The sequence below is a fragment of the Campylobacter sp. CFSAN093241 genome, assembly GCF_012889595.1.
Taxonomy (GTDB): Bacteria; Campylobacterota; Campylobacteria; order Campylobacterales; family Campylobacteraceae; genus Campylobacter_D; species Campylobacter_D jejuni.
The window spans coordinates 575,963-633,633 of sequence record NZ_CP040612.1 but is presented as its reverse complement, the minus strand read 5'-3'; the positions used below and the strand labels follow the sequence as shown (position 1 = coordinate 633,633).

Sequence of the window (57,671 nt, the reverse complement as noted above, 5' to 3'; positions counted from 1 at the left end):
GAAAACTCAACAATGGCAAAGTTTTAGCAGGTTTTGCAGGATCAACAGCTGATGCTTTTAATCTTTTTGATATGTTTGAAAATCTCCTTCAAAGTTCTAAAGGCGATCTTTTAAAAGCAGCAATTGACTTTTCTAAAGAATGGAGAAAAGACAAATACCTAAGAAAACTTGAAGCCATGATGCTCGTACTTGATAGAAATCACATTTTTCTACTTTCTGGTACAGGCGATGTGGTCGAACCTGAAGATGGACAAATCGCAGCCATAGGAAGTGGTGGAAACTATGCGCTTTCAGCTGCTAGAGCCTTAGCAAAACATACCGATTTAGATGAAGAAGAACTTGTAAAATCAAGTCTTCAAATCGCAGGTGAAATTTGCATTTATACCAATACCAATATCAAAACTTATGTAATTGAGGATGAGAAATGAATCTAACTCCAAAAGAAATCGTTAAATTTTTAGATGATTATGTTATAGGACAAAAAAAAGCTAAAAAAATCATAGCTATAGCTTTAAGAAATCGCTACCGCAGAATGCAACTTAGCCCTGAGTTGCAAGATGATATAGTGCCAAAAAATATCTTGATGATAGGTTCTACAGGTGTAGGAAAAACAGAAATCGCTAGGCGTTTAGCTAAAATGATGGGCTTTCCTTTCATCAAAATCGAAGCAAGTAAATATACTGAAGTAGGTTTTGTAGGTCGTGATGTAGAAAGCATGGTAAGAGATCTTGCCAATGCGGCTTTAAATTTGGTAAAAAATGAGCAAAGAGAAAAAAACAAAGATAAAATCGATGAATTTATAGAAAATAAAATTTTAGAAAAACTTTTACCACCTTTACCAAAGGGTATCAGCGATGAAAAACAAGAAGAATATAAAAACAGTCTTGAAAAAATGAGAACTAAACTAAGAAATGGCGATCTTGATGAAAGCACCATAGAGATAGAAATTTCACAAAATATGTTTGATACCAATCCCAACCTACCTCCTGAAATGGGTGCAATGCAAGATATAGTTAAGGTTATAGGCGTTGGCAGTAAAAAAGTCAAAAAAGAAATGAAAATCAAAGACGCTAAAAATGCTTTAAAAAATGAAGCAGGAGAAAAAATCCTCGACCAAGAAAGCATCAAAAGCGAAGCCTTAAAAAGAGCGGAAAATGAAGGTATTATTTTTATTGATGAAATCGATAAAATCGCTGTTTCAAGCGGAAATTCAAACCGCCAAGATCCAAGTAAAGAAGGGGTGCAAAGAGACTTACTTCCTATAGTCGAGGGATCAAATGTACAAACAAAAATAGGTACTTTAAAAACCGATCATATTCTTTTTATCGCTGCAGGGGCTTTTCATCTTAGCAAACCAAGTGATCTTATCCCTGAACTGCAAGGACGCTTTCCTTTAAGAGTGGAATTAGATAGTCTTGATGATAAAGCTCTTTATGAAATTTTAACACGTCCTAAAAATTCACTTTTAAAACAATACTCTCAGCTTTTAAAAACTGAAAATTTAGAACTTGAATTTGATGATGAAGCCATTAAAGAAATAGCAAAAATAGCTTCAAGAGCCAATGAAGAAATGCAAGATATAGGTGCTAGACGCTTACATACTGTGATAGAAAAATTACTTGAAGATCTAAGTTTTGAAGCTGATGAGTATGCGGGTAAAAAATTCGTAGTGGATAAAAAAATGGTAGAAGAAAAACTCGGAGATATCATAGAAAATAAAGATCTTGCAAGGTATATTTTGTGAAAAGTGGCTTTGTTAGTATCATAGGGCGTACTAATGCAGGAAAAAGTACTTTAATCAATTCCTTATTAGAAGAAAAAATCGCCCTAGTTTCTCACAAACAAAACGCCACAAGGCGTAAAATCAAAGCCATAGTGATGCATGAAAAAAATCAAATCATTTTCATCGATACCCCAGGACTTCACGAAAGCGGTGCTACGCTTAATCAACTGCTTGTCCAAAGTGCTATTAAATCCATGGGGGATTGTGATGTGATTTTATTTGTGGCGAGTGTTTTTGATAGTACAAAAGACTATGAAAATTTTCTTAGTCTAAACCCACAAGTACCACATATCATCACTTTAAATAAAGTAGATTTAACCGACAATGCTACACTTTTAAAAAAACTTAGCGAATATGCAAAATTTAGCCAACATTTTAAGGCTATCATTCCTTATTCTTCTAAGAAAAAAAGCTATAAAAAAGGCTTGTTAGATGAGATAGTAAAATATCTTGACGAACATGAATATTTTTATGATCCTGAATTTTTAAGTGCGAGTAGCGAAAAAGAAATTTATAGAGATTTCATACTTGAAAGTATTTATGAAAATTTAAGCGATGAGCTTCCTTATAGTAGCGAAGTGCTTATCCATCGCACCAAAGACACACCTAATCTTTTAATCCTAGAAGCCAATATCATCACAGATACAAACTCTCACAAGGGTATGCTTATAGGAAAAGAAGGGGCAACTTTAAAAAGAATAGGCAAAGATGCACGCTTTAAAATTTCAAAACTTGCCCAAAAAAAGGTACTTTTAAAGCTTTTTGTAACAGTGAAAAAAAACTGGCAAAAAGATGAAGAATTTTTAAAAAAACTTCTAAATGATGAAAATTAATTCATTAAATAAAATAAATTTTATAAAATCTACAGATTTACTTTATGCTCAAAGAACGGGAATATCCAAAGAAGACGAACTTTTTAACAATTTAACTGCAGATTTTAAGCTAAGCAAACCCTTTGACTATCAAATAGCTTTTTTTAAACATAATGAAATTTATCATTGTTTTTTAGCACCTGTTTACAAATTGAAAAAAAGTCGTTTTTGCTTTCCCGAGCCTTTAATTTTTCAAGCTTTATTTGATGAAAGATTTATTGAGGAAAGTGATTATTGTGTTTTAAATTTATATGATCAAACTTTATATTTATATTTTTACCAAGAGGGAAAATTTATCAATCTTAAAAAAATCGAAAATTTCAACCCAAGCAATATGGATTTATTTTTTAAACAAAATCGATTTATAGAACTTTTAAAACACTATGAAAGCAAATTGCTACTTTATCAGGATTTGGATACAATCAAACATTACTTCTCATCTCAAATAAAATGTTTAAATCTAAATGATATTCTTGATAAAAATAGTTTATTGAAATTAAGTTCATATAGTATAAAAAATCTAGATCAAAATTGTAATTTTATCAAGCATAATAAAATAAAAATATCTATTTCTTTTAAAATTATATTAATATTTATTTTTAGCTTTAGTCTTAGCATGATGATTTTATTATTTAAAGATTTTATAGAGTACAAACAAAATAAGGAAATTCAAAATAAAAATTTTATCATACAAGAAGAAATTTCTAAACTAAAACAAGATAAGCAAAAATTATTAACAAACATACAAGATTTAAACTTTACTCTTTCCAATAAAATATCATCTACACAACAACAATTTCATATTTTATCCACCATAACAAAAGAAATCAATTTAGATAAAAATAAGGCAATCATTCTAAATCAAATCATATCATGGCTTAATTCCAATGAACTTAAAATCACAAATCTTGAATTTGAACAAACAAAAATCATTCTTTCTTTTATCGATGAAAACCACTTTAAAAGAGCATTAGAAAATCTAAATTCTACTTTTAAATTCCTTGATAAAAATGAAGAAACATTGAATATCATATTAGAAGTCATACATGAATAAAATAGAAGTATTTTTGCAAAATTTAAATCCTAGGGAAAAATTTCTTTTTATTTCTTTTATCTGCCTTTGTGCTTTGTTTTTAGCTTTTAAAATTCATGATCGCTTTTTGGAAGATATTTTTCAAAAAACATTAGTAGAACATAATTACCTTGCATTAAATGAAGCAAAAATAGAAAATTCACATCTTAAAGAAATAGAGACAAAGCTAACAAAACAGATAAAAACAGAGGAAGAAAAATTAAAATACTATAAAGAAAAATTGCATTTATTTTTTTATGATAAAGATTTTTTCAATAAAAAAATCAATAATTTATCCAAAAATTTAACCATTAATGAAATAAAATTTTCCCAAGAAAACAAAAATTTTATCCACTATAATTATGTTTTTCTAAGTTTAAATGGCAACTTTAAAGACTTACTCAATTTTATACAAAATTTAGAAAATCTTCCTATAGCTTTAAAAATTGATAAAATAAAACTATACAATACACAGGGTTTAAAATTAAAGCTTGATTTAATGTTTAAATTTGTTAATTTATAATAATATTAAAATATTATATTTTTAAATATTATTATAAAAAAAATATTTAAAAATATTGTAATTTAATTATTTTTCTATTACTATTAGTTAAAATATTTTAAGCATAAAAAAAAGAAAGGTATTGGGAAGTGACTAAACAAGAAATACAAAAACTCGATACAAATTTCCTAGGTCATCGCAAGCCCTTATTCTCTTTATCAATGGTAGAACTTTGGGAAAGATTTGCTTTTTATGGCATACGATCTTTACTTGTGCTTTTCATGGCAACAACCATAAGCAAAGGTAGACTTGGAATAAGCACTGAATACGCCTCGGCAATTTATGGCATTTTTGCAGGATGCTTGTATTTAGCAGCACTTCCTGGAGGCTGGATTACTGATAATTATTTAGGGCAAAAAAAGGCTTTATTTTTAGGTTCTTTTATTATAGCTTTAGGACATATTAGCATAGCCTTATCTATTTTAAGCACACCTATGTTTTTCCTAGGGCTTACTTTTATCGTTATTGGTACTGGATTTTTTAAAACTAACGCTTCTGTAACAGTTGGAATGTTGTATAAACAAAATGATACAAGATGCGATACTGGCTATACGATTTTTTATATAGGAATTAACATTGGAGCATTCATTGCTCCTCTTATATGTGGTTTTGTTCAAGCAAAATGGAATTATCATTTAGGATTTGTCATAGGAGGTTTAGGTATGCTAATCTCTTTGCTTATTTTATATTTTAAAGCTGCCCTTGAGCTTGAAGAATTTCATAAAAATTGAACCTTAAAGCAAAACTGGGAATAACCATTTAAAAAAGTAAAAAATTTAACTCTTATACTAAGTATAAGCTTGTTAAGTATTATTGGATTTTTTCTAATGTTTATTAATCTTGTAAATATTAATCCCATATAATACTATCAAAAAAACTTCTAATTGTAATTTTACTATGTTTGGTAATTTATTTCATATATCTTTTTGTTTTTAAAGCTTTAAATAAAAGAGAAAAACAGCAATTAACAATTTTAATTGTTTTATTCTTTGCAGCCACTTTTTTTTGGAGTGCTTTTGAACAAAAACCTACTGCTTATAATCTTTTTGCGCAAGATTTTACAAATAGAAATATTTTTGATTGGAAAATTCTAACAAACTGGTTTCAATCTTTTAATCCAATTTTTATCATCATACTTGCTCCTATAGCAAGTTATATTTGGATATTTTTAGAGAAAAAAAATATATATTTTTCTTCCATTGGAAAATTTACTTTAGGAATATTATTTGCCGGTATTGGTTTTATGATGATGACCTTTGCTTCACAAAATCTAATAAACAACAATGGTTTGCCAATATCCATGGCTTGGATTATCATAAGTATATTCTTTTTAACACTTGGGGAATTATGCGTGTCTCCTATTGGACTCTCTATAATGGCTAAGGTTGCCCCTGATTTAATCAAAAATCAAATCATGGGACTTTGGTTTGTAGCAAGTGCGCTTGGAAATTTTGTTGCAGGACTTATAGGAGGAAATGTCAATATTAAAAACATCGATCAACTTCCTAATATTTTTGGACAATGCATGTGGATGCTTTTTGTTGTAGCACTTTTGCTTTTTATTGCTAAAAAACCATCTTAACAAAAAAAATAAGCAATTATCTAACTAAACTTAAAATACAAAATACACCAAAGTTGAAAATTGATCTTAATATTTCTTTTTTTTATATTTGCAAAAAAGTAACATTATGATATAAATCATTTAAAAATATTACAAAGTTATACATATTTTTTAATTTCTTGTCTATAATTTATAAATAAAAATACACAAAGGATATAAATTGAGTAAAAATGTAAAAAATTTAGATACTTCATTTTTTGGACATCCAAAACCACTTTTATCTCTTTCACTTACTGAGCTTTGGGAAAGATTTTCTTTTTACGGAATTCGTCCCTTGCTTTACCTTTTTATGATAGCAAGTTTTGAAAAAAGTGGAATGAACTTAAAACCTGAAGAAGCAAGTGCAATTATGGGAATTTTTGCAAGTTGTTTATATCTTGCTGCTTTGCCAGGTGGATGGCTTGCGGACAATTACTTAGGACAAAAAAGAGCAATTTTACTAGGTGCTTTAACTATAGCATTTGGACATTTGTGCATAGCCTTTTCTTATTTTAACAATAAAATGATTTTTGTTGGTATGGTTTTTTTGGTTATAGGTACAGGACTTTTTAAAACTTGTGCTTCTGTAATGGTTGGAATGCTTTATAAAAAAAATGATGCAAGGCGTGACTCTGGTTTTACTCTTTTTTATATGTGCTTTAATTTTGGTGCTTTTGTAGCTCCTTTAATTTGCGGCTTTTTACAAAAAGAATACGGATGGCATTTTGGTTTTGGTGCAGGTGGGATTGGTATGCTTTTAGCGGTAATTATTTTCTACCTAAAAACTATGCCTGATTTAAAAGAATTTGATGAAAAAGTTGGCATAGACTCTACTTGGGATAGACCAAGCAAAAAAAGCAAAAACGCATTTTACATCATCATTGTATCAGGTATTGTTTTGCTTGGAGCAATATTTTTAATCCTTGGTGGTTTTATAAAATTAGATGCACAAGTTATTAATAAAAATATTATTCTAACTATCTTAGCTTGTGCTGGAATTTATTTTTTATATCTTTTCGCTTTTACTTCTTTAAAAATAGAAGAAAAAAGAAATTTAATTATTTTTATTGTTTTATTTTTAGCGGCTGCGTTATTTTGGTCAGTATATGAGCAACAATACACTTCTTTTAATTTTTTTGCAGAAAAATTAACAGATAAAACCATATTAAATTATGAAATTCCTACAATATGGTTTCAATCTCTTGGAGGTTTATTTGTTATACTTTTTGCACCTTTTAGTGCTTTTATATGGACTATATGTGCCAAAAATAATAAAGAAATTTCATCTATTATTAAATTTGCATTAGGACTTTTGGGTGCAGCTTTGGCATTTTTAATAATGGCTTTAGCTTCAAATCATGCAATTAGTTTAAATGGCGATGCTGATACATTAAGAGAAAATTTAGAAAATTCATCACAAATTATTTTAGTTTCACCTTGGTGGCTTGTCAGTAGCTTTTTGCTTATGGTTTTAGGAGAGCTTTGCCTTTCCCCTGTGGGACTTTCTATAATGACAAAAATTGCACCTAATTTAATTAAATCTCAAGTCATGGGACTTTGGTTTGTAGCAAGTGCATTAGGCAATGCTTTAGCTGGATTCATAGGTGGTAAAGCAAGTGAAGAAAATATAGCTTATTTGCCAAATTTATTTTACCAATGTATGTGGATATTACTTGGTGCTGTTATAATTTTACTTATACTCAAAAAACCTATCAATAAAATACTAAAAAATTAATATTAAGGAGAAAATATGAGTATTTACAAACAAAGAGTATTAGAACTTAGAAGATTAATGAAAGAAAATAATATTGACGCCTATCTCATCTTAAGTGCAGATCCGCATTTGAGCGAATATTTACCAGAATATTACAAAAACAGAGTCTTTATCAGTGGCTTTAAGGGTTCTGTTGGAACAGTTCTTATCACACAAGAAGAGGGCTTTTTGTGGGTAGATGGAAGATATTGGCTTCAAGCACAAAAGGAATTAGAAGGTAGTGGCATACTTTTACAAAAGCAAGATGCTAAAAATACTTTTACCAAATGGTTGGAAAAAAATTTAAGCGAAGATCAAATTTTAGGCATCGATTTTGCACTTTTACCTTTATCTTTGCAAAAAGATTTAAAGATTAATTGCAAGGCAAATTTAAAACATATAGATTTGATAAGTCCACTTTGGAAAGATCGTCCCACTTTACCACAAGAAAAAATTTATGAACACGAACTAGAATACTGCTCTTACTCAAGAAAAGAAAAATTAGCATTAGTGCGTCAAAAAATGAAAAATTTAAATGTTACCTCTCATTTAATCTCCAGCCTTGATGATATAGCTTGGCTTACAAATTTAAGAGGGAATGATGTAAATTATAATCCTGTATTTTTAAGTCATTTGCTAATCTTGGAAGACAAAGCCTTGCTTTTTGTTGATCAGAAAAAAGTAAATTCAGAACTTGAAAAAAAATTAAATTTAGATGGGTTTTGGCTTAAAAATTATGATGAAATCATCATGGAGCTTGAAAAACTTGCAAATACAAATTTGCTTATTGAACCTTCAAAAATGACCGCTTTACTCATAAATTCTTTAGATAAAAGCGTAAAAATCATTCAAGAAATTAATCCAAGCACTCACTTAAAAGCAGCTAAAAATACAAAAGAAATAGCGCATATACAAGATGCTATGATAGAAGATGGAGTGGCTTTATGTAAATTTTTTGCCTGGCTTGAAGAAGCGATAGAAAATAAAGAACTAATAAGCGAATTAGACATAGATGTTAAAGCAAGCGAATTTAGAGCACAAAGCAAGTACTACATAAGTGATAGTTTTGCCACTATAGCAGGCTTTAACGAAAATGCAGCATATCCACATTATAAAGCCACAAAAGAGAGTTTTGCTTATCTTAAAAAAGATGGGCTTTTACTTATTGATTCTGGTGGACAATATAAAAACGGCACAACAGATATTACACGCGTTGTACCAATAGGAAAGGCTAATGCAGAACAAATTCATGACTATACCTTGGTTTTAAAAGCACATATTACCATTTCCAGTGCAATTTTTCCAAAAGATATAGCTATGCCCTTACTTGATGCAATCACACGCGCACCTTTATGGAAAGAACAAATTGACTATATACACGGCACAGGACATGGCGTGGGATATTTTTTAAATGTCCATGAAGGTCCACAAGTTTTATCTTATCTATCCCCTGTGCTTGAAAAAACAAAAGCCAAAGAAGGTATGCTAACCTCCATAGAACCAGGTATTTATAAAGTAGGTAAATGGGGTATAAGACTTGAAAATTTAGTTATTCATACCAAAGTAGAAAATCCTAAAAATAAAGATTTTGGAGAGTTTTTATACTTTAAACCTGTTACTCTTTGTCCTTTTGAAATATCTTGTATTGATACAAAAATGTTAGATGAAAAAGAAAAAGAGTGGTTAAACAATTACCACAAAGAAGTATTTGAAAAACTTTCTCCTAAGCTAGGTGATTATCCAAAAGCTCTAGTTTGGCTTGAAAAAAGAACAAAAGCCATCTTTTAAGATACTTTTGTTAATATAGATAAATTTTCCTTGTATTAAACTTATAATTTATTTAATACAAGGTTTTTAAACCAATTGCTAAAAAAATTTTTTTGAAAAACTCAATTTACAACTAAAAATTATTTAAAATATCCAAGATCAATCATTTTTTGATAAATTTTAGCTACAGTTGCCCCTGAAGTAATATTTCTCCCACCATGCTCCAAAAGAACGGTAACTACATATTTTGGCTTAGAATAAGGAGCATAAGAAGTAAGCCACGCATGAGATCTAGTATAATACTCAAATTGTTTTTCATCGACCCTATTTTTATCTGTTTGTGAAAATCCCACAACCTGAGCGGTTCCTGTTTTTGCTGCAACTTTCACATCAAGATTATGCAAATAACGATAAGAGGTTCCTCCTTGCTCATTAGCAACAGCATACATTGCATCTCTTATATAAGGCAATTGACTCTTTTCAAATAAAGTAAAAATTTCTTTTTTATTTTCATCCATTTGATTTTCTATAGTTGTATTATTATTTTCTATGCTTTTTAAAAAATGAGGTATAACCTCTCCACCTTTTGCGATTTGAGCCGTATATCTAGCAATTTGCATAGGTGTTGCAAGAAAATTACCTTGACCTATAGCTGTATTTAAAGTATCACCTTGAAACCAAGATTGTCTATATCTTTGCATCTTCCATTCTTTGCTTGGTAAAGTTCCTACAAATTCACTAGGTAAATCTACCCCTGTTTTCACTCCAAAGCCAATGCGAGATAAAGTTTCACTTATTTGATCGATTCCAACTTGCAAACTGCCATTATAAAAATAAACATCACAACTATATTTTATCGCATGTTTTAAATCCACAGGTCCATGGCCTGATCGATTCCAACATCTAAAAAACCTGCCTCCAAGCTCAATGCTTCCATTGCAAACATATTGAGTTGATGGACTAATATTTTTAGAATTTAAAAAAGAAAGCCCTACTCCCATTTTTACAACAGAACCTGGAGGATAATATCCATTTATAAGTTTATTTGTAAAAGGATGATCAAGACTATTTGAAAGCTCATCCCAATCCTTAAAAGAAATCCCTGTTACAAAAGGATTAAGATCATATTCAGGGAAACTCCCTGCAGCTAAAATAGATCCATCATTTACATTCATAATTATAGCAGCCCCAGCATTTCCTTCAAACAATGAAGTTAAATAAGACTGAAGCTCTATATCTATCGTAAGTTCTATATCATTAGACTTAGCAGGAATGTAAGAAAGCTGTTCTACTTCTTGATTTAAGGCATTAACCTTATAAACTCTAGTTCCTTTTTCTCCTTGTAAAATATCATTATAATAGCGTTCTATACCGCTTTTTCCCGTATAGTTAGAAAGTTTTGCTATTTCATTTTCTTGAACATCTTGCAAATTTGCCTTACCTACATACCCAATAATATGCGAAGCTAATTTTCCAAAAGGATATTTTCTTTTTACAACAGGATCTATTTTTATTGTTTTATTAAGATTTAACTCTGAATAATGCGGAATAATCTCATCGTAGGGTATAAAATCTACAACTTTAATAAAATCTTGATTATAGTAAGAATCATTTCTCTTATAAATTTCTGCTAATTTACTAGCATTTAAATCGGGAAATAAATTTGTAAGTTCAGATAATTCTTTATCCAAAATTCCTTTATTTGACTTTTTAATACTTAAATAAGGTTTAATAGAAATACTAAAACCCAAATCATTAATAGCCAATAAAGTTCCATTTCTATCTGTAATTTGACCCCTAACAGGTGCTAAAAATTCGGTTTTTATGGCATTTTGTTTAGCAAGCTCTTCATAATATACATTTGATTTTATACTCAAATAATACACACGACTTAATAAAAATATAAAAAACAATAGTATAAATCCAACAACTAAACGCATTCTCATTTAAATTTTACCTTTAAAAAACACATAAGCTAAACAACATTCTATAAAAACTGAAACAATATATGCCCATCCTAAAATTTTAATTTTTTCATCTCCAATATAAGACAATATCATATCCAAAAACAAAATAATGCCGTAAGCACAAAGTACAAAAACAACAGGGATAAATTTACCAATTTTTAAATTTGTCTTAATCCAATCTGCACAAAGATAATAAAAAATAAAAAATGCCAACCAAGATGAAAAAATAAAAAAATTATAAGTTATATCAGTAAAAAATAAAAAAAATAAAGAAAAATACCATCTAAAATCAAGCTTTGAAAAAGTTCTTTCTCTCTCTTCTAGTAAGCAAAACATATAACAGAAAAAAATCCCATAAAGTAACGGAGTATATATAAAAGTCGAACCAAGAATCTGATAGATTAGAAAAAAAAATCCTAAAAAGACATAAGCTCCATTAAATTTTGCTTTATAAGCACTTAAATTTCTTCTCATTTATCAAGACCTAAAGTTTGATTGATAATAATATCTTCTAAAGAATCAAGGCCAAATTTATTCAAATTTGAAACTAAAATAGAGTCTTTAAATTCATTTTTTAACTTAGCTTTTTCACTTTGATTTAATTTATCGCATTTGGTAAAAACTTTTAAAATTTTTTGATCAGGTCGTAAAAATCTTTTCAAATAGTCATTTAAATTTACATCGATCTCTAAATGAGTATGTCTTGAGTCGATTAAATGTATAAATAACTTTATCGAGGTTCTTAATTTTAAAAATTCATCTAAGTTTTGATTCCATATTTCTTTTAAATTTTTAGAAACCTTTGCATAACCAAACCCTGGCAAATCGATAAAATTGATATTAAATTTTTCTTCATTTCTTTTGCAAATTACTTCGAAAAAATTTATAAGCTGAGTTTTTCCAGGAGTTGCCGAACTTTTGGCTAAATTTTTTTGTTTACACAAAGAATTGATTAAAGAACTTTTTCCGACATTAGAACGCCCCAAAAATGCTACTTCACTAAAATTTGAGCTCAAATTCTCATCAAATTTCACTAAAGAAGTGATAAATTTAGCACTAATTATCATTTGTCTTTAAGATCAAACACAAAACGAGCAGGTTTTTGATCCTTGCTCTCTACTCGATAAATATTAGCTTTTCTATCGACTATTATTTTATCACCAAAAAGTTTTTGATTGCTTCCAAGCTCATTTATATAAGCATGACCATTAATCTCGTAAGTATCTTTAATAACATTATAAATAAATTTATCTCCACTACCTTTATAAGTTTTACCTTTTAAAACAATCTTAAACCTAGCATTTTGCATTGCTTCATAACGAATAGGTTTGCGATTTTTATCCGTATAAATAATCAATTTTTCAGAATTTAAAATATCATCACCTCTAATTACTTCTACATTTCCACTAAGAATACTTTCACCCTTATTTTCATCTGAGTAAAAATTTAAAGCTTTTACTTCAATTTGAGTTGCCCAAGTTACACTTACACAAGCTAACAATAAAATTATTTGTCTTGCAACCACGCATTTACTCCTTGGATATTTAAAATTTTGTTTTTTACATCATAGTTTAAAGTATTTCCGTTAATAATACTTCCATTGATCAGAGCTTTAAAATTAGTATTTGTGTGTAAAATTTTATCCTTAGGTTGGTATTCTACCTCTTGAGAAATAATTTTGACATTATTAGAACCTATATAAGTAACATTTCCTTCAAACAAAACCTTGCTCATATCTTTATTGAAAAACTCTAAACGATTCGCACTAAGATTAAAATCTAAATTTAAAGTAATAAAATCATTAAATTTATCTCTATCTGCATATCTCACCCAAGAATTTGCCTTATAATATGCCTTAATTGTACTAGCATTACTCTCATAAGCTTTCAAATTTTTAGCCTCAATATTTTTAAAATTTAAAGCATTAGTTTGCAAATTCAAAGAATACGGATCTTGCAAACTTAAAATCGTAAAAGTAATTGTAAAAAGAGCAATTAAAATTCCAAAAATTTTTATAGCCAAAGCTTATTCCATTCTTCTTTTAGATGATTTTTTTCTACTAAAATTTCTATCATCTGTGCTACAGCAGCCTTACCACCTTTTTTGCTAAGCACTATGTCTACATTTAAATCTTTATGACCATCTTTTGGCTTAAAACTAAGTCCTACACTTTCAAGTAAAGCCTTATCATTAAAATAATCCCCAATAGCCGCACACTGAGAAAAATCTAAATTAAGTTTTTGTAAAATTTCTTTTGCACAAGCTAACTTATCTTTGATACCTTGATATAAAATTTCTATTTTTAAATCTTTAGCTCTTTTTTCAACACAAGGACAATTTCTACCTGTAATAATAGCAATTTTTTTACCAAGCTTTAGCCAAGCCTCGATAGCCGCTCCATCTTTTACATCAAATTCTTTAATAAATTCTCCATTAGAAGTATAAATAATTTTTCCATCAGTTAAACAGCCATCTACATCCAAAAAAATCAATTCTGTCATAATTTCTACTCTCTTACAACAAATGCACCTGCAAATGCACCACTTGCAGCAAAATCCCTTGCTTCATCTTCACTTCTAAAGCCTGTTAAGAAAACGCGATTTAACCCATCCACTGAGCTTGTGCGTATAGTAGAGCTATAAGTTCTGTAAGTTTTATATCTTGCTGCTATCGTTTGTGCTCCGGCTGGATTTTTAAAGGCTCCAATTTGAACCATGAAATTTCCACCTTCATAAATTTGTCCATTATTTGCAATCTCTCCACTATTTCCATAGTTTACATTAGAATGCACAATATTATTACCCGAATTACTTGATCCAAACCCTATAACCTCAAGCCTTACTGGAGCTGTTCCTGAAGCAATCATATCAATTTGACTGGCAGCTCCTTTTGATAAATCTATAATACGATTATTTACAAAAGGACCCCTATCATTCACACGAACGGTAACTTGACGATTATTATTTAGATTGGTTACTTTTAAGATGGTATTCATAGGTAAAGTTTTATGAGCCGCGGTTAAAGCATTTTGATTATAGGTTTCGCCATTAGAAGTTTTTTTACCGTGAAAGCCTGGCCCATACCAACTCGCAATACCATCAGCAGTTTCGCCTACTGCTACAACAGTAGGATAATAAGTTTTACCGTTGATAGTATAAGGCTTCATCGTTCCTTTAGTCCCTGAAGAACTAGGACTGCTTTTAAAATCATTTGAAGGATAATACACTTGAGCATTATCCAAGCTAGAAAAAAAACTAGTGCCTAAACAACCACTAAAAAATAAAGCCCCTAGACTAACGGCTGACAACTTTAGTGTAATTGTTTTTATTTGCATTTTTATTCTCCTTGATTGGTATAATTAATTTTTGATTAATACTAAGATGATTTTTTGCTATTTTATTGAATTCTCGAATTTCATCAACACTTATATTATAATTTTTTGCTATTTTATATAAAGAGTCACCAGACTTAACGGTATAAGTTCTTGTCATAGGTATAGTTGTATCAACCTTCGCAAGTTTTTCTGCTTTAAAATTTTTATCAAAAAATGCTACTTTATTAAGTGGTATATACATATAATACCCTTTACCAGGAGGCGTAAAATTATGTTTAAATTGTGGATTATATTTCTTAAAAGTTGCAAGATCCATATTTAAATTTTTAGCTATTTCTTTTAAAGATGCAGAAGAAGGCACATCAACTTTTGCAAATTCATTGCTTAAAGCATAATTCATTAAAGACGCATCTTTATCTAGTAAAAAATCCCTATCATTAGCTAAAAAAGCAAGCGTTAAAATCTTTCTTATAAAATTTCTAGTTTCTAAAGAAAGATATTTCTTATCAGGGTTCAATAAAACACTTAAATCATCACTTCCTGCTTGCTTGATAGCTTGTCTTAGCTTGCCATTTCCGCAATTATAAGCTAAAAGTGCCAAATACCATTTGCCAAATTCTTCTTTTAACTCTTTTAAATAATTTGTAGCGGCATAAGTTGACTTGACTGGATCACGCCTTTCATCAACATAAGCATCGATTCTTAAACCCAAATTTCTAGCTGTTGGTTGCATAAATTGCCAAACCCCTACAGCCTTGGCATTAGAAACGCTATGAGTTTTCAAGCCTGATTCAACCATAGCTAGATACAAAATCTCATCAGGAACTTCCTGCTGGGCTAAAATTTTTCTTATCATAGGAGTAACTTTTGAAAAATTTTGCATGCTATCTATTAAAGTTTGAGCATGTTTTGATTTTATATCTTGTTGAGTTTGCACAAAAATCAAATCACTGATAAAACTTGGATTAATATCTAAATTTCTTAAAACATTCATTTGTCTTTCATAAAATTCAGGAGTATTAATTTGTGCAAAAAGAAAATTAAAACATATTAAAAAACACAATAAAATTTTTTTCATTAAAAACCTTTAAAAAATAATTTTTCAGAATTATTAAAACAAATTTCTAGAAGTTCTTTTCTTGATAAATTCAATACTTCACACATTTTGTTTGCTACAAATTGAGTTAACAAAGGTTCATTTCTTTTACCACGATAAGGCTCTGGAGTAAGATATGGAGCATCAGTTTCAAGCAACAATCTATCTTTTGGAATTTTAGGTAAAATTTCAACTAATTTCTTAGCATTTTTAAAAGTTAAAACTCCCCCAATACCAAAATAAAATCCATCTTCAAAAAGAGTTAGTAAATGTTCGCTTGCATTAAAGCAGTGTAAAACTCCTCCTACAAGATCCTTAGAATACCCATGTAAAATCTCATAAGTATCATGATTTGCTTCTCTTGAGTGAATGATAACAGGTTTTTTAAATTCAATAGCAAGTTCAAGCTGTGCGATAAAAATCTTTTTTTGATTTTCTTTTTCTTTTTGAATTTCTTCAGCAAGATCACTTTTAAAACGGAAATAATCAAGCCCACATTCACCTACAGCTACACATTTTTCATCGCATAAATACTGCCTTAAAATTTTCTCATCATAATTATCAATTTCATAAGGATGCACTCCTGCTGCAAAAAAAATGTTTTTATATTTATGAGCAATTGTAGCTGCATCAGGTAAGTCTTTTATATCAGCACCAGGTATGATGATTTTCTCTATACCATTTTTAAAAGCACGATTTAAAGTTTCATCTAAATCATCTTTAAATGCTTCACTGTCTAGATGGCAATGCGTATCAACAATCCTTAAACCATCTTGAAAATCAAGATTTAAGAACATACTTCAACTCTATCCTTGCCATTATCTTTTGCTTGAGACAATATTTTACTTGCTTTATCAGCCAAAGAATCAATCTTATCTCCACTTTTTCCAAAAACCACGCCTATAGAAGCTGTAAAAAAGACTTCATCTAAATTAACTAAAACACCAGCCTTTTTTATATTTACTCGTATACGAGAAAAGATTTTAATCGCTCTTTCTTGGGATATATTTTTAAGCAAAATACAAATTTTTTCTGCACTATATCTACCTACAAGATCTCTTCCTTTAGTTTCATTGACTATTTCATTGGCGCAGATTTTAATTACTTCATCACCAACTTCACGGCCGTATTCATCGTTAATCATTTGAAGATTATCTATATCTAAGAAAGCAAAAGCAAATTCCTCGTCTTTTATTGCTATTTCGTTAAAATAATCATCTATTCCATCAATTAAAGCATTATAATTTTTAACCCCAGATACAGGATCTAAAACATTATAAGTGCTTAAAAATTTTTTATCATCCATGTAAGATAAACAACGATCTAAGCGACAATTAAAACTTTCCTTGCTTAAAGGCTTAAACAAATACTCATTAACTCCATTTTTAAAAGAATTCGCTTCAAATGAATCATTATGATCCCCCAAAAGAATCACACCTAATTCATCATCACTAAAACGTTCTCTTACTTGAGTCAAAAGCTCAAAACCGCTAATTACTGGCATATTGACATCTGCTATAATAAGCTTAACATCATTATTATCATTTAAATAACTCATTGCTTCTTCACCATGAGCCGCAGCTAAAACATTAAATTGTCTTTGAGTAAGTATTTTTTTAATTTCATTACGTTCAGGTAGCTTGCTCATAGCTACAATCACTTTAGTTTTTGCATATTGATTAAGTTTTACAATAGAACTAATAATCTCATCAATGCAAGTTTCACTTTCTTTAAAAATATAATCTAATATATCTTTATCCATAAATTTTTCTTTAGTAGCCTTATCACCACTAGCCGTAAGAACAATAGCAGGAATTTTCTTTTCTATAACATAATCCACAACTTCACCATTTGGGGCATCTGGCAAGCATAAATCCACAAAAGCTAAAAAATAATCATTATTCATTAACTCCTTAGCTTCAGCAAAACCAAAAGCAATATCTACCTCATAATCTAAAGTCATTTGAATTTTTTTAGCCAAAAGTTTGCCGAGCATTTTATTGTCATCAATAATTAAAATTTTCTTATTCATAGTGTGTAAAATACCTTTATATCTAAAATTTTTTATTATATTTGTTTTAAAAGAAAGGAAATTTTTATAGTTATATATTTTAACATAGCAAAATAAAAAATCCGCTTAATTCTTAAATAAGGTCTTAGCAAATTCGATCGCTTCATCACTAACAAGCTCTCCACTTACCATCCTAGCAAGTTCTTTAATTCTTTCTTCTTGATCAAGCTTTTTTACCTTACTTTCTTCACCATTTTTTTCAACTAAAAAATGATTATGTGCCTTAGAGGAAAGTTGAGGCAAATGAGAAATAGCAAAAATTTGATAAAACTTAGAAAGTTCCTCTAAAACCTTAGCTATACTCATAGCCTCTTTTCCGCTTAAATTTGCATCAATTTCATCTAAAAATAATATCCCTTTGCCTGTATTTAAAATATTACATTCTGTGGCTATAAAAGCAAGTCTTAAGCGATTTAATTCACCCGAACTTAAATTTTTTAAATGAGCTAAATTAATATCTAGCATTATCTCATCTTTGCCTAAAATTGAAATTTTTTCATTTTCTTTAAGCGTCAAACTTGCATCTTTCATATAAAGATCTTTAAGATAATTATTTAAACATTTTTCTAATTTTTTAAGGTTTTTCTTTCTTGTTTGAGTTAAAATTTGTGCTTTTTCTTCTAATTTTTGTTTTAATTCTTGAAATTTTTTTTCAAGTTCTTTTTTTTCAAAACTTAAATTTTCATAATGCTCTAGCTCATATTTTTTTTGTTTTAAAACTTCTAAAGCATTTTCTATGCTTTCATAACGCTTGATAAGATAGGATAAATTTTCAATGCGATCTAAAAGCGCCTCCACATCAAAATCCAAATCTTCCATTTTTTGATTTTCGCAAATCACACGCAATTCATTCAAACATTCACTAAAAAAACTCGCATCAACTTCGCTTAAATTTAAAGCTTCAATAACAACTTTTTCAAGCTCAAAAATACGCTCTGCCTTACTCCAAGCTTCTTCTAATTTATCTTTTTTAGAAAGCTTTTTTTTAAGTATTAAAAGCTCTTCATACTCACCTATTTTAGGATTAATGCTTGAAATTTTTTCAATTTGTGCTCTAGCTAGTTCTTTTAATTCTTCTACTTTTTTTTCTTCTTCTAAAATTGCATTAAGCTCATTAGAAATTTGACTATAAGCATTAAAATCTTTTTTAAAATCTTCTAAAAAGGAAACAAAATTTGTATTTTCTTGCATCTCCAAGGCATCTAAGAGATTTAAAAATTTTTCATTTCCAAATTCGTTATTTTCCTTTGCGCTTAAATACTTAATAAAAGTTTTACTTAAATTTTGCAAACTTTTTTTCGCTATGCTTTGATTGTTAATAAAATATTTTGTGTTTTTTTCTTTTAAAAGCTTAAAAACATTCTCCTCTTCACTTTCTATACCAAAACTTTCTAAATCCAACTTATCATCTAGTTCTATTTCGACAATTTTAGCCTCACTTTCACTCAAAGAAAATGCGGATAAAATTCCTTTAAACAAAACTGATTTTCCAGCTCCACTTAGCCCCGTAAAAACGGTAAGTCCTTTAGAAATTTCAAGCTCAGCCTTTTTAAAACCAAGATTTTCTTTCATAAAAATTCTATTTATCATCAATTTCCCCAGTGTAATTTTTCTTTTAAAATTTGAAAATAATCCCTATTTTTTGGGTGAATTAAAGCCACATTTTTATCACTTAAACCCACTTTTATACTTTTAAAATCATTCATTTTATAATTTTCTTGCCCATCAATGCAAAGTATACAATCCTTTGCCATAATCTCTATTTCAAAACCTTTTGGTAAGACAATAGGGCGTTGTGTTAAAGAATGAGAACAAACAGGAGTTAAGATAAAAGCTTGAGCTAAAGTATAAACTATGGGCCCATTTGCACTTAAATTATAAGCTGTTGAACCCGCAGGAGTTGCAACAATAAGCCCATCTCCAAAATATTCATTAAATTTCTTTTCTTTTCTAAAAACTTCTATATGAGCCATAGAAGCTTGATTGTTTTTACTGATGACCACATCGTTAAAAGCTAATTTTTCTAAAATTTTTCCTTGCTTATCTTCTAAAAAAACACTTAACAAATAAGGCTTTTCTATTCTAAATTCTCCTTGAAAAAAAGCTTGAAAAAAATTTTCAGCTTCATCAACTTTAAAATCTGTTAAAAAACCTAAATGTCCAGCATGAATTCCTAAAACTGCTTTATCATATTCACAAGCTTTACGACATAAAGAAATCAAAGTTCCATCTCCACCTAAAGAAATAACAAAATCAGATATTTTAAACAAATCATCCAATCCATACTTTGGCAAATCTAAAATTTCAGAACTTTCTTTAAACAATACAAGTTCAACTTTATATATAGATAAAATCGATTGAAGTTTTAAAATTTCCTTATCTAAACTCACATTGGGTCGTGTAACAAGTCCAATTTTTTTAATATTTTTATGATCTATTTTATTTTGCATAAAAAATTATATCAAATCTTAGCAAAGCAAAAGAATAAAAATACTATAATTTTGCTCATTATCTTAAAAAATCTTTTTTCAAGGAATAAATTTGCGAAGTCATTATAATACAAACTTGGGAATTTCCCATGTTGGTCAAAGCGTTAAACTTTGCGGTTGGGTAAATAGCTACCGCGATCATGGTGGAGTTATTTTTATAGATTTAAGAGATAGAAGTGGTATTATCCAACTTGTTTGTGATCCAAATGATAGCAAAGAAGCTCATGAAATCGCTTCCAATGCAAGAAATGAATTTGTACTTATTGCAGAAGGCACTATTCGTCCGCGTGGTGAAGGACTTGTAAATCCTAAATTAAAAACAGGAGAAATCGAAGTAGTTGTTTCTAAACTTACCATAGAAAATGAAAGTGCCGTACCTCCTTTTGCTATTGCTGATGAAAGTGTAAATGAAGAATTACGCTTAAAATATCGCTTTTTAGATTTAAGAAATCCTAAACTTTATGAAAATTTTGCCTTGCGTTCTAAAGCTTGTATAGCAGCTAGAAATTCTTTGGCAAATATGGGATTTTTAGAAGTTGAAACCCCTATTCTTACCAAAGCTACTCCCGAAGGCGCAAGAGATTATCTCGTGCCTTCTCGTGTGCATCAGGGTGAATTTTATGCTCTTCCACAAAGCCCTCAGCTTTTCAAACAACTTTTAATGTGTAGCGGTTTTGATCGTTATTTTCAAATTGCAAAATGTTTTAGAGATGAAGATTTAAGAGCTGATCGCCAACCTGAATTCACACAAATTGATGTTGAAATGAGCTTTTGCGAACAAAAAGATGTGATCAAGGTAGCTGAAACTTTTTTAAAAGATATTTTCAAAGCTTGCGGCAAAGAAATTCAAACCCCTTTTAGACAAATGCAATACAAAGACGCTATGGAAAATTATGGCTCTGATAAGCCGGATTTAAGATTTGATCTTAAATTTATTGATGTGATTGATATTTTCACTAAGTCAAATAATGAAATTTTTGCAAATATTGCCAAAGATACAAAGAAAAATCGCATCAAAGCCATACGCGTTCCAAAAGGCGATACTATTTTTTCAAAAAGACAAATGCAAAGATTTGAAGAATTTGTGCGTAAATTTGGCGCCCAAGGCTTAGCTTTCATACAAGTTAAAAAAGATGGGCTTAAAGGTCCACTTTGTAAATTCTTTAGCGAAGAAGATTTAAATGAGCTAAGCAAACGCTGTGAGCTTGAAGTAGGAGATGTGGTATTTTTCGGTGCAGGAGCTAAAAAAACCGTGCTTGATTATATGGGAAGATTTAGAATTTTCTTAGCCAACGAGTTAAAACTTATAGATCCAAATGCCTTGGAATTCTTATGGGTTGTTGATTTTCCTATGTTTGAGCAAAATGATGACGGAAGTTATTCTGCGATGCACCATCCTTTTACCATGCCAAAAAATATTGATGAGACTGATTTAGAAGAAATTTCATCTATTGCTTATGATGTAGTGTTAAATGGCGTTGAGCTAGGTGGAGGTAGTATAAGAATCCATAAAAACGATATTCAACAAAAAGTATTTAAACTTTTAAATATCGATGAAGAGCAACAAAAAGAAAAATTTGGCTTCTTACTTGATGCTTTAAATTTTGGTGCTCCACCACATGGAGGTATCGCTATAGGACTTGATAGACTCATCATGCTAGTTACAGGAGCAAACAGCATAAGAGAGGTTATAGCCTTTCCAAAAACCCAAAGAGCGCAATGCTTAATGACAGATGCACCATCGCCTGCTAGCAATGAAGCAATGAGAGAATTAGGAATCAAATTAAGGGAGAATATAAAATGAAAGAATTGTTTTTAATCATAGGTGCACCAGGTAGTGGAAAAACTACCGATGCTAGTTTAATCGCACAAGCAGATGCGACAAATATCACACACTATTCAACAGGAGATCTTTTAAGAGCTGAAGTAGCAAGTGGGAGCGAGCTTGGAAAAACTATAGATAGTTTTATCTCCAAAGGCAATCTTGTTCCTTTAGATGTTGTTATAAATACTATAGTTTGTGCTCTAAAAGCTGCTCCAACTAAAACTATCATCATCGATGGCTATCCAAGAAGCGTAGAGCAAATGATGGAATTTGATAAGGTTTTAAGTGAGCAAAATGAAATTTGTCTTAAAGGCGTCATAGAAGTAAGAGTAAGCGAAGAAGTTGCCAAAGAAAGAGTTTTAGGCAGAAATCGTGGCGCAGATGATAATGAAGAAGTGTTTTACAATAGAATGAAAGTTTATACAGAACCTTTAAATGAAATTTTAGATTTTTATCAAAAGAAAAAACTTCATTTTATTATCGATGGAGAGCGCGCTATCGAACCTATCGTTGCAGACATGAAAGAACTGATTAAAAAAATTCAAAGTATATAAGGAGAAAAAATGAATTTAAACAAAATCAAAATCGGAGATATTCCAAATAAAATCAATGCCGTAATTGAAATTCCATATGGCTCAAATATAAAATACGAAATCGATAAAGATAGCGGTGCTATCATGGTAGATCGCGTTATGGCTAGCGCGATGTTTTACCCAGCAAACTATGGTTTTATTGCTAATACTTTGGCTGATGATGGTGATCCTGTAGATATTTTAGTGCTTAATGAATATCCTATCCAAGCTGGAGCTGTGATTCCTTGCCGCTTAATCGGTGTTTTAATCATGGAAGATGAAAGTGGAATGGACGAAAAACTTCTTGCAGTTCCAAATTCAAAAATAGATGCGAGATATGATAATATAAAAACTTATACAGACTTACCACAGGCAACTTTGAATAAAATCAAAAACTTCTTTGAAACTTATAAAATTTTAGAACCAAATAAATGGGTTAAAGTGCAAGACTTCAAAGATGAAAAAGCCGCAATTGAAATTTTAGAAAAAGCAATCAAAAACTATAAATAATCTTAGCCCTTTCAAAGGGCTAAGATTAAGGAAAACTCGCAATGAAAAATATCATTTTAGGTGGTGGTTGTTTTTGGTGTATTGAAGCCGTATTTGAACGTCTAAAAGGTGTAATCAATACTGAAGTTGGATATAGCGGAGGAAAACCAAATCCTAGCTATGAAAGCGTGTGTAATGGTGATGGTAACATAGAAGTTGTCAAAATAAATTACGATGAAAAACAAATCTCTCTTCTTGAAATCCTAATACTCTTTTTTAAAATTCATGATCCAACAAGTATAGATAAACAAGGTGAAGATATTGGCATACAATATCGCTCAATAATATTTTACGAAAATGAAGAAGATAAAATTTTAGCTCAAAATTTCATTGAAGAACAGCAAAAAATATTTAGTAAAAAAATAGTTACTAAAATTTCAAGATTGCAAACTTACTATAAAGCTGAAAACTATCATCAACATTATTTTATAAATAATCCCGATCAAGGATATTGTCAAGCTGTAATAGCTCCAAAACTGCAAAAAATACAATCAGACTAATTTCATCTTTTTAAGGTTAAAAAAAATTCAACTTTATTCACAGCCTTTTCACGCTGTGATTTTCTTTTCAAAGTACTTAAAAATAGAACTTTAAGCTTTAAAATAAAGAAAAAATTATTTATTGTTTTTTAAGTTTTTTTATGAATTTGTATTTAAATGTGAATAATTTTATCAATTAACATAATTTCCTAAGTTTAGCTATGAAAAATCCATCATAGTCTAAGCTTGGTAAAATCCGTCTGCATTTTGAAATTTCAGCAAATTCTTCACTTTGCCCTGCTTTAGCCTCAACATTTTCCAAATCAATATCTAAAAGCTCTAATTTAAACTCACTTTTTAAAGCATTCTCTATCACTTCTTCATTTTCTTCTTTGGTAAAGGTGCAAGTACTATATACAAGCTCTCCACCTATTTTTAATGCCTTTAAAGCAGAATGTAGAAGTTTTTTTTGAGTTTTTGCAATATTTTTGATTTCTTTATAACTTTTTTCCAAATCAAAACCTATTTTAGCAAAAGTCGAACAAGGTGCATCAAGTAAGATTTTATCAAATTTTAAAGGACATAAATTGCCTATATTTTTACCATCTTTCATAAAAACTTTAGCATTCACGCCGTAATTTTTAAGATTTTTTTGCAAAATAAAAAATCTATCCCTACTCATCTCATTGCAAGCTAAATAACCTGTATTTTGCATAAAATTTGCAAGATTGATACTTTTACCACCCGGAGCTGCACACATATCAAGAACCCTTTGCCCTGCTTTGACTTCTAAATTTAAAGCACACAAATAAGAAGAATAATTTTGTATATAAAAGTGCGCCTCATTAAAAGCTTTCATAGAACTTAAGATAGCCTTATCTTTGGCATCAAACAAATAACAATAAGCATTGATCTTTTTAAATTTTAATTTTTGTTTTAAAAATTCTTTTTCTAATTCTTCAATGCTAATTTTTAAAGTATTTGCAAATACACAAACATTTTTTTCTTGAGTAAAAGAAGATAAAATATTTTGCATTTCATCTTTGGTATAAAGTTTTTCTATTCTAGAGAGCAAAATAATCCTTTATCATGATAAAAGCGGATAAGGAGTCTAATTTACCATCTTTTTTGCGTGTATTGGCTACGCCGTATCCTAAAGCTTCTTTGCTTGTTCCGCTTTCATCTACAAAGCAAATTTCTTTATCAAATTCAAGCAAAGAAACAAAATGCTTAATGCGTCTTGTCATTTCTTCTTCACTTGATCCACCCTTAGGAATGCCTACAATGAGTAAAGAAATCTCATGTATTTTAAGTAAATTTTTGATTTCATTAGCGGCTTGATTGCGATTTTTTCTTAAAACTGCATCTAAAGGCAAAGCGATCTTTTTATCTATGCAAAGCGCTACACCTATGCGTTTTAAACCTACATCTAAAGCCAAAGCTCTCATGCTAAAACCCTTATAAAAAGCCCTTCTATGGAAATTTTTCCCTCAAGTTCATATTCATAAACTTTTTGTCCATAAATTTTTAAAGCCTCATCAACACTCACACCTTTTTTACAAAACTCTAAAAACTCATCTTGATTTATATCTATACTTGCAAACTCACTTACAAATTCTTTAAAATCACAAATTAACTTTGCTTTATTTTCCTTTAAAAGAAAATTAGTTCCTGTGCTTTCTTCTAGTCTTTGTGGTAAAACATATAAAGGTTTATTGAGTTCTAAAGCAAGTTTTGCACTCTGCATAGAACCACTTTTTATATCTGCTTGTGCAACCACAACGGCCTTACTTAAAGCAATAACCAAACGATTTCTTAGTAAAAAATCATAATTTTTTGGCAAATAATCATCTTCGTATTCACTTAAAGCTAAAGCATTTTCATAAATTTGTTTAATGATTTTTTCATTAGTTCTTGGATAAATTTGATCTAAACCATTGGCAAAAATACCTATAGTATTTGGCATAGCTGCCATACTTGCGGTGATATCCACACCCAAAGCACCGCCACTTACCACGCAAAGATGAGCATTTTTAAGCATACTCGCTAAGGAAAAAACACAATTTTTCGTATAAACACTCATACGCCTTGAACCTATAATAGCGATTTTATCTTGTTTTAATAAAGATAAATTTCCTTTATAGTGTAATTTTTTAGGAGGCTTTTTTAAATCTTTAAAAAGTTCTAAAAATTCATCAGGCAAAATTTCACTTGCCATAAATTTCACTCAAATACACAAGATCAACGCCTTTTAACAAATCCTTACTTTGCTCTAAAGCTTTAAAAGTATTTTTCCTAGGATGTCCTATGGCTATAACAAAACCTTTTTTTTGTGCAAGTTTTACCGCACTTTCAAGTTGTTTTTTAACATAATTAACATCATCTTCATTATCCAAAAACACATCTCTTTGTATATAAGGCATACTGAGTTCTTTAGCGATTTTATTTGCCTTAGAATTTCCTATAGTTTTAGAATCTACAAAAAATATATTTTGATTTTTTAAAGCCTCGTAAAGCTTTCTCATAGCTTCTTCATTGCTTGTAAATAAACTTCCTGTGTGATTATTGATATATCTTAAATCCTTAAAATCTTTTTTAATTTGCTTGATTTTTTTAAAAATTCTTTCTTTGCTATCATTTGGATTTAAAGTATCAAGCTCGGGTTTATTGTAATTAATTGCTGCTAAAGGTAAATGCACCATATAAAAATCAAATTTTAAAGCAAGTTTTGGCGTTTCGCTATGGTTTTTATCTGGCGGAAAAAAAGAAGGATTTAACTTTAAATTTAAAGCTTTTAAACCTCTAACCTGACTTGCATTTGCCATATCATCGATAATAATGGCAAGTTTTGGTTTTTTAGAAATTTTATTTAAATGAATATCTTCATTAAAAGTTAAATTTTGATCTTGGGTTAAATTTGTATCTTTTAGAATAAAATTTTGTTCTAAACTCTGATTTTGCTCTAAACTTAAATTCTGCTCCACACTGCTTAAATTTTGCTCATTTAAACTTGTATTTAAATCATCAATTTCTTGAATTTTTTGCTCTAAAATACTTACAGATTTATTATTATCAAACTCATTCTCTTGAAAAATACCAATTTCATAATGATCTTTATTTAATGAAATTAAATCTTCTTGCTTATCAATAAAATAATCCGGCTTAACAGAAGAAACATCTTGGGAATTTTGATATTTTACTAAAATTCCCAAAGCTAAAGCTATGCAAAGTAAAAAAAGTATAGCTATGATTAAATAACGCTGAATTTGAACTAATTTTTTCTTTGACAATGTTTAGTTCTTATCTTTATCTACTAATTTTTTAGCACTGATCCAAGGCATCATAGCACGCAAATTGCGTCCTGTTTTTTCTATCAAAGAATCATTCATATTTTTGCGTTCTGCATGCATTCTAGCAAAACCTGCACGGCGTTCTAAGATAAAATCTTTTGCAAAAACACCATTTTGTATATCTTTTAAAACACCTTTCATCGCTTTTTTAGTCTCTTCAGTGATAATCTTTGGCCCTGTGATGTAATCGCCGTATTCTGCAGTATTTGAAATAGAATAACGCATATCTGCAATACCACCTTGATAAATCAAATCCACAATGAGTTTCATTTCATGCAAACACTCAAAATAAGCCATTTCAGGTTCATAACCTGCTTCAACCAAAGTTTCAAAACCTGCTTGAATCAAAGCACTAAGTCCACCACAAAGCACAGCTTGCTCACCAAAAAGATCTGTTTCTGTTTCGGCTTTAAAGGTTGTTTCTATAATACCTGTACGTCCACCCCCAATCGCGCTTGCATAACTTAAAGCTAAATTTTTAGCATTTTTACTTTCATCTTGATGAATAGCTATCAAGCAAGGAGTTCCACCACCTAAAGTAAATTCATTTCTTACTGTATGTCCTGGTGCTTTAGGTGCTATCATGATAACATCTACACCTTTTGGAACAACAATTTGACCATAGTGGATATTAAAACCGTGTGCAAAAGCTATAGCCTTACCTTCACTTAAATTTGGTTTTATTTCGACATTAAAAATATCTGCTTGAATTTCATCAGGAGCTAAAATCATAATCACATCCGCTATCTTAGAAGCTTCACTTACACTCATTACTTCAAAACCAGCATTTTTTGCTTTAACAGCACTTACACTACCTTCGCGAAGTCCGATAGTTACATTTACGCCATTATCCCTTAAATTCATCGCATGAGCGTGTCCTTGAGAGCCAAAACCTATAATTGCTACTTTTTTTGATTTGATTAAATTTAAATCACAATCTTTATCATAATATACTGTAATAGCCATATTCACTCCTTAAAAATTCAAAAATTAAAGGTATTATTATAGCAATTAAAGTATAAATTTCATATTTTTTTTATAAACTTTATGTAAGAATTTTACAAAAAATCATAAAGTATTAAAAGTGAAAGAATTTTTAAACAGTCTTAGTTATGGCATTAGCTCTCACGAAGTAAGCAATGAATTTAAACAAATTTTAAGAGAGCTTTTAGCCAATCATATCATTAAAGAACACAAAAACAAATACTATCTTAACAATGGTTTTGCCTTTGGGGTGCTTGATATTTCGAGCAAAGGTACAGGTTTTTTACAATGCTTTGATGAAAGTTTTAAAAAAGATCTTTTGATAGAAAACAAAAACCTAAAAGGTGCAAACTATAAAGATATAGTTGCAGTAAAACTTCTACCTTTAAAGAAAAAACGCCCCAGTGCAAAGGTGATTTTGGTTCTAAAAAGAGCCAATGAAACCTCTTTAGTGATCACCAAAAGGTATGGCGAAGCCGTACTTGGAATGAATATCAAAACAGGATTAAGCACCGCCTTAAAAGCTTCTCAAAAATCCTTAAAAGCACTACCTTTAGGAACAGTTTTAAAAATAGAAAATGAAAATAACAATATCATAGAAGTTTTAGGGCATATTGATGATGAAAGTATAGATGAAAAAATCTCTTTAGCCCTTTTCAATAAAAACAACGAATTTAGCGACGCTTGTATCAAAGAAGCCCTAGCAAACGGCGATAGTGTTGATGCGAGTATGTATGAAAATCGCATGGATTTAAGAGCCTTGCCTTTTTGCACTATAGATCCTATACATGCAAAAGATTTTGATGATGCGATTTATTTTGACACTCAAAAACGAGAAATTTATGTAGCTATTGCTGATGTTAGCGAATATGTTTATGCTTATAGTGCTATAGATAAAGAAGCAAGAAATCGTGGATTTTCTATTTATTTTCCGCACATTGCTATACCTATGTTACCGCATCCTTTAAGTGAAAATATCTGTTCTTTAAAACCTCATTTAGATCGCTTAGCGTATTGTTTTAAAATCACACTCGATCATGAAAATAAAGTCATCAAAGAAGAACTTTTTGAAGGTATTATCAACTCAAAACGCCGTTTTAATTACGATGAAGTTGATGAAATTTTGGTACAAAAACCTGATTTAAAAGAACTTTCATGGCTTTATGAGCTTTTTGAAATCACAAAAAATTTACGCAAAATGCGTCTTAAAAATGCCTTTGAATTTCGCACCGAAGAATTAAGAATGAATTTAGATGAAAATTTAAGTCTAAAAAGCACAGTTTTTGAAAAAGACACGCCTTCGCATAATTTGATCGAAGATTGTATGCTTTTAGCCAATAAAGCCGCAGCAAAACTCATAGATATAGGCGTTTTTAGAAATCACTTAAGTGCTGATACAAGAAAAATCGATAAGCTTTTAAATGAATTACGCGAACTCGGAATCGATGTAAATTTTAAACCCAATCTTCCTGAGCTCATACGCGACATACAAGCTTTAGCTGATGAATTAAATTTAAGAGCAGAAGTAGATAAACTCATCATCAAAGCACAAAAAAAAGCGGAATATTCTAGCGTAAATGCGGGGCATTTTGGCTTAGGTTTTGATAAATACTCACATTTTACAAGCCCTATAAGAAGGTATTCTGATCTTATTTTACACAGACTTTTAAAAGCCAAACAAAAAAACGATGAAAAACTTTTTAATTACCTACTTTTAAATATACAAAGCACTTGCGAAAACCTTAGCGTGCTTGAAAGAGAGGCTGATAAAGTCGCTTATGATTTTATGGATAGAAAATTTGCGAGATGGGCAGCTAAAAATATAGGCAAAAAATTTAAAGCTTTAGTTGTGCAAAATGACGGAGTTTGCATAGCTAAACTAGATGATGAAATCAAAGGAGCGGATATAATCCTTTATGATACGCATGCGAATTTACTAGAAAATGTTGAAGTGCAAATCATGGAAGCGGATATAGTTATGGCAAAAATTTATGCTAAAATCACCCAAAGACTTATAAAGGAAGAAAATGTATAGAAAAGAGCTCCAAACCCTGCTTTCTAAAGATTCAATACCTAATTTTTTCTTTCTTTATGGAGCAGATAATTTTCAAAGCGAACTTTATGCTGAATTTATAAAAGAAAAATATAAGCCCGATGAAACTTTAAAACTTTTTTTTGAAGAATACAACTTCACTCATGCAAGTGATTTTTTAAGCACAGGATCGCTTTTTAGCGAAAAAAAATTACTCGAAATTAAAACTTCTAAAAAAATTCCAATAAAAGATCTTAAAATTTTAGTCGAACTTTGTAAAAACAATGCGGACAATTTCTTTCTTTTAGAGCTTTATGATGAAAGTTCTAAACAAAGCGACATAGAAAAAATTTTCTCTCCTCATTTTGTAAGATTTTTTAAAGCTAACGGAGCTAAAGAAGGCGTGGAGCTTTTAAGCATAAAAGCAAAACAACTAAGGGTTGAAATCACTCAAAATGCTTTATTTACTCTTTTTACAAGTTTTGATGAAAACTTGTATCTTGCTGCGAGTGAGCTTAATAAATTTAGTGGTTTAAGAGTAGATGAAAAAACCATAGAACAATACTGCTATAGTTTAAATACAGGAAGTTTTGAAAGCTTTTTTGATAAAATTTTAAAAAAACAAGACTTTAAAAGCGAACTTGAAAAAATTTTAGATAATTTTAATGAAATTGCTTTAATCAACTCTTTATATAACTCTTTTTATCGTTTATTTAAAATTGCACTTTATGCTAAAATCAATGGTAAAATTGATTTTAAAGAGCTTTTAGGCTACACTCCACCCCCTCAAGTGGGACAAAATTTAAGCTCTCAAGCCTTTAGTTTAAAAATCGAACAATATAAAGAAATTTTCACTCTTTTGCTTAAAAGCGAATACGAACTTAAAACCAATCCTAAACTCGTAAAAAAAGAATTTTTGATTTCAAATTTACTTAAACTTGCAAGGATTTTAAAAAATTAATTTTTACTCTTCAATCCTCTTCACTTCTTTTTAATCGTATTAAAATAATTTAAAATGATTGTATTATTATAATCTTTGTTGAGTTTTTAAAATACTTTAAAAGAATGATTGCAATCTAAAAAGAGTTTAATAACCTTAAAAACATCCATCCTAATAATTTTAAAATTATCAGGATGAAATTTTTAACAAGTAGGAGAGTAAACTAATTAAACTAAGTATTATCTTTTATAAGATTACCAAAAATAATTAAACTGAGCAAATCCTGTATGGGTATTGCCATCTTTATCAAACATTCCATTATAGCTTAAACTAAAATAGAAAGCTTCATTAACAGGAACGATAAAAGAAGTGCTTACAAATTTTTGTACTCTTGGTAAATCAAACTCATCACTTACTTTTATATTACCAAATCTAGCCTCAGCTTCTACTTTAGGATTGATATTAAACTTAGCTCCAAGTTCTACTGAAGTTTTTAAATTAGGCAACCAATCTCTAAACCAAGTAAGACTTGTTTTAGTAGAGAAAAGATTTAAATAGTTTGCATAGGTTCTTTCTCCACCTTTAACTGTTGCTTGTCCTATGGTGTCTTTCATAGAAAAAGCTTCAGTATAACCTCCTTCATAAGCAAGACCTATTTCAGGAGAGAATATATCTTTATTAGAAATAAAATTCATACCTAAGGCTGTATTGACTCCATAAGCATAAGAATTAGGTTCAGCTTTAGCTTCATTATTTCCTATTTTTTCAGTTAAATCATTTTTAATCAAAGCAGCTTTACCTTGAGCTTTGATATAAACTTCTTGACCTTTTTCTGTAGTAAATAAGGTATTAAAGTATTTTAAACCTGCATAATAGGTTCTATTATTAATATCAAAATAAGTTGAACCCATTTTTGTATCTTCATAACCTGCATACACACCATATATTCCACTGTCTTTTAAAGTAGAATAACCTATAATGGTTCCTTTAGTGTGTCCTTTACTTTCTTCATTTAAAGAAAGTTCAACATTCTGTGAAGAAGTATAAGGAAGGATGAATAAAGAATGTTCTTTATTAGAACCATAGCTTCCATTATTTAAATCACTCTTTATATAATCACTTGCATCTGCATATAAATTACCCTTTTCAGACATAGCGATGCTTTGAGATTTACTTGAAGAAGCTAAAGCAAAGCTTTGCATAGAATTACCCATAACATTATCTATAAAGGTTGATCTTCTTGAAGTAGTAGAGATTAAAGATCTAAAGGTTGCACCTGATATGGAAGCATTAAGATTAAAATCTGTAGTAAGCTTTCCTGTTATTGGATCATAGCTTAAAGATATTTCTCCACTTCCATTGGTTCCTATATTGCCAATATTGTTTTGATTAACACCTGAGATGATGTTGTTTATATCGTTTAGCTCTTCAAGATCAACATTGCTTTGATCTACGGTGATGTTTTCTACTTTTACATTAAAAGCTCTACTTCCACCTATAACCACAGTGTTTAATTTACCTGTGTTTTTATCTGTAGAAACAAGCCAATCTTTGATTCCAACACTACCACTACCATTGTTAGTTACTGTATTACCATTTTCATCTTTACCTACTGAGCCTTGATTGGAGATTTCAACTTGTGCTGATCCTAAAACAGTGATGCCGTTATTTATGGTTGAGCCTTGTGAATTGGAAATACTAGTGCTTCCACTTCCTGAAGAACTAATACCGCCACTAATAGTTCCACCATTACTATTGCTAATCACCATATCAGCACTACCTGTACTTTCAATCTTACCACCGATATTACCTGAATTAGAAATTTCAAGTTTATTATCACTATTGTTAGTAATAGAACCACTTATACCTGTAGATGATGTAGAAGTGTTAGTGATAGAATCAAGTTTACTATCTTTATCTACAGTAATTGAACCAGAAATAGCTCCATTACCCTCATTGGTGATGGAATCAATACTACCACCACCACTTACTTGAACACTTCCTGAGATACTTCCATTACCTTGATTAACAAGACCACCTTCTACCTTAGCTCCACCTTCTATCTTGATATCACTACCTATAGAAGCATTACCTGTATTGATTATATTTCCTTGAAGTTTAGTGTTTTTCCCACTAACAGTAATACCACCTGTTATACTTCCTGAGCGATAGTTAGCTATGGCGTGATTCGAAGTAGCCGTAACAGTTGCTCCATCTTTTATGGTTATAGAGCCTTCTATTTTTCCACTTCGATTCAATATACCAGCACCACTTCCACCTTCTACCCTAGAACCTTCGCCAGATAAAATCATTTCTCCACTTAAAGAGGCACCATTATCCAATCTTATACCATGGATCTTACCTTTTATAATGCCACCATTTTTAAGTTCTATTTTTTGAGTTCGTGAGTTAGCATCTAATGCAATTCCATTTTCTTCTCCATAAATTTTACTTGAACTTCCATCTATGTATAAATCTCCTAGAGTTTGCGATTGACCCACTCCTATTGCCGAGTATTTTCCATAAACCATACCTCCATCTTTTATGGTAAGTGTTCCAAATTTACCACCAGTTACAGATATTCCAAAAGCATTAGAACGGATAGATCCTGTGTTGATGATATTTTCTATGGTACTGTTATTTTGGAGTTTTATACCAGCAGCCCAAGTTGCCGAATTGTTTTGATTAATGGTACCGCTATTTATAAGAGTTTTAACAAGACCTCCGCTCATGTAAATACCAATACTTTCACCCTTCATAGTGCCTTCATTGATCAATGTTTCTATAGTTCCACCTGATGATTTTATAGGTGCACTAAATCCTTGTATGGTTCCCGTATTTTTTAATGTTTTTACATTAGCATTTATCCCTATTCCATCGCTCCAATGCACGCCCTTTACAGTTGTAGTAATTAAACCGCTATTGACGAAGGTATTTATTGTTGAATTAACTCGTACACCCACCTTCTTGCCTTCAATAGTTCCGCTATTGTTAAAATTCCCTATACTTGTTCCTTGAGATATATTTACTCCTGCGCCTTGTTTACTCTTAATAGTCCCACTATTAACAAAACTTGATATATTGGCGTTACCAAAATAAATACTTTCACCAGCATTAGAGTGAATAGTTCCACTATTACTAAAATTATTGATTATAGATTTAGAGTTATCTTTACCCCCCCCCCCCAAAAAAACTGTTACTCCAAATTTAGAAGAACCATTGCCTATGATACCTTGATTATCAAAGGTTTCTATGTTAACACCGTTATTTCCATTTGCTCCTAGTTGAACACTAGCAGTATTATTTCCACCTATAAGAGTTCCTTTATTTAAAAAGGTAGAAGTTGAAGAATTTGGTTGAAAGTTTACTGCTTGTTGCCCACCATTAGAAATAGTAATAGTTCCACTACTTTCTATAACTAGAGTATTGCCGGTGCCACTTATAGTTTTAGTTGAAGTTTGTAAATTATTTATAGTCTCATTATTCGAATTTCTAGATTGAAGACCTGACCTAGCTTTAGCATGTCTATTTGTCTCTTCGTAAGTTTTTATTTCAGGAGTAAGTGTAGCATGAGTACAACTTGCCAAAAAAGAAATAGTAGCTAAAGATAAAACTATCTTTTTAGAATTTAAACAGGAATTTTGTATATCTTTTGTGTATGTTTTAGTTAATGCAGTTTTATTCATAAATATTCCCTTTCCTTTTATATTTATATTTTCTTGTTTATATTTAAAAATAATATAAAACTATAATAAGAAAATAGTAAAGACTATATAATAATTATACTTAAATTATTATTAAAATTTTGGTTTAAATTTTTAGTTTAAATTAAAATATCTTAATAAGAATAAATTTGTATGAAATATTATCAATATTTTTATAATATTTTTAAATTTTATTTAAAATAAATTTAAAAATATATTTTTTTAGTTTTTGCATTTTTAGATAAAATTTCAAAATTTATGATTTTTTAGCTTGGTTGTTAAATATTAAAATAATAATATCGATAAAATATTTACTATTGTAACAAAAACGCCAAATATATTATTTCATCACAAGTCGCATAAGATGTAAGTCCTCACCTTGTATGATTTTATATTCTATACTTTGACATTTAGGACACTTAAAAACATTTTCTTCTAAAATACTTGTTTGATCACATTTTAAGCATAAAATTTCAAGCGGAGCAAGCTCTATAAAAAGTTTAGCATTTTTGCAAATATTTGAGTTTTCTTTAAAAGTTTCAAAACAACGCTTAAAAAGATCCACTTCTATACCGCTTAAACGCCCGATTTTTACATAAATTTCTTGCACATTACAAGCCTTATTGTTTAAGGCATTTTCTTCGCAAAGTTCGATTAAAGATTCTACTATACTTAATTCGTGCATTAGCAAATTCTTGGTAAAAGTTCGCCTTTAGGACTTTCTAAAAAGCGTTTTGCTCCATAAGCGTTTTGTAAGATCACGCGTGCTTTTTTCTCTTCTAAAACTTCTCCTATAATACTCGCATTTACATTGTATTTTTTTAGAATTTCCAAGGCTTTTAACTCATCTTCTTTTTCCACACAAAGTATAAAAGTGCCTTCATTTGCAAGCTCATACGCTTCGTAACCAAAAAGCTCGCAAAGTCCTAAAACCTCATCTTGAACGATGATTTTTTCTTCAAAGATCAAAAGATCATTTCCACTTTGCTTTGCCCACTCATTTAAAACCGCACTAAGCCCCCCGCGAGTAGCATCTCTCATGGCCACAACCTTTATATCTTTTTCTAAAAGCTCTAAAACCTCTTTATTCAAAGCCTTGCAATCACTTTTAATATCAGCTTCTAGCTCATTTCTTTTGATTAAAACACTAGCTCCATGCCTTCCTATATCGCCTGAAAGAAGTATGCTAAGCCCTGCTTTGATATTTTTACTTTCTTTTTTAGAAATAATTTCACCTAAGGCTGTAGTGTTGATATAAATTTCATCTGCTTTACCCTTAGGAACAACTTTAGTATCGCCACAAACTAACATAACTCCACATTTTTCACATTCTTCTTTAATGCTTTTTAAAATACGTTCTAATTTTTCTAGCTCAAAACCTTCTTCTAAGATAAGCCCTAAACTTAGATATTTTGGCTTAGCACCTACCATCAAAACATCATTAATAGAACCACAAACACAAAGTTTACCTATATTAACCTCTTCATCTAAAAAAATCGGACTTAAAACAAAAGAATCCGTGCTTAAAGCCAAATTTCCCAAAATCGCTGCATCATTATTTGCGTTTAAAATTTCATTATCAAAGATCTTAAAAAGCTTAGTTAAAAGCTCATTCATCTCTTCTCCACCGCCTCCGTGGGCTAAGGAAATATTTTTCATGCATTCACCTTTGAGTATTTATAATACGCCGCACAAGCACCCTCGCCAGAAACCATACAACTTCCTATAGGACTTCTTGGCGTACAAGCCTTGCCAAAAACTTTACAATCATAAGGCTTGGCCAAACCTCTTAAAATTTGCCCACAAATACAGGCTTTGCTTTCATTTTTACTTTGAACCGTACAATCAAATTTTTTACTCGCATCGTAAGCGCTAAATTCTTCTTTTAACTCCAAGCCTCCATCTTTAATAAGTCCTAAGCCACGGAATTCAAAATCACACACCCTAAAGTATTTTTTTACTAAATTTTGTGCTTTAACATTGCCTTCTTTGCTTACGGCTCTTTTGTATTGATTATACACTTTAAAAGTGCCTTCATTGCTTTGTTTTATGATATTTAACACACTTTCTAAAATATCAACTGGCTCAAAACCACTCACCGCTATAGGGGTTTTAAATTTTGCTGCTAAAGGCTCATAAATACCATAACCTGTTATCACACTCACATGAGAAGGACCTAAAAAAGCATTGATTTTTACATTTTCATCATTCATGATCGCTTCTACAGGTGCTGGAACTGTGATATGATTGATATGAAAAAAGACATTATTTATTTTTTCTTCTATAACCTTTTGAAGAAGTAAAGCACTCATAGGCGTAGTAGTTTCAAAACCTATAGCAAAAAAGATGATATTTTTGTTTAAATTTTGCTTAGCAATTTCCAAAACCTCAAGCGGAGAATAAAGCGCTCTAACATCAGCCCCTTTAGCTCTTAAATCCAGTAAAGAAATTTCACTTCCAGGCACCCTTAAAAGATCCCCTAAAGTACAAAAAATCGTATCTTTCATGGAGGCTAACTTGATAGCTGTATCAATGCGAACTCTTGGCATAACACAAACAGGACATCCTGGCCCATGGATAAAGTTAATTTCCTTTGGCAAAATAGAAGGCAAAGCATATTTCATGATACTATGCGTATGCCCACCGCAAATTTCCATGATATTAATAGGATTTTTAAGTTCTTGTTCTATGAGTTTTTTTAAAGCTAAAATGCTTTCTTTATCTCTAAATTCATCGATGAAATTCATTTAAACCCAAATCTCCTTCATCACTTTTTATCTCTCCACTATTCATTTTTTCTACTATTTCTTGATAGGTTTTAATGCTTTCTAGTGCAGCTTCTTTGTCGATTTTTTCCATAGCAACGCCTACATGGATTAATACATAATCGCCTTGTTTTAAAGGTTCATCAATCAAATCCAAATTAACTTTTCTTTTCACGCCTAAAGTTTGTACTAAAGCATTGTTTAACTCATCGATTTCTAAAATTTCAGAAGGTATAGACAAACACATTAAAAAAGCTCCTTTTTAAGTTTAAGCACCTTATACCAAAGCTCCATATTGGTGCCATTTTTTGCATCAAGGGTGATAATATCTGCTCTAGGATTTAATTCTTTAATCAACCTAGTCGCCTCTTTAATATCGAAATCAAAATGATGAGCTAAATCTGCCTTTGTGATTAAAACTATATCAGCCTTTTTAAACATCACAGGATATTTTTGCGGTTTATCACTTCCTTCAGTTATCGAAAGCAAAACCACATTTAAATGCTCTCCTAAATCATAACTTGCAGGACAAACCAAATTTCCAACATTTTCTATAAAAAGCAAATCCACATCATCAATGGCTAAATGATGCAAAGCCTCATGCACCATAAAAGCGTCCAAATGACAGCTTTGTCCTGTAGTGATTTGATACGCCAAAGCTCCGGCATTTTTTACCCTTAGAGCATCATTATTGGTTTCTAAATCCCCTTCAATCACAGCAATTTTAAGTTCATTTTTCAAAGCCTTAATCGTGCTTTCTAAAAGCGTGGTTTTTCCACTACCTGGAGAACTCATTAAATTGATACAAAGCGTGTTAGCTTCATTAAAATGCGCTCTATTGTGCTTAGCTTCTTCATCATTTTTGCTTAAAATTTTAGAAATCACTTCTATGGTTTTACCCTCTTTTAAGCTTGGATTTTCATGATGGTGGTCGTGATGATGACCATGCGTATGGCTTGAATTTATAGAGCAGCCGCAATCTTTACACATTTTCTTTCCTTATATATTTTTTGTTTCATTTTAACCTTAAAAGCATTAAAAAATTATGAGTTTTTAGAATATTTGCTTTATTTTTCTAAATTTAAAAAATGCACCATTTGTCCTAAGGCTATGGAGCTATCATTACAAGGGTACTTTAAAGGTATAAAAAAATCAAAATTTTTAGCTTTTAAAATTTCAAGCAAGGTTTTGTTTTGAAAAACCCCTCCGCTTAAAAGCACTTTTAAATCATAATCTTTGCTAAAATCTATGATAAAATTTGCCAAGGCATTAAACATACCTGTAATCGCCTTAGTTTTTTCATCTTGCAAAGCCCCTAGGATTAAATTTTTAAAATTAACCTGCCCTTTTTCTACAAAAAGCTTATAAGAAAAATCAAGATTTTTATCATAAAAAGCTTCACACATTAAGCCAACTTGAGCTTCATAAGAACTTTTTTCTAAGTTAAAAACAATACTTCCAAAAGCATCGATAATGCGTCCTAAAGAACTTGTTTGTAAGTTAGAATGAGAATAAATTTTTTTAAGATTTTTAAGTTTAATTTTTGGAATTTTTGCTAAAAAATCCTTAGCCTTATCTTCTAAATCATAATGAAAAATAAGACTTAAGGCTAAATTTTGTATATTTTTAATATCACTATTTATAAGAGTGAAATTTTCAAAATGTGCAATTCTTTCATATTCTTTTAAATTTCCTACAAAAACTTCTCCACCCCAAATTTTACCATCTTCGCCATAACCTGTTCCATCACAAATAAAAGCTAAAGCCTTTTCATCTTTTGCAAAATTTTCTTCGTATTCAAAATAAGCCGCACAAAAATGCGCATAATGATGAGAAATTTTAATCCTTTCTTCAAATTCTTTTGCATAGCTAAAATGCGGGTGTTTATCGCACAAAATCGCATCAAATTTCAAATCATAATTTTGTTTAAAAAATTCTAAAAGTTTAAAAAATCTCTCATGCACATCAAGACTTTTCAAATCCCCTATATAAGGAGAAATTAAAAGTTTATTTTCATAAAAAATCACAAATTCATTTTTAAGTTCCGCACCCAAAGCTAAAAAAGTGCCTTTTTTATTAAAATTTCTTTCCAAATAAAAAGGATTTAAACCCCTTGAAGTACGCAAAAACATAGTTTCACCATTTACCACTTGAGCTATGCTGTCATCACTTGCATTGATAATTTCCCTATCATAATCCAAATAAAAATCAAAAACTTTATCAAGTTTTTTACACAAATTAAACTCATCTTTAATAATACTTTCTCCGCTTAAATTTGCACTCGTTGCTACAAGGCTTCCTTTAAAATACTCAAAAAGCAAAAGATGTAAAGGTGTATAAGCTAACATAATACCGATTTTATCAACATCAGGAGCGATTAAAGAAAAGGCTTTTTTTGCCTTTAAAATCACAATAGGAGCTAAAACCCCACCAAGCAAAGCTTCTTCTTTTTCATCTATAAAGGCAAGTTCTTTAGCACTTTGTAAATCTTTACACATCAAAGCAAAAGGTTTTTTAGGGCGATTTTTTCTAAGTCTTAGAGTTTTTAAAGCTTCTTCATTAAAAGCATCGCACATGAGATGAAAACCACCTATGCCTTTTATGGCTAAAATTTTACCTTCCTTTAAAAACTTCGCACTTTGCATAAAAGCTTCTTGATCTTTAGCTAAAATTTCACCCTTTGGATTTTTAAGAAAAACATTGATTTTACACTTAGGACAACTGATGGGCTGGGCATGAAAACGCCTATTTTTAGGATCTTCGTATTCGCTTTTACAAAACTCACACATCAGTAATTCTTGCATGGAAGTATGGGCTCTATCATAAGGAAGACTTTTTATAATACTAAAGCGTGGCCCACAATGTGTGCAAGTGATAAAGGGATACAAAAAGCGTGGATTTTTTTCATCAAAAAATTCTTTTTTACACTCCTTACAAAACGCAAAATCGCTTAACATAGGCGTGCTTTTTGTATTTTCTAAAGAAGGAGTAATGCTAAAATTCTCATAGTTTGAAATAGAAATTTGCGTGATTATAAGCTGATCTATTCTTGCTAAAGATGGAAGATGATTTTTTAAATTTTCTATGAAATTTTCACATTCTTTTTGAGTGCAAGCAAGAATAATTTCTACCCCAAAACCATCATTTCTTACTTCTCCAAAAAGCTTTGATTTCAAAGCTAGTTCATAAACTAAGGGGCGAAAACCCACCCCTTGAACTAGACCTGAAATTTTGATCTTATATCCTAAGTGGCACATCGCTTAACTGACAATTTTTAAGATGTTTTAAAGTATTTTTAAGTAAAGATTTATGTTCAAACAAAGAGCCACTTATAAGCGCTAAGTCACTTTGCTTTTTCTCTCTTAATTCATCATAAGTATCACGCAAGAAATAAGCCAAACTCTCAACCGCTCCATAAGCGATATTAGCACTATCTACACCTGCTAACATAAAACTCATAGCAGATCTTAAAGTTCTTGTATAATCAAAACTTTTATCTTCTTTCAAACGATAATCAATCTTTACTCCACGAGGCATTTTTGACTCATCAGCGATTTTTAAAAGCTCACTAGCACTCTCTTGTAAATTTCTACCCAAATTTAGCACTCTACCCAGCAAGCCAAGCAAGGAATAAAAATTGTTTTGAAGCTCAAAATTTTCATCTAAAAGAGGAAATTCCTTGTTAAAATTTTCTAAAAGCCTTGCACCAATTTCATCTTTTTTAATCTCTTCATAAAGTTCTTTGCTGTGTTTTGGTAAGCAAAGTTTAAGTAAATTAAGCTCTTTATTGATAAGCAAAATATCTTCATAATCCTTACTTAGCTCTAAAATAAAAGCTTTTTCTTTATAACGGCTTACAAGATAAGAAATTCTTGCCATATTTTTATCTTCTTTAGAAAAAATAAGCTCTCTTGCCTTAGCATTGATAAATTCAAAACCCTCTAAAACCACCACTTGCTCATCTAAAGCACTGATATAAAAATCTTTTTGATACTCTTCTATCTTTTTTACGCTTAAAAATTTATACTCATTTTCAAAAAGTTTCAAACCTAAAGCAAAACAAAACAAATCTCTAGCAAGTCTGATTTTAAAATCACTAAAATCAAGATTGTGATTTTTTCTAAACATAGCATTAAGCCTTAGCTTCATCAAAGGTTTTTCTAAACTTGCAAGAAGTTTTAAATTTTCATTTGAACAAACAAAAACTGAATTTATAGCCTTAATATCACAAGGAAGTAAAAAATCTCCTATAAATTCGTTCTTAAACAAAGAAAATTCATAAATGCCATTTTTATCTTTTAAATAAATCTTTTTTTCTTGACTTAACAAATCAAAGGCAAGATTTAAAAAAGTATTGAAATTTTCTTCATTGATTTTTTCAAATTCTGATAAATTGCTTGAAAATTCACACTCACAAAACACGCCCCATTCGTTTTTGTTTAAAAGTTTTTTTTCTTGATAAGCATTAGAATTTAAATGAGTAATATAAGAAAATCTTGAAAATTCTTTATCTTCTGGTATACAAGGGTTAAAACCCTGCCCCGCTTTTACATCAAATTTTTTCAAAAAAACGCTATGACTCATGAAATTCAAAGAATCACAAAAAGTCTTTAAATTTTCTTCATCTGCATCGATAGAAAAATGATAAGTATTTTCTTCTTTACTAAGGATATAATTGTAATTTTTCGCATAAAAACGCAATAAATATTCAAAAATATCATTATCTGCATTATAAATAAAATCAAAATCCAAAGTCATATTATGCCTTTTTTGAAAAATAAACTATAAATATAACATTTTTAACTTAAAAATTCTTTCTCTCTTTGCCTAAAATCACTCATAAAATGCTCTATAAAAGTATAAAATTCTTTGCTATGATTGGGAAATTTTAAATGGCTGATTTCATGCAAAATCACATATTCAATAGCTCTTAAACTCTTTTGAATGAGTTTTAAATTTAAATTAACATAAGCTTTATTGTGATTACATGAACCCCAACGCGTTTTCATATTTTTAATGCTTAAATGCGTGTAAAATAAACCTGTTTTTTGACTCCATTTTTTAAGATAAAAAGTAAAAATCTTTTTAGCATTTTGTCTTAAAAATAAATCTAATTTTGCTTTATTTTGACAAATTATTTTATCTTTATCAAAATAAGTTTTTTTGGTATTTTCATCAAAAATAATTTTATATTTTTTAGCTAAAAAGATTAACTCATCATCTTTTAAGGCTTTTTTTTCAAATCTTTTTTTTGCCTCATTCATCCAAGAACTTGATTTATCTAAAAACTCATAAACGCTTTTAAAGGTGCAAAAATAAGGAATACTAAGAACAAATTCACCCTTTTCATTGAGCCTTAATCTTAAAGTTTTTATGCATTTTTTAGAATAAAAATAGCACTCATCTTTATAAATAAATGATTTTAAACTAGAGCTTTGCCTTGCCATTTTTTACTTTTCCATCTGTATGAATTTACCATTCCACGCAAAAACTCATCTGCACAAAATCCTATCCAAACCCCTAAAATTCCAAGATTAAAATGAAAACAAAGCACATAACCCACAGGCAAAGATACCCCCATCATAAAAACAAGTCCGCTAAAAAATGGAAACTTAGCATCGCCACTTGCGCGCAAGGAATTAACCATAACTATATTAAAAGTGCGTGAAATTTCAAGAAAGATTGAAAGGGCAAATAAAGGTATCATTAAATTTTTTAGCTCTTCTTTAAGCCCTAAAATTTGCATAGTAAAATCTTGACAAAGATAGTTTAAAAACGCCACTAAAGCACTCGCTATTACACTAAAATATAAAGCACGCCAAGCATGTTTGTAAGCGATATTTTCATATCTAGCACCGATTAATTTACCTACTATGATTTCATTAGCTATGCTTATAGCTTGTCCTATAAGCATGATAAGCATTGAAATTTGAAAATAAATCGTTTGCACACTCAAACTCGCCTCGCCTAAACTTGCTACAAAAGCAAAAGCTATAGTGTATTGGACTATCCACAAAAGATTTTCCCCTGCTGAAAATCCACCTATATTTAAAACCTTTTTTAAAACTTCTTTTTCAAGTTTTATCATTTCTTTGATTTTAAGATGAATTTTAAGTTTATAAAAAAGTATCGCAAACAAAGCAACTATAGCAACAATGCGAGCAAAAATATTGCTAAGCCCTACTCCAAAAAGTTCTGACTTTGTATAATGCAAAACATAATAATTTCCACAAATCACCACTATATCCATCAAAAAACCTATAAACATGACCCAATAAGCCATATTATAAACCCTTACAATAGCAGCTAAAACAATACCTATGGCATCAAAAAACAAACAAATTGCAAGCATATGTAAGTAAATTTCGCTATCTTTGAGCAATTCTTGTGGAATTTTTAAAAGATAAAGCAAATACTCCCCATGCCATAAAATAAGCACACCGCATACAAAGCCTAAAAGTGCATTTAAGAACAAACTTTGATGAATCACTTTTCTTGCTAAAACATGATCTTTTGCACCAATTGCTTGTGCGATCAGCACACTACAACCCACACTTAAAAATGAAAAAATAGTGATAAAAAGATCTAAAATTTGATTTCCAGCGCCCATAGCACCGACAAGAAAATTAGAATAATGCGACACCATAGCGGTATTGATAATCACAGTTAAATACTTAGAAAGCAAATCCCAAAATATAGGAAAACTAAGTCTTGTTAAGGAGAGTTGTTTTTTTGCCATGATATTATCTTATCTCTTTTTTTAAATATTTCTTTTAAAAAACAATTCTACTTAAAAATTACTTTTTTAAATATAAATATTTAATATACTCAATTTGTTATATTTAAAATAATTTGATGATTTTCTTCTTTGAAAGTATACACTAGCTCATCACATTTATATGAGACTTCCTTCTTGCAAATTTTATCTTGCAAAGGTTCTTTTAATATTTGCAATAAATGTTTTTTAAAAAATAATTTTGTGCTCAATCCCATTCCATGATTTAAATTTTTAATAAACTTATTATCAACTTGTGAAATAGCAAAAAATTCTACTTTAAAATTTAATTCTTTTAAAATATGTACAAAATTTTCCTTATTTTTAAAAGGAGATCTTTCATCAAAAATACTATGATATAAAATATATTTTGGATTTGGGTATAAGCTTTGTATTATTAGATGTTCTTTGTTTAATGGTTCTCTTATGATTTTTCTAGCATTTGAAAAATAATTTTTTGAAAATTTATTATTATTCCAATAAGTTTTATCACTTAAATATAAAAATATATTTTTAAATAAAGTATCATCATATGTTCCATGATATCTAGTAAAATCGATTTCTTTTCCAAAACCTATAAGTCTAAAAATATTTCCAAACAAATTAACAAAAGAAGAATTATCTAATATAAAATCAATACTCCAAGGAGCTATTTTTGCACATAAATTTGCTAAATATCCGCCATATGAATTTCCAAACAAAATCGTTCTAATACCCCCCCCCTCATTAGTTTAAATGGAGAATTTTCTTTTATATAAAAAATAGCATTTAAAATATCCATAGCTTGCATTATACCAAAATTTTGATATTCATTTTTAAATGGTAAAAAACTTACATGTGTTTTTAACTTATAGTTTTGATGTAATTGTTGATTTAATTTTAATTTTTGAATTTCTTGATCTATTCTTATAAAAGCATTATTTAGATTTTCATAAGAATTTATACCATAAACATTTATACATTTTAAATTTATAGCCTTTAAACTAGTATCTAAAATGAATTTATCTATATCATCCAAATAAAAACTAGAACCCAAATGAGGTCTATTTCCTATACAATGATAGTTAATATTAATAACAGCAACTTTATAATTTCTAGTCAAATAATCATCAATATAAATATAACTATTCATATCTTCAGCACCACCTGGAATAATACAAACAATAGCTTCTATTTCTTTATTATCATCATAAGTCAATCTAAATTCTAATTTACTTCCCCTTTTGATATTTAATTCTACATCATCACAAGAATCTATAGAATAAATTTGGTTTATAATCATATTAAACCTTTTTTTGGAAATTTTTAATTAATTATATCATCAAATTTCCAAAAAATAAATCTCACCCAAAAGCACCGCTTAAGTAAGCCTTGGTTTTTTCTTGTTTTGGATTTTCAAAAAATTCCTTGCTTTCTCCAAATTCTATAAGCTCACCTAGGTGAAAAAATGCTGTATAATCAGCTACGCGTTTGCCTTGTTGCATATTATGCGTAACCATGATCATAGAAAGATTATGGCTTAATTCTTTCAAAAGCTCTTCAATCACGCCTGAACTTATAGGATCAAGTGCAGAAGTTGGCTCATCTAAAAGCAAAAGTTTAGGTTTGATCGCTAAAGCTCTTGCGATACAAAGACGTTGTTGTTGTCCGCCTGAAAGAGCTAGGGCATTTTGCTTTAATTTATCTTTAACCTCTTCAAAAAGCCCCACTTTTTGCAAGCAATCCACCACCAAAGCTTCTTCTTCATCTTTGTTTTTAATCATACCATGAAGTTTTGGTGCATAAGAGATGTTTTCATAAATGCTTTTTACAAAAACATTAGGTTGTTGAAAAACCATGCCTACATTTTTACGCAAGGCTACTACATCTTGATTTTTAACATCTTTTCCTTCAATTTCCACTAAACCATCGATTTTTGCAATTTTATCATTCATTCTATTAAAACAGCGCAAAAAAGTGGATTTACCACATCCTGAAGCACCGATGAGTGCAGTAATTTTGTTTTGTTCTATTTGCATATTGATATCAAATAAAGCTTGTTTTTTTCCATAAAATAAATTTAAATTTGTTGTTTTTGCTATCACTTTAATTTTCCTTGAAAATATTTTCTTAATAATATTGCACTAAGATTTAATAAGACTAAAAGTCCTAAAAGCACAATAATACCCGCTGCGGTTCTTTCTAAAAATGCACGCTCTGGCATAGCCGACCATGAGTAAATTTGAGCAGGCAAAACGCTAGTTGAATCAAAAATCGAACTAGCTACATCAGGGATAAAGGCTATCATACCGATAATCATCAAAGGTGCAGTCTCGCCTATAGCCCCTGCTAAAGTCAAAATAGAACCTGTTAAAATCATAGGCATAGCTAAAGGTAGCATAATGCCTTTTACCATTTGAACCTTAGTCATACCTAAGGCATAAGCGGCATTTTTCATGTTAATGTCCACACTTTTTAAAGCTGCCTTAGTTGAAACAATGATAATAGGTAAACTCATGATCGCCAAAGTAAGCCCACCCACTAAAGCACTTGAGCGAGGCATTCCAAAAAGATTGATAAACACTCCAAGTCCTAAAAGTCCAAACAAGATACTTGGAATACTTGCAAGGTTGTTAATACACACTTCTATAAAATGTGTAAGGATATTTTGTGGCGCAAATTCTTCTAAGTAAATTGCCGCTGCAACGCCTATAGGAACACTCACAACCATACAAACAAGCATAACAAGCAAAGTCCCTACAACTGAAGATAAAATTCCTGAATTTTCAGGAGATTTTGAGTCCCCATTTAAAAAGAAATTGCTATTAAATTTAAGCTCTATCTCGCCTTTTTGCATAAGATCATCGACTAAAGTTCTTTGTTTTTCACTAAGGCGATTATATTTTTGCTTCATATATTGATCTACTTCTGAATTTGCCAAAAGCCAAGATTTTTCAGCGATTTGTCCTGTTCTTATTTTTCTTTGTTCTGCGCGAGATAAAAGATCATAAGAAGGAGAATTTCTATTAGCCTCTACAAAAATATAGGTTTGCTTAAAAGCAGGAAATCCAAGATAAGCCACACTTCCTAAAAAGATACAAAGAAAAATTAAATTAATATAAAGCCCCATTTTACAAAGTCTTTTAAAAGACTTTGAAGCTTTTTGTCTTTTTTTAAAAAGTTTTTTCATAAATTTTTCCTTTTGTGAAAGCGATTGATAAGATAAACGCTAAACATATTGATGATTAAAGTGATGACAAAAAGCACCAAACCTAAAGAAAAAGCACTTAAAGCCAAAGAACTATCAAAAGCTTGATCTCCACTTAAAGCTTCTACGATTTTTACCGTTACCGTTGTCATATCTTCTAAAAAATTTAAAGTTAAATTTGGACGCAAAGAAGCTGCCATCACCACTATCATAGTTTCGCCTAAGGCTCTTGAAAGTCCTAAAAGACAAGCTGCAACTATACCAGGAATAGCCTCAGGTAAAATCACGGCAAAAACCACTTCTTTTTTTGTCATACCTAAAGCATAAGCGCCATTAATCCTTTTCTCGCTTACTGCTTCAATGCAATCTTGAGATAAAGAAGCCACTATAGGTACTATCATGATCCCCATAATAAAACCTGCGCCTAAAGCACTTTGAAAGCTTGCTTGTATGCCAAATAAAGAAAAAAACCACACTATAAAAGGCGCTACAACTATAGCCGCAAAAAATCCAAAAACAACAGTAGGAATCCCTGCAATGATTTCTAAAATAGGTTTTAAGTAATTTTTAGATTTTTTGCCAGCAAAAACACCTAAATATATAGCACACATAACCCCTAAAGGTAAAGCCGTTAGCATAGCAATCAATGAAATATAAAAAGTTCCCCAAAAAAGCGATAGCGCCCCAAAAACACCTTGTTTACTCGTGCCATCTGCATTCATAAAAGCTGCATCAGCTGCCCACTGACTTGAGAATAAAAAGGTAACAACGCTTTCTTTTTGAAAGAATTTTAAAGCTTCAATTAAAATTGTAAGCATGATAGCAAAACTTACTATCACGCTTACAAAAGCACATAAAAAAAGTGCAAATTTGATTATTTTTTCTTTTAACAAAGTTTTTCCTTAAAAAACTTTTCCAGCTTTTACAAGCTCATCATTTAAAATTTTTCTATCTTCTACGTGTTTTTGAGAAGCTTTTAATTTATCATCACTTAAAGGAACAAGTCCTATTTTTTCAAGCTCTCCACCACTTTTTGCCAAATCATCACTCATATAAATTTTTGCAAATTCAAAGGCTTCTTTTGGATTTTTCTTAGCATTGATATAAATAAACAAACTTCTTGCAAGTTCGTATTTTTCATCTGCGATGCTTTCTTCGCTTGGCGTAACACCATCGATATTAGCAGCATTGATTTTGTCTGAATTGCTCACTAAAAAGCTATAACCAAAAATTCCAAAAGCATCTTTATCAATAGTAAGTTTGGAAACGATTAGATTATCATTTTCACCACTTGGGATATAAGCACCATCTTGGCGTATGGTTTTATACTCGCCTTTATACTCAGGAATTTTTTTAGACACATCACTCATTACAAGCTCTTCTATAGTATCTCTTGTTCCTGAACTTGATGGTGGACCATAAACACTAATTTTACGATTTGGTAAATTTTTATTGATTTGATTCCAGTTTGTATAAGGATTTGGTATAAGTTTTCCATTTTGTGGAATTTCTTTTGCCAATGCTAAGAAAAGTTCTTTTTTTGTGATATTTAATGGAGCATTGGTTTTATTTTGAGCTAAAACTATACCATCATAACCTATCATCATCCCTACTATATCAGTTACCCCTGCTTTTTTGCAAGTTTCAAATTCGCTTAATTTCATAGGTCTTGAAGCATTAGAAATATCAGTAGTTCCTTCACAAAATACCTTAAATCCACCCCCTGTTCCCAAGCTCTCTACTATAGGAGTTTTTGTATTTTTGATCGAAGCATATTCTTCAGCTACAAAAGAAGTAAAAGGATACACAGTCGATGAACCTGCGATTTTTAAATCTACTGCATTTAAAGCACCACAAAGTGCAAGACTTGCCACACTTAAAGATAGAATTTTTTTCATTTTTTCTCCTTAACTTTAAAAAAGTAATGGAAGTTTAAAAAAACTTGGAAACATTTTGGAAACATTTTTTATTTTGTATTTTTCTTAAATATAATTTTTAACTATCAAAAAATTTAGCTTGTTTTTAAAAAAATAATATATCATTATAAAACATTTTAAATTTTAATAAGGAGATAAGAATGCTTTCTAAAGAAGTTGTAAAATTACTCAATGAACAAATAAACAAAGAAATGTATGCAGCAAACTTATATCTTAGTATGAGTTCTTGGTGCTATGAAAACAGTCTTGATGGAGCTGGAGCCTTCTTGTTTGCACATGCAAGCGAAGAAAGCGATCATGCTAAAAAGCTTATCACTTATCTTAATGAAACAGATTCTCATGTAGAGCTTCAAGAAGTAAAACAGCCTGAACAAAATTTCAAATCTTTACTTGATGTTTTTGAAAAAACCTATGAACATGAGCAATTTATCACAAAATCAATCAATACTTTAGTTGAACACATGCTAACACATAAAGACTATTCTACTTTTAATTTCTTACAATGGTATGTAAGCGAACAACACGAAGAAGAAGCACTTTTCCGCGGTATAGTTGACAAGATTAAGTTAATCGGAGAACACGGAAATGGACTTTATTTAGCTGATCAATACATCAAAAATATTGCATTAAGTAGAAAAAAATAATCTTTGCCCTATTATGGGCAAATCTCGCTTTGGATTGAAGGTATGACTTATTTTTCTCTAGAATTTAGTATTTTAATGATAGCTTTTTTTGCTATTTATTGGACTTTTAAAAATAATTATAAAATACAAAATATTTTAATTTTAATTTTCTCTTATATTATTTATATTTTAATCAATCCTTATTTCGCCTTGGTTTTATTTATATATACCTTTTTTATACACTATTTTGCCTTGCTAATTTTTGTGCGTCGCAAGCGTTATATTTTCGCTACTTGCATGGCTTTTATTATTTTAAATTTATGTTTTTTTAAATACTTTCCTAGTATCAAAGGAAGTGTTGATGAGATATTAAATTTTTTCGGTTTAGAATTTTTAAATATTGATTTAGTATTACCAATAGGAATTAGTTTTTATACCTTTACTTCTATCACTTATCTTGTAGAAGTTTATCAAAAACGCCGTTTAGAAAGTTTTTTAAATTTAGCAACCTTCTTATCATTTTTTCCAACACTACTTTCAGGGCCCATTATGCGAAGTTCTTTTTTCTTTGAACAGGCCTATCAAAAACGCGAATTTAAACATGCAAATTTAATCATCATCTTGCTTGTTTTTGGTATAGTTAAAAAAGTTTTAATAGCCAATTACCTTGGAATTTATGCTAAAAGTATTTTAGACTTTCCACAATCTTATAATTTCATACAACTTTTAAGCGCAATTTACGCCTATGCAATTCAAATATACTGCGATTTTAGCGGATATGTTGATTTAGTTTGTGCTTTTGCTTTAATGTTAGGTTTTACCCTTCCGCCTAACTTTAACATGCCTTATCTTGCAAAAAACCTAAAAGATTTTTGGGCTAGATGGCATATCAGTCTTTCAACCTTTATAAGAGATTATATCTATATACCTTTAGGGGGCAATAGAAAAGGAATACCACGCACTGTAGCTAATATACTCATCGCTTTTATACTTTCAGGTATGTGGCATGGCAATACACTTGCTTTTATTGTTTGGGGTTTATTGCATGGTATTGGCATAGTTTTTATACATTTGCTAACTTTAAGCAAATTTAGTTTACAAAAAATTCCAGCTTTAGGAAGATTTTTAACCTTTCAATTTGTATGTTTTACTTGGATTTTCTTTTATTATAGCAAAAATCTAGAAGATGCAATAGAATATTTTAAAGCTTGTTATTATAATTTCTTCCAAATTCCATCCTATAATGATATTTATATGTTGGTTGCTTTTGGGGTTCTTTTTATGATCTATCCTTTATTTATTAATTTTAAAGAATATTGCATTAAGATTTTAAATCTTACTCCATTTTTACTAAAACCTTTTATCATAGCTTTTATTTTACTTTTGGTTTTTGCTTTTATGCCAGATGGAATTCCTGATTTTATTTATTCGAGTTTTTAGATGAGTGTAGTTAGATTTTTCTTTATTTTGATTATAGTGCTTGGCTTGGTTGTCGTAGTTATGAATCAGAGTATTAGCTCTTATATAGAACAAAAATATCACTTTGCATTCTATCCTCATAATGATCTTTTAAAAGAAGCCAATGGCTTCAAAATTAAATTAGAACAAATTCGTGCAATTTTAAGCAACGAACCCTTGCCTCAAACTAATGAAGAAACTACAAATCAAGAAAATAAATCAATAGATGAAAACTTAAGTAAAATAGATAAAGTTCTAAACACTTTAGAAAATGATGAAAACACTTCTCATAAAGAAACAAATCTAACCTTAATCCAAGATGCAAATATTAGTTTTATCGACAATACCAAATTAGAGCTACAAAATGGAGATGAGTTTTTATTTATCGGAGATTCTTTAATGCAAGGTGTTGCAATAGCCTTAAATAGAGATTTAAGAAATTTAAATCTTAAGGTAACCGATCTTAGTAAACAAAATACAGGCCTTTCTTATAAATCCTATTTTGACTGGTCAAAAGCCACCAATGAAGCTTTTATTAAAAACTCAAATATTAAATATCTTGTTGTTCTTCTTGGCGCTAATGATCCTTGGGATATTAAAAAAGGAGGAAATTACCATCGTTTTGGCTCCCCTTCTTGGATAGATATTTACACAAGTCGTGTAGATGAAATCATTAAAATCGCTAAAAAACATAAAGCCAAAGTTTTTTGGTTTGAAATCCCTCCTGTAAAAAAAGAAGATTTGAACAAAAAAATACAAGTGCTCAATAAAATTTACGGCGATGAAATTCTTAAAAATAAAGAAATTTTTATCAACACTAAGCTATTTTTTAGTGTCAATGATGAATACTCAGCTTATATAAAAGATGAAAACAATAGAAGTATAAAAGTAAGAACAGATGATGGGGTTCATTTTACTCCAAGTGGCGCAAGAGAAATGTCTAAACTTTTATTAGAACACATAAAACTTAAGGAAGAAAATGCTAGTAAATAAATTTAAAATTATCTTATTGTTTTTTATTATTTTTACTAGCTCTTATGCACAAAATTTAAATACAAATGACACAATAGATTCCATACTCAATCAAAACAAAAATCACTCTGCTTTAACAAGTTATGTATTAAAAAAAGATCTTAAAAATCTAGAAAAAAAATTAGAAAAAAATCAAAACATAGGAATTAGAATTTATGGAGATTCTCATATGGCGGCTGATTTCTTTCCGCGTGTCATAAGAGGATATTTAATCCGCTCTAACTCTATAGGTTTTGCCTATCCTTTACAGCCTAAATATCAACAAAATCTTAATCTTGTTTATTCTTATAAAAACTTTGAAATTTTAAACTCAAGAAATCCTGCTAATGCTGGACATAATTTTCCATTAGGTGGGATAATAGCCAAAGCAAAAACTAAAGGCGCAAAAATCAACCTTGATACAACCCTAGATAAAAAAAATTTCAAAATAGGATTTTTATTTAAAGCCAAGCAAAATACCAATGCTTTTAGCATCAAAGATGCAAAAAACCAAAGCTATGAGTTAAGAACTACACAAATTAACAAATGGTCTTATAAAGAACTAGAACTTGATCTTCCTTTGCAAATTTCAGCCTTACAAAAAGATGCTGAGCTAGGAGGATATTTCATCACAAATAAAGATAATAATGTTTTCTTAGATACCATTGCAATCAATGGTGCCAAAAGTGATTTATGGCTCTCTTGGAATCAAACAGTTGTAAAAAAAGAACTAGGACTTTTACACAATGATTTAATTATTCTTGCCTATGGTTCTAATGATGCACTCTTTAAAGGGTTTGAAAAACAAAAATTCAAAAATAATTTAAAAAAATGGATTAGTATTTTAAAAACTTACAATAAAAACGCTGTTATCATGCTAATCTCTCCACCAACTGTAGTTCAAAAACAAGGTAAAAACTACAAGCTTGCTCCTGATTTTTTTACCATACGCAAAGCATTATATGAAGTTGCTAAAGAAGAAAAAACTCTTATTTTTGATATGCATCAGTTTATGCAAGATAGTGGGGGAAAAAACAAATGGATAGAACAAAAGCTTTCGCTCAATGATGTACATCTTACTATAAAAGGCTATGAGCTGATGGCTAAAAAGTTACTCGAGGATTTAAAAAATATCATTGATTATTAAATTTAATACTTAAGAAATTCTAAGTTTTCATCATTAAAACTTAAAGCTGTGATTTGATAGTAAGAATTAATGGTTTTTAAAAGATTAAATCTAGCTCTTAAAAATTCTTGCTGGGTAGAATTTAAAGTATTGTTTGCATCCAAATAATCTTTTAATTCACTTTTTCCTAAAATATATTTTTCATAATACGCCTTAGTGATAAGCTCTTGTTTAATGTTAATATTTTGCAAATTTTGTAAAAGCAAGGTGTCGCTTTGATAATCTTTATAATTTAACGCAAATTCATTCATCGCGCTTTGCAAAGTTTGCTCATAAGAAATTAAAAGTTGCTCATAGGTAAATTGTGAAATTTTGATATTTTGCTTTACTCTGCCATAATCTAAGAAAGGTAAAGAAATCTTAACATTGCCACTTAAAATTTCAAATTTAAAACTATCATCGATTTTTTTATCACTTCCGCTTAATGCTCCACCTAAAGAAATACTAGGCAAAATAGATTTTTGCATGGAAGAATAATCCTTAAAAGCTGATTTTAAGCTATTGAGTTTAGATCTCACATCTGCACGGTACGCTAAAGCTTTTAAAGGTATATTAAAATCAGGACTTAAGGTTTTAAAATCATTTAAAGATAAAGTTTTAAAATACTCTATGTAAGCAAAACCTTCTTGCCTTGCCAATAAATCTTGTAAATTTTTTATGAGTAAATTACGATTTTGATCATTGCTTAATAAATTTTGTTTAGCTCTTAATAAGCTTTGTTCTATGTTTAAAAGATCTAATTCTTCTATTTTTCCAAGCTTGTATTTATAGTTATAAAGCTCTTTCATTTGTTCTAAATTTGAAAGATAAGCTCGAAGTAATTTATCTACATCGTTAAAATAAGCCAGCTCAAACACATCATTTAAAGCTGTATTGATCATACTTATTTTTAAATTTTCAAGATCATAAGCACTTGCTTTTGCACTAAATTCACTCGCACTTGCACTATCTCTTAATTTGCCATAAATATCAAGCTCATAGCTTAAATTTAAAGAATTATTGAAATTTTTACTTTGTTTGCCTGAATTTAAATCTTTATCCGCACCAAAACCCAAATTTCCACTTAAAGTCGGATATAAATCATAATCAATCAAATCAGCTCTAGCCAAAGCCGAAAGCAAAGTTTTTCTAGCAATATTAATATCACTATTATTCAATAAAACAAAATTTAGAAATTCATTTAATTTTGCATTATCATAAGATCTATACCAATCATAAGTAAGATTTAAATCTTTCATTTGTTCTTGAGTTAAATCAACTTCTTTAGGCAAGCTAAGTTTTACACCACAAGCGCTCAAGAAAAATGCTAAAAAAATGCTAAGTATTATTTTCATTTTATTCCTTTGATAATGCACTAATAGGATTTAAATTTGCTGCATTTCTTGCAGGGAAAAAACCAAAAACCACACCGATAAACATAGAACTTAAAAGTCCCAAAAGCACAGAATAGGCATTTAAAATCATAGGAAAATCCGTACTTAAAGTATTAAAAGCAAAAATAACAAAAATCGATAAAATCACACCTAAAATCGCCCCTATAGTACAAATCATAACCGCTTCGATTAAAAACTGCATCATAATATCTTCTCTTCTAGCCCCTATAGCCATGCGTATGCCTATTTCTCTTGTTCTTTCACTTACAGAAACAAGCATGATATTCATCACTCCTATACCCCCAACAATCAAAGCAATCACAGCCACACAAGCGGTAAGTATCGTTGTAGTGCGTTTATTTGCTGTAATAGCTTGCTTAAAGGTGTCAGAATTAAAAGTAAAAAAATCCTTTTGTCCGCGTTTAATTTCTAAAATTCTTATAATAGCATTTTCAGCCAAAGTTGAACTCACATCATCTTTAACCTTAACTATGATTTCACGCAAATTTCTATCTCCTGTAAGCTTATTCATCAGCGTTGTATAGGGTATATAAAGACGCACTACATTATCTTCTATAGGTTTGTCTGTATCTTTTTGCAAAACTCCTATAATCTTAAAAGGTTGAGAATTAAAAAGCACCACACGACCTAAAATATTTTCACTTTTTTCATCAGGAAAAAGATTTTTTTTAGCATTAAAATCCAACACAGCAACATTGGTACTATTTTTTACATCATCATTATTTAAAATTCTTCCCGCATCTATCCTTAAACCTTCTATAGCAAAATTATTTACCCCCACTCCTTCAGCTCTTGCGCTTAAAGAAATATTGGTATAAGTTGCCACACCTGAAGTATTTGAATGAGCATCAACTGCTTCTAAATATTCTAGGGATCTTAGCGTTTCTAAATCACTAAAATTAAGCCTTGTTTTACCTGAACGCAAATCTCCAAAACCCCTTCCAGGGCGAATTTCAATAGTATTTGTTCCAAGCCTTGCAATGGACTCAAGCACCTTAGCTTGGGAGCCCAATCCTAAAGCCACAACACAAACTACAGAAGCAATACCTATGATGATTCCAAGCATAGTTAAAATAGAACGAAGTTTGTGTGCAAGTATGGAAGAATAAGCTATCTTAAAACACTCAAAGGCTTGATTTTTAAGCAAAGTAAGTGTTTTTTTCTCTTTAGACATTGTTTTTAAAGTGAGTTTTTCTTGAGCTTTTTCCTTTTTAGTATCGCTTAAAATTTCTCCATCTTTAATCTCTATAACCCTTTTAGCCTGTGCTGCAATTTTTGGATCGTGAGTTACTAAGACTATAGTATGGCCTTGTGCGTTAAGTTTTTGTAAAATTTCAAGCACCATAATGCCGCTTTTACTATCCAAAGCCCCCGTTGGCTCATCAGCTAAAATAAGCTCTCCACCATTCATCAAAGCTCTTGCTATAGAAACGCGTTGTTGCTGTCCTCCGCTTAATTCGTTTGGTTTAGAATCTAACTTATGAGCTAATTTTAAATCATTTAAAAGTTTTTTAGCGTTTTGACTTCTTTCTTGTAATTTTTTTCCCGCATAAACTGCAGGTAAAGAAACATTTTCTTTAGCACTCAGCAAGCTTAAAAGATTATATCTTTGAAATATAAAGCCTATTTTTTCACGCCTTAATCTTGCTTTTTCATCGTTATTAAGTTTAGTGACTTCATACTCATCAAAAACATAAGTTCCACTACTCGGTGTATCTAATGTTCCTATGATATTCAAAAGTGAAGTTTTACCACTTCCACTTTGTCCTATAATAGCAACAAATTCACCTTTTTCTATACTTAAACTTACATTTTTTAAAATGGCATTTTCACCTATATTTTTGCAAATATTTTTAAGAAAAATCATTAAAATCTCAACTTCATTTTAGGAGCTAAACCATCAGCACTTGAGCTTACTATCAATTCTTCATTTTCATTTACACCTTCTAAAATTTGAGTATTGATAGAATCTTTAATGCCAAGTTTGACATATTTTTTAACAGCTTTTTGATTTTCCAAAATTTCAACATAATAGCCTTTTGGATCACTTTTAATTGCATAAGTTGGCACTGCTAAAACAGCCTTTGCACTTGCTACGACAATTTCATTTTGTATACTCATACCAATACGCAAAAAATCATCTTTATTAGGTACATAAAATTTTGCGTAATAATAAATAGCATTTGATGAGCTTGAGCTTGAAGAACTCGAACTTGATGAGCTTGAGCTTGTACTAGAATCACTCACTTCAGTATCAGCTGGATCTATACTTGCAATCTTAGCATGATAAGTTTTTTGAGGGTCATTAAGCAAAGAAAAATCAAGCTCTGTTCCTACTTTTATCTTACTCACATCAGCCTCTGCTATTTCCATTCTTACTTCCATTTCGTCTAAATTAGCTATACGGACTATAGTAGGAGTGTTTTGATTAGCATTAACTGTTTGTCCTTCATCTACAGCTACATTAATCACAACACCATCCATAGGAGCAGTAATGGTTGTATAACCTAAATCTTTTTGTGCATTTTTAAGAG

Annotated in this window: 53 protein-coding genes and 1 pseudogene (2 of these 54 running past the window's edge); 18 read left to right on the top strand and 36 right to left on the bottom strand. The window is 30.0% G+C overall.

Annotated elements, in window-relative coordinates; genetic code table 11:
* From hslV to FBE96_RS03255, 8 genes and pseudogenes are all read left to right on the top strand, one after another.
* Nucleotides 1-428, top strand: the 3' portion of a protein-coding gene (gene hslV / locus FBE96_RS03290) for an ATP-dependent protease subunit HslV (RefSeq protein WP_002781630.1). The gene continues 115 nt to the left of window position 1, outside the view; the window shows 428 of its 543 coding nt (coding positions 116-543); its start codon lies beyond the left edge, outside the window; it ends in the stop codon at nucleotides 426-428.
* Entirely contained in the window at nucleotides 425-1,744 is a 1,320-nt protein-coding gene (gene hslU / locus FBE96_RS03285) for an ATP-dependent protease ATPase subunit HslU (RefSeq protein ID WP_002852226.1), read from the top strand. The genes hslV and hslU overlap by 4 nt, the downstream gene beginning before the upstream one ends.
* Nucleotides 1,741-2,616: a GTPase Era gene (era, locus tag FBE96_RS03280; RefSeq protein WP_002852114.1), complete on the top strand. Its 876-nt coding sequence runs from the start codon at nucleotides 1,741-1,743 to the stop codon at nucleotides 2,614-2,616. The genes hslU and era overlap by 4 nt, the downstream gene beginning before the upstream one ends.
* On the top strand, nucleotides 2,603-3,709 hold the full coding sequence (locus FBE96_RS03275) for a hypothetical protein (RefSeq protein WP_021034203.1): 1,107 nt from the start codon (nucleotides 2,603-2,605) through the stop codon (nucleotides 3,707-3,709). Before era ends, FBE96_RS03275 begins: the two co-directional genes overlap by 14 nt.
* On the top strand, nucleotides 3,702-4,250 hold the full coding sequence (locus FBE96_RS03270) for a hypothetical protein (RefSeq protein ID WP_002852208.1): 549 nt from the start codon (nucleotides 3,702-3,704) through the stop codon (nucleotides 4,248-4,250). Before FBE96_RS03275 ends, FBE96_RS03270 begins: the two co-directional genes overlap by 8 nt.
* A gap of 128 nt (nucleotides 4,251-4,378) precedes the next feature.
* Nucleotides 4,379-5,899, top strand: a pseudogene (locus FBE96_RS08750) (peptide MFS transporter).
* Nucleotides 5,900-6,070: 171 nt separating this feature from the next.
* Complete coding sequence (locus tag FBE96_RS03260) at nucleotides 6,071-7,624, top strand: peptide MFS transporter (RefSeq protein ID WP_052785211.1); 1,554 nt, start codon at nucleotides 6,071-6,073, stop codon at nucleotides 7,622-7,624.
* A gap of 15 nt (nucleotides 7,625-7,639) precedes the next feature.
* Nucleotides 7,640-9,430, top strand: coding sequence for an aminopeptidase P family protein (locus tag FBE96_RS03255; RefSeq protein ID WP_002871803.1), 1,791 nt, complete (start codon nucleotides 7,640-7,642; stop codon nucleotides 9,428-9,430).
* A gap of 119 nt (nucleotides 9,431-9,549) precedes the next feature.
* Here FBE96_RS03255 and mrdA read toward each other — a convergent pair whose 3' ends face one another.
* The 12 genes from mrdA to FBE96_RS03195 form a co-directional block, all read right to left on the bottom strand.
* Nucleotides 9,550-11,355 (bottom strand): penicillin-binding protein 2, encoded by a 1,806-nt coding sequence (gene mrdA / locus FBE96_RS03250; RefSeq protein ID WP_002874299.1) that lies wholly within the window; start codon nucleotides 11,353-11,355, stop codon nucleotides 9,550-9,552.
* Nucleotides 11,356-11,850, bottom strand: a complete 495-nt coding sequence (locus FBE96_RS03245) for a membrane protein (RefSeq protein WP_002872382.1) — start codon at nucleotides 11,848-11,850, stop codon at nucleotides 11,356-11,358.
* Nucleotides 11,847-12,443, bottom strand: coding sequence for a ribosome biogenesis GTP-binding protein YihA/YsxC (gene yihA, locus FBE96_RS03240; protein ID WP_002867727.1), 597 nt, complete (start codon nucleotides 12,441-12,443; stop codon nucleotides 11,847-11,849). Before yihA ends, FBE96_RS03245 begins: the two co-directional genes overlap by 4 nt.
* Nucleotides 12,440-12,901: an LptA/OstA family protein gene (locus tag FBE96_RS03235; protein WP_002859586.1), complete on the bottom strand. Its 462-nt coding sequence runs from the start codon at nucleotides 12,899-12,901 to the stop codon at nucleotides 12,440-12,442. Before FBE96_RS03235 ends, yihA begins: the two co-directional genes overlap by 4 nt.
* Complete coding sequence (locus FBE96_RS03230) at nucleotides 12,883-13,398, bottom strand: hypothetical protein (RefSeq protein ID WP_002868423.1); 516 nt, start codon at nucleotides 13,396-13,398, stop codon at nucleotides 12,883-12,885. Before FBE96_RS03230 ends, FBE96_RS03235 begins: the two co-directional genes overlap by 19 nt.
* A complete protein-coding gene (locus tag FBE96_RS03225) occupies nucleotides 13,389-13,877 on the bottom strand; it encodes an HAD-IIIA family hydrolase (RefSeq protein ID WP_002872380.1) in 489 nt (162 codons plus the stop codon). The genes FBE96_RS03230 and FBE96_RS03225 overlap by 10 nt, the downstream gene beginning before the upstream one ends.
* Nucleotides 13,878-13,882: 5 nt before the next feature.
* Nucleotides 13,883-14,710, bottom strand: coding sequence for a septal ring lytic transglycosylase RlpA family protein (locus FBE96_RS03220; protein WP_002852227.1), 828 nt, complete (start codon nucleotides 14,708-14,710; stop codon nucleotides 13,883-13,885).
* Complete coding sequence (locus FBE96_RS03215; RefSeq protein WP_002852087.1) at nucleotides 14,670-15,788, bottom strand: lytic transglycosylase domain-containing protein; 1,119 nt, start codon at nucleotides 15,786-15,788, stop codon at nucleotides 14,670-14,672. The genes FBE96_RS03220 and FBE96_RS03215 overlap by 41 nt, the downstream gene beginning before the upstream one ends.
* Entirely contained in the window at nucleotides 15,788-16,603 is an 816-nt protein-coding gene (locus FBE96_RS03210; RefSeq protein ID WP_145599598.1) for a TatD family hydrolase, read from the bottom strand. The genes FBE96_RS03215 and FBE96_RS03210 overlap by 1 nt, the downstream gene beginning before the upstream one ends.
* Nucleotides 16,594-17,838, bottom strand: coding sequence for a bile resistance response regulator CbrR (gene cbrR, locus FBE96_RS03205; protein ID WP_145599597.1), 1,245 nt, complete (start codon nucleotides 17,836-17,838; stop codon nucleotides 16,594-16,596). Before cbrR ends, FBE96_RS03210 begins: the two co-directional genes overlap by 10 nt.
* A 105-nt stretch (nucleotides 17,839-17,943) precedes the next feature.
* Entirely contained in the window at nucleotides 17,944-19,467 is a 1,524-nt protein-coding gene (locus FBE96_RS03200) for an AAA family ATPase (protein WP_002859988.1), read from the bottom strand.
* The gene (locus tag FBE96_RS03195; protein ID WP_002868426.1) at nucleotides 19,467-20,327 is read right to left on the bottom strand and encodes an NAD(+) kinase; all 861 of its coding nucleotides are present in this window, start codon (nucleotides 20,325-20,327) and stop codon (nucleotides 19,467-19,469) included. The genes FBE96_RS03200 and FBE96_RS03195 overlap by 1 nt, the downstream gene beginning before the upstream one ends.
* A gap of 91 nt (nucleotides 20,328-20,418) precedes the next feature.
* Here FBE96_RS03195 and aspS point away from each other — a divergent pair, with 91 nt between their 5' ends.
* Genes aspS through msrA form a run of 4 tightly spaced genes read left to right on the top strand, consistent with a single transcriptional unit; the run spans nucleotide 20,419 to nucleotide 23,812 of the window.
* Entirely contained in the window at nucleotides 20,419-22,170 is a 1,752-nt protein-coding gene (aspS, locus tag FBE96_RS03190) for an aspartate--tRNA ligase (protein ID WP_002874290.1), read from the top strand.
* Nucleotides 22,167-22,745, top strand: coding sequence for an adenylate kinase (locus tag FBE96_RS03185; protein WP_002859580.1), 579 nt, complete (start codon nucleotides 22,167-22,169; stop codon nucleotides 22,743-22,745). Before aspS ends, FBE96_RS03185 begins: the two co-directional genes overlap by 4 nt.
* A 9-nt stretch (nucleotides 22,746-22,754) precedes the next feature.
* Nucleotides 22,755-23,273 (top strand): inorganic diphosphatase, encoded by a 519-nt coding sequence (ppa, locus tag FBE96_RS03180; RefSeq protein WP_002867724.1) that lies wholly within the window; start codon nucleotides 22,755-22,757, stop codon nucleotides 23,271-23,273.
* Nucleotides 23,274-23,314: 41 nt separating this feature from the next.
* A complete protein-coding gene (gene msrA / locus FBE96_RS03175; RefSeq protein ID WP_002852283.1) occupies nucleotides 23,315-23,812 on the top strand; it encodes a peptide-methionine (S)-S-oxide reductase MsrA in 498 nt (165 codons plus the stop codon).
* Nucleotides 23,813-23,987: 175 nt separating this feature from the next.
* On the opposite strand, the gene FBE96_RS03170 is transcribed toward msrA, so the two are convergent.
* The 5 genes from FBE96_RS03170 to ilvC are packed head-to-tail and all read right to left on the bottom strand — an operon-like array spanning nucleotide 23,988 to nucleotide 28,107.
* Nucleotides 23,988-24,827 carry an RsmB/NOP family class I SAM-dependent RNA methyltransferase gene (locus FBE96_RS03170; RefSeq protein WP_002866496.1) on the bottom strand — a complete coding sequence of 280 codons (840 nt, stop codon included), beginning with the start codon at nucleotides 24,825-24,827 and terminating at the stop codon, nucleotides 23,988-23,990.
* Nucleotides 24,828-24,855: 28 nt separating this feature from the next.
* On the bottom strand, nucleotides 24,856-25,239 hold the full coding sequence (ruvX, locus tag FBE96_RS03165) for a Holliday junction resolvase RuvX (RefSeq protein WP_002852281.1): 384 nt from the start codon (nucleotides 25,237-25,239) through the stop codon (nucleotides 24,856-24,858).
* Complete coding sequence (locus tag FBE96_RS03160) at nucleotides 25,236-26,009, bottom strand: DNA-processing protein DprA (protein ID WP_002868431.1); 774 nt, start codon at nucleotides 26,007-26,009, stop codon at nucleotides 25,236-25,238. Before FBE96_RS03160 ends, ruvX begins: the two co-directional genes overlap by 4 nt.
* Nucleotides 25,999-27,081 carry a divergent polysaccharide deacetylase family protein gene (locus FBE96_RS03155; RefSeq protein WP_002864866.1) on the bottom strand — a complete coding sequence of 361 codons (1,083 nt, stop codon included), beginning with the start codon at nucleotides 27,079-27,081 and terminating at the stop codon, nucleotides 25,999-26,001. The genes FBE96_RS03160 and FBE96_RS03155 overlap by 11 nt, the downstream gene beginning before the upstream one ends.
* A 3-nt stretch (nucleotides 27,082-27,084) precedes the next feature.
* On the bottom strand, nucleotides 27,085-28,107 hold the full coding sequence (gene ilvC, locus FBE96_RS03150; protein ID WP_002852218.1) for a ketol-acid reductoisomerase: 1,023 nt from the start codon (nucleotides 28,105-28,107) through the stop codon (nucleotides 27,085-27,087).
* A gap of 118 nt (nucleotides 28,108-28,225) precedes the next feature.
* Here ilvC and FBE96_RS03145 point away from each other — a divergent pair, with 118 nt between their 5' ends.
* Nucleotides 28,226-30,160, top strand: coding sequence for a ribonuclease R family protein (locus FBE96_RS03145; protein ID WP_165433336.1), 1,935 nt, complete (start codon nucleotides 28,226-28,228; stop codon nucleotides 30,158-30,160).
* Complete coding sequence (holA, locus tag FBE96_RS03140) at nucleotides 30,153-31,118, top strand: DNA polymerase III subunit delta (protein WP_002852363.1); 966 nt, start codon at nucleotides 30,153-30,155, stop codon at nucleotides 31,116-31,118. Before FBE96_RS03145 ends, holA begins: the two co-directional genes overlap by 8 nt.
* Before the next feature lie 233 nt (nucleotides 31,119-31,351).
* Here the strand turns inward: holA and FBE96_RS03135 are convergent, their stop codons facing one another.
* The 16 genes from FBE96_RS03135 to FBE96_RS03060 all read right to left on the bottom strand — a co-directional run bounded on the left by FBE96_RS03135 (nucleotide 31,352) and on the right by FBE96_RS03060 (nucleotide 49,426).
* Nucleotides 31,352-34,783 carry an autotransporter outer membrane beta-barrel domain-containing protein gene (locus FBE96_RS03135; protein ID WP_168952584.1) on the bottom strand — a complete coding sequence of 1,144 codons (3,432 nt, stop codon included), beginning with the start codon at nucleotides 34,781-34,783 and terminating at the stop codon, nucleotides 31,352-31,354.
* A gap of 358 nt (nucleotides 34,784-35,141) precedes the next feature.
* Complete coding sequence (gene hypA, locus FBE96_RS03130) at nucleotides 35,142-35,486, bottom strand: hydrogenase maturation nickel metallochaperone HypA (RefSeq protein ID WP_002826529.1); 345 nt, start codon at nucleotides 35,484-35,486, stop codon at nucleotides 35,142-35,144.
* Entirely contained in the window at nucleotides 35,486-36,460 is a 975-nt protein-coding gene (gene hypE, locus FBE96_RS03125) for a hydrogenase expression/formation protein HypE (RefSeq protein WP_002776344.1), read from the bottom strand. Before hypE ends, hypA begins: the two co-directional genes overlap by 1 nt.
* Complete coding sequence (hypD, locus tag FBE96_RS03120) at nucleotides 36,457-37,548, bottom strand: hydrogenase formation protein HypD (protein ID WP_002776343.1); 1,092 nt, start codon at nucleotides 37,546-37,548, stop codon at nucleotides 36,457-36,459. Before hypD ends, hypE begins: the two co-directional genes overlap by 4 nt.
* The gene (locus tag FBE96_RS03115) at nucleotides 37,532-37,813 is read right to left on the bottom strand and encodes a HypC/HybG/HupF family hydrogenase formation chaperone (protein ID WP_002776342.1); all 282 of its coding nucleotides are present in this window, start codon (nucleotides 37,811-37,813) and stop codon (nucleotides 37,532-37,534) included. The genes hypD and FBE96_RS03115 overlap by 17 nt, the downstream gene beginning before the upstream one ends.
* The gene (gene hypB, locus FBE96_RS03110; protein ID WP_002776330.1) at nucleotides 37,813-38,556 is read right to left on the bottom strand and encodes a hydrogenase nickel incorporation protein HypB; all 744 of its coding nucleotides are present in this window, start codon (nucleotides 38,554-38,556) and stop codon (nucleotides 37,813-37,815) included. Before hypB ends, FBE96_RS03115 begins: the two co-directional genes overlap by 1 nt.
* Nucleotides 38,557-38,633: 77 nt before the next feature.
* Entirely contained in the window at nucleotides 38,634-40,823 is a 2,190-nt protein-coding gene (gene hypF, locus FBE96_RS03105) for a carbamoyltransferase HypF (RefSeq protein WP_002906852.1), read from the bottom strand.
* Entirely contained in the window at nucleotides 40,804-42,324 is a 1,521-nt protein-coding gene (locus FBE96_RS03100; protein WP_002826526.1) for a hypothetical protein, read from the bottom strand. Before FBE96_RS03100 ends, hypF begins: the two co-directional genes overlap by 20 nt.
* A gap of 41 nt (nucleotides 42,325-42,365) precedes the next feature.
* Entirely contained in the window at nucleotides 42,366-43,013 is a 648-nt protein-coding gene (locus FBE96_RS03095; protein ID WP_002906850.1) for a M48 family metallopeptidase, read from the bottom strand.
* The gene (locus FBE96_RS03090; RefSeq protein WP_002906848.1) at nucleotides 42,989-44,305 is read right to left on the bottom strand and encodes an MATE family efflux transporter; all 1,317 of its coding nucleotides are present in this window, start codon (nucleotides 44,303-44,305) and stop codon (nucleotides 42,989-42,991) included. The genes FBE96_RS03095 and FBE96_RS03090 overlap by 25 nt, the downstream gene beginning before the upstream one ends.
* 89 nt (nucleotides 44,306-44,394) lie before the next feature.
* Entirely contained in the window at nucleotides 44,395-45,042 is a 648-nt protein-coding gene (locus FBE96_RS08695; RefSeq protein WP_002858554.1) for a DUF2920 family protein, read from the bottom strand.
* Entirely contained in the window at nucleotides 45,012-45,623 is a 612-nt protein-coding gene (locus tag FBE96_RS08690; protein ID WP_002858638.1) for a DUF2920 family protein, read from the bottom strand. Before FBE96_RS08690 ends, FBE96_RS08695 begins: the two co-directional genes overlap by 31 nt.
* Nucleotides 45,624-45,684: 61 nt before the next feature.
* Nucleotides 45,685-46,425, bottom strand: coding sequence for a phosphate ABC transporter ATP-binding protein PstB (gene pstB / locus FBE96_RS03075; protein WP_002776307.1), 741 nt, complete (start codon nucleotides 46,423-46,425; stop codon nucleotides 45,685-45,687).
* The gene (pstA, locus tag FBE96_RS03070; RefSeq protein ID WP_145599585.1) at nucleotides 46,422-47,510 is read right to left on the bottom strand and encodes a phosphate ABC transporter permease PstA; all 1,089 of its coding nucleotides are present in this window, start codon (nucleotides 47,508-47,510) and stop codon (nucleotides 46,422-46,424) included. Before pstA ends, pstB begins: the two co-directional genes overlap by 4 nt.
* Nucleotides 47,507-48,421 (bottom strand): phosphate ABC transporter permease subunit PstC, encoded by a 915-nt coding sequence (gene pstC / locus FBE96_RS03065; RefSeq protein ID WP_002776292.1) that lies wholly within the window; start codon nucleotides 48,419-48,421, stop codon nucleotides 47,507-47,509. The genes pstA and pstC overlap by 4 nt, the downstream gene beginning before the upstream one ends.
* Nucleotides 48,422-48,430: 9 nt before the next feature.
* Entirely contained in the window at nucleotides 48,431-49,426 is a 996-nt protein-coding gene (locus FBE96_RS03060) for a substrate-binding domain-containing protein (protein WP_145599584.1), read from the bottom strand.
* Nucleotides 49,427-49,605: 179 nt separating this feature from the next.
* Between FBE96_RS03060 and ctf the strand changes: the two genes are divergently transcribed.
* The 4 genes from ctf to FBE96_RS03040 are packed head-to-tail and all read left to right on the top strand — an operon-like array spanning nucleotide 49,606 to nucleotide 53,704.
* On the top strand, nucleotides 49,606-50,109 hold the full coding sequence (gene ctf, locus FBE96_RS03055; RefSeq protein WP_002852256.1) for a non-heme ferritin: 504 nt from the start codon (nucleotides 49,606-49,608) through the stop codon (nucleotides 50,107-50,109).
* A gap of 42 nt (nucleotides 50,110-50,151) precedes the next feature.
* The gene (locus FBE96_RS03050; protein ID WP_002899680.1) at nucleotides 50,152-51,528 is read left to right on the top strand and encodes an MBOAT family protein; all 1,377 of its coding nucleotides are present in this window, start codon (nucleotides 50,152-50,154) and stop codon (nucleotides 51,526-51,528) included.
* Nucleotides 51,529-52,539: a DUF459 domain-containing protein gene (locus FBE96_RS03045; RefSeq protein WP_145599583.1), complete on the top strand. Its 1,011-nt coding sequence runs from the start codon at nucleotides 51,529-51,531 to the stop codon at nucleotides 52,537-52,539.
* Nucleotides 52,526-53,704 (top strand): SGNH/GDSL hydrolase family protein, encoded by a 1,179-nt coding sequence (locus FBE96_RS03040; RefSeq protein WP_002859110.1) that lies wholly within the window; start codon nucleotides 52,526-52,528, stop codon nucleotides 53,702-53,704. Before FBE96_RS03045 ends, FBE96_RS03040 begins: the two co-directional genes overlap by 14 nt.
* Before the next feature lie 2 nt (nucleotides 53,705-53,706).
* On the opposite strand, the gene FBE96_RS03035 is transcribed toward FBE96_RS03040, so the two are convergent.
* The 3 genes in view from FBE96_RS03035 to FBE96_RS03025 are tightly spaced (at most 1 nt apart) and all read right to left on the bottom strand, a layout consistent with a single transcriptional unit that may run on beyond the window.
* Complete coding sequence (locus FBE96_RS03035) at nucleotides 53,707-55,077, bottom strand: TolC family protein (RefSeq protein WP_165433319.1); 1,371 nt, start codon at nucleotides 55,075-55,077, stop codon at nucleotides 53,707-53,709.
* A 1-nt stretch (nucleotide 55,078) separates the two neighbouring features.
* Nucleotides 55,079-57,004: an ABC transporter permease gene (locus FBE96_RS03030; RefSeq protein ID WP_002906145.1), complete on the bottom strand. Its 1,926-nt coding sequence runs from the start codon at nucleotides 57,002-57,004 to the stop codon at nucleotides 55,079-55,081.
* Nucleotides 57,004-57,671: the 3' portion of an efflux RND transporter periplasmic adaptor subunit gene (locus FBE96_RS03025; protein ID WP_002906142.1), read on the bottom strand. 505 nt of this gene lie beyond the right edge of the window; 668 of the gene's 1,173 nt are visible here — the last part of the coding sequence; its start codon lies beyond the right edge, outside the window; the stop codon is at nucleotides 57,004-57,006. Before FBE96_RS03025 ends, FBE96_RS03030 begins: the two co-directional genes overlap by 1 nt.

Excerpts from the sequence above, each read along its gene's own strand:
- hslU (WP_002852226.1), top strand. The coding sequence starts at position 425 with ATGAATCTAACTCCAAAAGAAATCGTTAAATTTTTAGATGATTATGTT.
- FBE96_RS03275 (WP_021034203.1), top strand. The coding sequence starts at position 2,603 with ATGATGAAAATTAATTCATTAAATAAAATAAATTTTATAAAATCTACA.
- FBE96_RS03270 (WP_002852208.1), top strand. The coding sequence starts at position 3,702 with ATGAATAAAATAGAAGTATTTTTGCAAAATTTAAATCCTAGGGAAAAA.
- FBE96_RS03255 (WP_002871803.1), top strand. The coding sequence starts at position 7,640 with ATGAGTATTTACAAACAAAGAGTATTAGAACTTAGAAGATTAATGAAA.
- mrdA (WP_002874299.1), bottom strand. The coding sequence starts at position 11,355 with ATGAGAATGCGTTTAGTTGTTGGATTTATACTATTGTTTTTTATATTT.
- FBE96_RS03245 (WP_002872382.1), bottom strand. The coding sequence starts at position 11,850 with ATGAGAAGAAATTTAAGTGCTTATAAAGCAAAATTTAATGGAGCTTAT.
- yihA (WP_002867727.1), bottom strand. The coding sequence starts at position 12,443 with ATGATAATTAGTGCTAAATTTATCACTTCTTTAGTGAAATTTGATGAG.
- FBE96_RS03225 (WP_002872380.1), bottom strand. The coding sequence starts at position 13,877 with ATGACAGAATTGATTTTTTTGGATGTAGATGGCTGTTTAACTGATGGA.
- FBE96_RS03220 (WP_002852227.1), bottom strand. The coding sequence starts at position 14,710 with ATGCAAATAAAAACAATTACACTAAAGTTGTCAGCCGTTAGTCTAGGG.
- FBE96_RS03215 (WP_002852087.1), bottom strand. The coding sequence starts at position 15,788 with ATGAAAAAAATTTTATTGTGTTTTTTAATATGTTTTAATTTTCTTTTT.
- FBE96_RS03210 (WP_145599598.1), bottom strand. The coding sequence starts at position 16,603 with ATGTTCTTAAATCTTGATTTTCAAGATGGTTTAAGGATTGTTGATACG.
- cbrR (WP_145599597.1), bottom strand. The coding sequence starts at position 17,838 with ATGAATAAGAAAATTTTAATTATTGATGACAATAAAATGCTCGGCAAA.
- FBE96_RS03200 (WP_002859988.1), bottom strand. The coding sequence starts at position 19,467 with ATGATAAATAGAATTTTTATGAAAGAAAATCTTGGTTTTAAAAAGGCT.
- FBE96_RS03195 (WP_002868426.1), bottom strand. The coding sequence starts at position 20,327 with ATGCAAAATAAAATAGATCATAAAAATATTAAAAAAATTGGACTTGTT.
- FBE96_RS03185 (WP_002859580.1), top strand. The coding sequence starts at position 22,167 with ATGAAAGAATTGTTTTTAATCATAGGTGCACCAGGTAGTGGAAAAACT.
- ppa (WP_002867724.1), top strand. The coding sequence starts at position 22,755 with ATGAATTTAAACAAAATCAAAATCGGAGATATTCCAAATAAAATCAAT.
- msrA (WP_002852283.1), top strand. The coding sequence starts at position 23,315 with ATGAAAAATATCATTTTAGGTGGTGGTTGTTTTTGGTGTATTGAAGCC.
- FBE96_RS03170 (WP_002866496.1), bottom strand. The coding sequence starts at position 24,827 with ATGCAAAATATTTTATCTTCTTTTACTCAAGAAAAAAATGTTTGTGTA.
- ruvX (WP_002852281.1), bottom strand. The coding sequence starts at position 25,239 with ATGAGAGCTTTGGCTTTAGATGTAGGTTTAAAACGCATAGGTGTAGCG.
- FBE96_RS03160 (WP_002868431.1), bottom strand. The coding sequence starts at position 26,009 with ATGGCAAGTGAAATTTTGCCTGATGAATTTTTAGAACTTTTTAAAGAT.
- ilvC (WP_002852218.1), bottom strand. The coding sequence starts at position 28,107 with ATGGCTATTACAGTATATTATGATAAAGATTGTGATTTAAATTTAATC.
- holA (WP_002852363.1), top strand. The coding sequence starts at position 30,153 with ATGTATAGAAAAGAGCTCCAAACCCTGCTTTCTAAAGATTCAATACCT.
- FBE96_RS03135 (WP_168952584.1), bottom strand. The coding sequence starts at position 34,783 with ATGAATAAAACTGCATTAACTAAAACATACACAAAAGATATACAAAAT.
- hypA (WP_002826529.1), bottom strand. The coding sequence starts at position 35,486 with ATGCACGAATTAAGTATAGTAGAATCTTTAATCGAACTTTGCGAAGAA.
- hypE (WP_002776344.1), bottom strand. The coding sequence starts at position 36,460 with ATGAAAAATATTTCCTTAGCCCACGGAGGCGGTGGAGAAGAGATGAAT.
- hypD (WP_002776343.1), bottom strand. The coding sequence starts at position 37,548 with ATGAATTTCATCGATGAATTTAGAGATAAAGAAAGCATTTTAGCTTTA.
- FBE96_RS03115 (WP_002776342.1), bottom strand. The coding sequence starts at position 37,813 with ATGTGTTTGTCTATACCTTCTGAAATTTTAGAAATCGATGAGTTAAAC.
- hypB (WP_002776330.1), bottom strand. The coding sequence starts at position 38,556 with ATGTGTAAAGATTGCGGCTGCTCTATAAATTCAAGCCATACGCATGGT.
- hypF (WP_002906852.1), bottom strand. The coding sequence starts at position 40,823 with ATGTGCCACTTAGGATATAAGATCAAAATTTCAGGTCTAGTTCAAGGG.
- FBE96_RS03100 (WP_002826526.1), bottom strand. The coding sequence starts at position 42,324 with ATGACTTTGGATTTTGATTTTATTTATAATGCAGATAATGATATTTTT.
- FBE96_RS03095 (WP_002906850.1), bottom strand. The coding sequence starts at position 43,013 with ATGGCAAGGCAAAGCTCTAGTTTAAAATCATTTATTTATAAAGATGAG.
- FBE96_RS03090 (WP_002906848.1), bottom strand. The coding sequence starts at position 44,305 with ATGGCAAAAAAACAACTCTCCTTAACAAGACTTAGTTTTCCTATATTT.
- FBE96_RS08690 (WP_002858638.1), bottom strand. The coding sequence starts at position 45,623 with ATGATTATAAACCAAATTTATTCTATAGATTCTTGTGATGATGTAGAA.
- pstA (WP_145599585.1), bottom strand. The coding sequence starts at position 47,510 with ATGAAAAAACTTTTTAAAAAAAGACAAAAAGCTTCAAAGTCTTTTAAA.
- FBE96_RS03060 (WP_145599584.1), bottom strand. The coding sequence starts at position 49,426 with ATGAAAAAAATTCTATCTTTAAGTGTGGCAAGTCTTGCACTTTGTGGT.
- ctf (WP_002852256.1), top strand. The coding sequence starts at position 49,606 with ATGCTTTCTAAAGAAGTTGTAAAATTACTCAATGAACAAATAAACAAA.
- FBE96_RS03050 (WP_002899680.1), top strand. The coding sequence starts at position 50,152 with ATGACTTATTTTTCTCTAGAATTTAGTATTTTAATGATAGCTTTTTTT.
- FBE96_RS03045 (WP_145599583.1), top strand. The coding sequence starts at position 51,529 with ATGAGTGTAGTTAGATTTTTCTTTATTTTGATTATAGTGCTTGGCTTG.
- FBE96_RS03040 (WP_002859110.1), top strand. The coding sequence starts at position 52,526 with ATGCTAGTAAATAAATTTAAAATTATCTTATTGTTTTTTATTATTTTT.
- FBE96_RS03035 (WP_165433319.1), bottom strand. The coding sequence starts at position 55,077 with ATGAAAATAATACTTAGCATTTTTTTAGCATTTTTCTTGAGCGCTTGT.
- FBE96_RS03030 (WP_002906145.1), bottom strand. The coding sequence starts at position 57,004 with ATGATTTTTCTTAAAAATATTTGCAAAAATATAGGTGAAAATGCCATT.